The sequence below is a fragment of the Microbacterium sp. RU33B genome (assembly GCF_900155915.1).
Taxonomy (GTDB): domain Bacteria; phylum Actinomycetota; class Actinomycetes; order Actinomycetales; family Microbacteriaceae; genus Microbacterium.
The window spans coordinates 400,909-457,363 of record NZ_FTPO01000003.1 but is presented as its reverse complement, the minus strand read 5'-3'; the positions used below and the strand labels follow the sequence as shown (position 1 = coordinate 457,363).

Annotated in this window: 52 protein-coding genes (2 of these 52 running past the window's edge); 17 read left to right on the top strand and 35 right to left on the bottom strand. The window is 70.9% G+C overall.

What is annotated here, in order from left to right:
* Positions 1-134, bottom strand: the 5' end (the start) of a protein-coding gene (locus B0B14_RS15465; RefSeq protein WP_076683469.1) for an SAF domain-containing protein. It extends 496 nt beyond the left edge of the window; only the first 134 of its 630 coding nucleotides appear in the window; the start codon lies at positions 132-134; the stop codon falls past the left edge of the window.
* A gap of 99 nt (positions 135-233) precedes the next feature.
* Here B0B14_RS15465 and B0B14_RS15460 point away from each other — a divergent pair, with 99 nt between their 5' ends.
* Positions 234-515: a MerR family transcriptional regulator gene (locus B0B14_RS15460; protein ID WP_076683468.1), complete on the top strand. Its 282-nt coding sequence runs from the start codon at positions 234-236 to the stop codon at positions 513-515.
* A gap of 7 nt (positions 516-522) precedes the next feature.
* Here the strand turns inward: B0B14_RS15460 and B0B14_RS15455 are convergent, their stop codons facing one another.
* Positions 523-1,134: a hypothetical protein gene (locus tag B0B14_RS15455; protein ID WP_256714415.1), complete on the bottom strand. Its 612-nt coding sequence runs from the start codon at positions 1,132-1,134 to the stop codon at positions 523-525.
* 107 nt (positions 1,135-1,241) lie between these two features.
* Here B0B14_RS15455 and B0B14_RS15450 point away from each other — a divergent pair, with 107 nt between their 5' ends.
* Positions 1,242-1,679, top strand: coding sequence for an Rv3235 family protein (locus tag B0B14_RS15450; RefSeq protein WP_076683467.1), 438 nt, complete (start codon positions 1,242-1,244; stop codon positions 1,677-1,679).
* 96 nt (positions 1,680-1,775) lie between these two features.
* On the opposite strand, the gene B0B14_RS15445 is transcribed toward B0B14_RS15450, so the two are convergent.
* The 17 genes from B0B14_RS15445 to secA form a co-directional block, all read right to left on the bottom strand.
* Positions 1,776-3,002: a pyridoxal phosphate-dependent aminotransferase gene (locus tag B0B14_RS15445; protein WP_076683465.1), complete on the bottom strand. Its 1,227-nt coding sequence runs from the start codon at positions 3,000-3,002 to the stop codon at positions 1,776-1,778.
* A 61-nt stretch (positions 3,003-3,063) separates the two neighbouring features.
* The gene (locus tag B0B14_RS15440) at positions 3,064-3,633 is read right to left on the bottom strand and encodes a hypothetical protein (protein WP_076683463.1); all 570 of its coding nucleotides are present in this window, start codon (positions 3,631-3,633) and stop codon (positions 3,064-3,066) included.
* Positions 3,630-4,010 (bottom strand): hypothetical protein, encoded by a 381-nt coding sequence (locus tag B0B14_RS15435; protein ID WP_076683461.1) that lies wholly within the window; start codon positions 4,008-4,010, stop codon positions 3,630-3,632. The genes B0B14_RS15440 and B0B14_RS15435 overlap by 4 nt, the downstream gene beginning before the upstream one ends.
* Complete coding sequence (gene eccCa, locus B0B14_RS15430) at positions 4,000-7,956, bottom strand: type VII secretion protein EccCa (protein WP_076683458.1); 3,957 nt, start codon at positions 7,954-7,956, stop codon at positions 4,000-4,002. Before eccCa ends, B0B14_RS15435 begins: the two co-directional genes overlap by 11 nt.
* Positions 7,953-8,786, bottom strand: a complete 834-nt coding sequence (locus B0B14_RS15425; protein ID WP_076683456.1) for a P-loop NTPase family protein — start codon at positions 8,784-8,786, stop codon at positions 7,953-7,955. Before B0B14_RS15425 ends, eccCa begins: the two co-directional genes overlap by 4 nt.
* On the bottom strand, positions 8,783-10,099 hold the full coding sequence (locus tag B0B14_RS15420; RefSeq protein WP_076683454.1) for an EsaB/YukD family protein: 1,317 nt from the start codon (positions 10,097-10,099) through the stop codon (positions 8,783-8,785). The genes B0B14_RS15425 and B0B14_RS15420 overlap by 4 nt, the downstream gene beginning before the upstream one ends.
* Positions 10,096-10,377: a hypothetical protein gene (locus B0B14_RS15415; protein WP_076683452.1), complete on the bottom strand. Its 282-nt coding sequence runs from the start codon at positions 10,375-10,377 to the stop codon at positions 10,096-10,098. Before B0B14_RS15415 ends, B0B14_RS15420 begins: the two co-directional genes overlap by 4 nt.
* Positions 10,374-11,447, bottom strand: coding sequence for a DUF6177 family protein (locus tag B0B14_RS15410; RefSeq protein ID WP_076683450.1), 1,074 nt, complete (start codon positions 11,445-11,447; stop codon positions 10,374-10,376). The genes B0B14_RS15415 and B0B14_RS15410 overlap by 4 nt, the downstream gene beginning before the upstream one ends.
* Positions 11,444-12,352: an FHA domain-containing protein gene (locus B0B14_RS15405; RefSeq protein WP_179085348.1), complete on the bottom strand. Its 909-nt coding sequence runs from the start codon at positions 12,350-12,352 to the stop codon at positions 11,444-11,446. Before B0B14_RS15405 ends, B0B14_RS15410 begins: the two co-directional genes overlap by 4 nt.
* Before the next feature lie 8 nt (positions 12,353-12,360).
* The gene (locus B0B14_RS15400; protein ID WP_143733742.1) at positions 12,361-12,882 is read right to left on the bottom strand and encodes a DUF6301 family protein; all 522 of its coding nucleotides are present in this window, start codon (positions 12,880-12,882) and stop codon (positions 12,361-12,363) included.
* Positions 12,883-12,975: 93 nt separating this feature from the next.
* Positions 12,976-13,494, bottom strand: coding sequence for a DUF6301 family protein (locus tag B0B14_RS15395; protein WP_076683443.1), 519 nt, complete (start codon positions 13,492-13,494; stop codon positions 12,976-12,978).
* Between the two features lie 4 nt (positions 13,495-13,498).
* Complete coding sequence (locus B0B14_RS15390; RefSeq protein WP_076683441.1) at positions 13,499-15,637, bottom strand: hypothetical protein; 2,139 nt, start codon at positions 15,635-15,637, stop codon at positions 13,499-13,501.
* 13 nt (positions 15,638-15,650) lie between these two features.
* The gene (locus tag B0B14_RS15385; protein WP_076683439.1) at positions 15,651-15,995 is read right to left on the bottom strand and encodes a DUF6507 family protein; all 345 of its coding nucleotides are present in this window, start codon (positions 15,993-15,995) and stop codon (positions 15,651-15,653) included.
* A gap of 76 nt (positions 15,996-16,071) precedes the next feature.
* Positions 16,072-16,380 (bottom strand): pore-forming ESAT-6 family protein, encoded by a 309-nt coding sequence (locus B0B14_RS15380; RefSeq protein WP_076683437.1) that lies wholly within the window; start codon positions 16,378-16,380, stop codon positions 16,072-16,074.
* Between the two features lie 34 nt (positions 16,381-16,414).
* The gene (locus B0B14_RS15375; protein ID WP_076683435.1) at positions 16,415-16,753 is read right to left on the bottom strand and encodes a hypothetical protein; all 339 of its coding nucleotides are present in this window, start codon (positions 16,751-16,753) and stop codon (positions 16,415-16,417) included.
* Between the two features lie 165 nt (positions 16,754-16,918).
* Complete coding sequence (locus tag B0B14_RS15370; protein ID WP_076683433.1) at positions 16,919-17,530, bottom strand: hypothetical protein; 612 nt, start codon at positions 17,528-17,530, stop codon at positions 16,919-16,921.
* A 35-nt stretch (positions 17,531-17,565) separates the two neighbouring features.
* Positions 17,566-20,370: a preprotein translocase subunit SecA gene (gene secA / locus B0B14_RS15365; protein ID WP_076683431.1), complete on the bottom strand. Its 2,805-nt coding sequence runs from the start codon at positions 20,368-20,370 to the stop codon at positions 17,566-17,568.
* 234 nt (positions 20,371-20,604) lie between these two features.
* On the opposite strand from secA, the gene B0B14_RS15360 reads away from it, so the two are divergent.
* The 3 genes from B0B14_RS15360 to B0B14_RS15350 all read left to right on the top strand — a co-directional run bounded on the left by B0B14_RS15360 (position 20,605) and on the right by B0B14_RS15350 (position 24,500).
* A complete protein-coding gene (locus tag B0B14_RS15360) occupies positions 20,605-21,201 on the top strand; it encodes a PadR family transcriptional regulator (RefSeq protein WP_076683428.1) in 597 nt (198 codons plus the stop codon).
* A gap of 124 nt (positions 21,202-21,325) precedes the next feature.
* The gene (locus B0B14_RS15355; protein ID WP_076683680.1) at positions 21,326-23,068 is read left to right on the top strand and encodes a DEAD/DEAH box helicase; all 1,743 of its coding nucleotides are present in this window, start codon (positions 21,326-21,328) and stop codon (positions 23,066-23,068) included.
* Between the two features lie 76 nt (positions 23,069-23,144).
* Positions 23,145-24,500, top strand: coding sequence for a hypothetical protein (locus tag B0B14_RS15350; protein WP_076683426.1), 1,356 nt, complete (start codon positions 23,145-23,147; stop codon positions 24,498-24,500).
* A gap of 69 nt (positions 24,501-24,569) precedes the next feature.
* On the opposite strand, the gene hpf is transcribed toward B0B14_RS15350, so the two are convergent.
* The 5 genes from hpf to mtrA all read right to left on the bottom strand — a co-directional run bounded on the left by hpf (position 24,570) and on the right by mtrA (position 30,163).
* Positions 24,570-25,229: a ribosome hibernation-promoting factor, HPF/YfiA family gene (gene hpf / locus B0B14_RS15345; protein WP_076683424.1), complete on the bottom strand. Its 660-nt coding sequence runs from the start codon at positions 25,227-25,229 to the stop codon at positions 24,570-24,572.
* A 121-nt stretch (positions 25,230-25,350) separates the two neighbouring features.
* On the bottom strand, positions 25,351-26,010 hold the full coding sequence (locus tag B0B14_RS15340; RefSeq protein WP_076683678.1) for a ComF family protein: 660 nt from the start codon (positions 26,008-26,010) through the stop codon (positions 25,351-25,353).
* A 91-nt stretch (positions 26,011-26,101) separates the two neighbouring features.
* Complete coding sequence (locus B0B14_RS15335; RefSeq protein ID WP_076683422.1) at positions 26,102-27,784, bottom strand: LpqB family beta-propeller domain-containing protein; 1,683 nt, start codon at positions 27,782-27,784, stop codon at positions 26,102-26,104.
* The gene (gene mtrB / locus B0B14_RS15330) at positions 27,781-29,475 is read right to left on the bottom strand and encodes an MtrAB system histidine kinase MtrB (protein ID WP_076683420.1); all 1,695 of its coding nucleotides are present in this window, start codon (positions 29,473-29,475) and stop codon (positions 27,781-27,783) included. The genes B0B14_RS15335 and mtrB overlap by 4 nt, the downstream gene beginning before the upstream one ends.
* 7 nt (positions 29,476-29,482) lie before the next feature.
* On the bottom strand, positions 29,483-30,163 hold the full coding sequence (gene mtrA, locus B0B14_RS15325; RefSeq protein WP_076683418.1) for an MtrAB system response regulator MtrA: 681 nt from the start codon (positions 30,161-30,163) through the stop codon (positions 29,483-29,485).
* Between the two features lie 170 nt (positions 30,164-30,333).
* Here mtrA and B0B14_RS15320 point away from each other — a divergent pair, with 170 nt between their 5' ends.
* From B0B14_RS15320 to B0B14_RS15300, 5 genes are read left to right on the top strand one after another with little or no spacing between them, the layout of a single operon-like run.
* Positions 30,334-31,740: a DUF7847 domain-containing protein gene (locus tag B0B14_RS15320; RefSeq protein ID WP_076683415.1), complete on the top strand. Its 1,407-nt coding sequence runs from the start codon at positions 30,334-30,336 to the stop codon at positions 31,738-31,740.
* Positions 31,731-32,408: a DUF4129 domain-containing protein gene (locus B0B14_RS15315; RefSeq protein ID WP_083710651.1), complete on the top strand. Its 678-nt coding sequence runs from the start codon at positions 31,731-31,733 to the stop codon at positions 32,406-32,408. The genes B0B14_RS15320 and B0B14_RS15315 overlap by 10 nt, the downstream gene beginning before the upstream one ends.
* Positions 32,405-33,580 carry a DUF4350 domain-containing protein gene (locus tag B0B14_RS15310; RefSeq protein WP_076683413.1) on the top strand — a complete coding sequence of 392 codons (1,176 nt, stop codon included), beginning with the start codon at positions 32,405-32,407 and terminating at the stop codon, positions 33,578-33,580. The genes B0B14_RS15315 and B0B14_RS15310 overlap by 4 nt, the downstream gene beginning before the upstream one ends.
* A 49-nt stretch (positions 33,581-33,629) precedes the next feature.
* Positions 33,630-34,595 (top strand): AAA family ATPase, encoded by a 966-nt coding sequence (locus B0B14_RS15305; protein ID WP_076683411.1) that lies wholly within the window; start codon positions 33,630-33,632, stop codon positions 34,593-34,595.
* 40 nt (positions 34,596-34,635) lie between these two features.
* Positions 34,636-35,937 carry a DUF58 domain-containing protein gene (locus B0B14_RS15300; protein WP_076683409.1) on the top strand — a complete coding sequence of 434 codons (1,302 nt, stop codon included), beginning with the start codon at positions 34,636-34,638 and terminating at the stop codon, positions 35,935-35,937.
* An 81-nt stretch (positions 35,938-36,018) separates the two neighbouring features.
* On the opposite strand, the gene B0B14_RS15295 is transcribed toward B0B14_RS15300, so the two are convergent.
* Positions 36,019-36,663: an MIP/aquaporin family protein gene (locus B0B14_RS15295; protein ID WP_076683407.1), complete on the bottom strand. Its 645-nt coding sequence runs from the start codon at positions 36,661-36,663 to the stop codon at positions 36,019-36,021.
* Positions 36,664-36,786: 123 nt separating this feature from the next.
* Between B0B14_RS15295 and B0B14_RS15290 the strand changes: the two genes are divergently transcribed.
* Positions 36,787-37,548, top strand: a complete 762-nt coding sequence (locus B0B14_RS15290) for an aquaporin (RefSeq protein ID WP_076683405.1) — start codon at positions 36,787-36,789, stop codon at positions 37,546-37,548.
* Between the two features lie 4 nt (positions 37,549-37,552).
* On the opposite strand, the gene B0B14_RS15285 is transcribed toward B0B14_RS15290, so the two are convergent.
* A complete protein-coding gene (locus tag B0B14_RS15285; RefSeq protein WP_076683403.1) occupies positions 37,553-38,548 on the bottom strand; it encodes a stage II sporulation protein M in 996 nt (331 codons plus the stop codon).
* Positions 38,549-38,564: 16 nt separating this feature from the next.
* Here B0B14_RS15285 and B0B14_RS15280 point away from each other — a divergent pair, with 16 nt between their 5' ends.
* Positions 38,565-39,407 (top strand): RDD family protein, encoded by an 843-nt coding sequence (locus B0B14_RS15280; RefSeq protein WP_076683402.1) that lies wholly within the window; start codon positions 38,565-38,567, stop codon positions 39,405-39,407.
* A 9-nt stretch (positions 39,408-39,416) separates the two neighbouring features.
* On the opposite strand, the gene ahcY is transcribed toward B0B14_RS15280, so the two are convergent.
* Positions 39,417-40,889 carry an adenosylhomocysteinase gene (gene ahcY / locus B0B14_RS15275; RefSeq protein WP_076683400.1) on the bottom strand — a complete coding sequence of 491 codons (1,473 nt, stop codon included), beginning with the start codon at positions 40,887-40,889 and terminating at the stop codon, positions 39,417-39,419.
* Positions 40,890-40,929: 40 nt separating this feature from the next.
* The gene (locus B0B14_RS15270) at positions 40,930-41,136 is read right to left on the bottom strand and encodes a DUF3499 family protein (protein ID WP_076683674.1); all 207 of its coding nucleotides are present in this window, start codon (positions 41,134-41,136) and stop codon (positions 40,930-40,932) included.
* 224 nt (positions 41,137-41,360) lie between these two features.
* On the opposite strand from B0B14_RS15270, the gene B0B14_RS15265 reads away from it, so the two are divergent.
* A complete protein-coding gene (locus B0B14_RS15265) occupies positions 41,361-41,801 on the top strand; it encodes a metallopeptidase family protein (protein ID WP_076683398.1) in 441 nt (146 codons plus the stop codon).
* A gap of 7 nt (positions 41,802-41,808) precedes the next feature.
* Here B0B14_RS15265 and B0B14_RS15260 read toward each other — a convergent pair whose 3' ends face one another.
* The 4 genes from B0B14_RS15260 to manA all read right to left on the bottom strand — a co-directional run bounded on the left by B0B14_RS15260 (position 41,809) and on the right by manA (position 47,826).
* Positions 41,809-43,215, bottom strand: coding sequence for a DUF5719 family protein (locus B0B14_RS15260; protein ID WP_076683396.1), 1,407 nt, complete (start codon positions 43,213-43,215; stop codon positions 41,809-41,811).
* Entirely contained in the window at positions 43,212-46,067 is a 2,856-nt protein-coding gene (locus B0B14_RS15255; protein ID WP_076683394.1) for a glycosyltransferase, read from the bottom strand. The genes B0B14_RS15260 and B0B14_RS15255 overlap by 4 nt, the downstream gene beginning before the upstream one ends.
* An 81-nt stretch (positions 46,068-46,148) precedes the next feature.
* Complete coding sequence (locus tag B0B14_RS15250) at positions 46,149-46,469, bottom strand: WhiB family transcriptional regulator (protein ID WP_076683392.1); 321 nt, start codon at positions 46,467-46,469, stop codon at positions 46,149-46,151.
* Positions 46,470-46,671: 202 nt separating this feature from the next.
* On the bottom strand, positions 46,672-47,826 hold the full coding sequence (manA, locus tag B0B14_RS15245; RefSeq protein ID WP_076683389.1) for a mannose-6-phosphate isomerase, class I: 1,155 nt from the start codon (positions 47,824-47,826) through the stop codon (positions 46,672-46,674).
* A 42-nt stretch (positions 47,827-47,868) separates the two neighbouring features.
* On the opposite strand from manA, the gene B0B14_RS15240 reads away from it, so the two are divergent.
* From B0B14_RS15240 to B0B14_RS15225, 4 genes are all read left to right on the top strand, one after another.
* Complete coding sequence (locus tag B0B14_RS15240; RefSeq protein ID WP_076683387.1) at positions 47,869-49,287, top strand: O-antigen ligase family protein; 1,419 nt, start codon at positions 47,869-47,871, stop codon at positions 49,285-49,287.
* The gene (locus B0B14_RS15235) at positions 49,284-50,609 is read left to right on the top strand and encodes an O-antigen ligase family protein (RefSeq protein WP_076683385.1); all 1,326 of its coding nucleotides are present in this window, start codon (positions 49,284-49,286) and stop codon (positions 50,607-50,609) included. The genes B0B14_RS15240 and B0B14_RS15235 overlap by 4 nt, the downstream gene beginning before the upstream one ends.
* A 119-nt stretch (positions 50,610-50,728) precedes the next feature.
* Entirely contained in the window at positions 50,729-52,891 is a 2,163-nt protein-coding gene (locus B0B14_RS15230) for a fibronectin type III domain-containing protein (protein ID WP_076683383.1), read from the top strand.
* Positions 52,892-52,984: 93 nt separating this feature from the next.
* Positions 52,985-53,983 (top strand): glycosyltransferase, encoded by a 999-nt coding sequence (locus B0B14_RS15225; RefSeq protein ID WP_076683381.1) that lies wholly within the window; start codon positions 52,985-52,987, stop codon positions 53,981-53,983.
* A 15-nt stretch (positions 53,984-53,998) separates the two neighbouring features.
* Here B0B14_RS15225 and B0B14_RS15220 read toward each other — a convergent pair whose 3' ends face one another.
* The 3 genes in view from B0B14_RS15220 to B0B14_RS15210 are tightly spaced (at most 33 nt apart) and all read right to left on the bottom strand, a layout consistent with a single transcriptional unit that may run on beyond the window.
* Positions 53,999-54,745: an ABC transporter ATP-binding protein gene (locus tag B0B14_RS15220; RefSeq protein ID WP_076683378.1), complete on the bottom strand. Its 747-nt coding sequence runs from the start codon at positions 54,743-54,745 to the stop codon at positions 53,999-54,001.
* Positions 54,745-55,536, bottom strand: a complete 792-nt coding sequence (locus tag B0B14_RS15215) for an ABC transporter permease (protein WP_076683376.1) — start codon at positions 55,534-55,536, stop codon at positions 54,745-54,747. Before B0B14_RS15215 ends, B0B14_RS15220 begins: the two co-directional genes overlap by 1 nt.
* 33 nt (positions 55,537-55,569) lie before the next feature.
* A protein-coding gene (locus tag B0B14_RS15210) for a DUF6798 domain-containing protein (RefSeq protein ID WP_143733741.1) crosses the window boundary here: on the bottom strand, positions 55,570-56,455 show its 3' portion. Its footprint extends 872 nt past the window's final position; the window shows 886 of its 1,758 coding nt (coding positions 873-1,758); the start codon falls outside the window, past its right edge — the gene reads right to left on this strand; it ends in the stop codon at positions 55,570-55,572.

Sequence of the window (56,455 nt, the reverse complement as noted above, 5' to 3'; positions counted from 1 at the left end):
GCCGTGTGACGCGATGCGCTCACGACGAACCACACGCCCGCCACCGAGACGGCGATGAGGGCGATGCCGAGGAAGAACCTCGCATCGCCCCAGAAGGCGTGACGGCGGGCGCGGACGGCATCGGGAGCGTTCATGTCCCCATCGTGCGTCAGACCGCGCGACACGCCTCCGGATTATCCACAAGCCCCGCTCACCCCCTGCGCTCACCCCCTCGGGTCGCCATAATGGTGGATATGCCCGAGCCCCAGGTCTCCGCCGTGCGCCTGATCGCGCCCGCGGCGGTCGCGGAGGTGCTGGGCATCTCGATCGACGAGGTCGTCGATCTCGTCGAGCAGACTCAGCTGCGCGGAGTCCGTGTCGGGTCCCCCGCACGGCTGCGCATCGACGAGCAGAGCGTCGCCGACTATCTCGCGGCGCAGATCGAGGCCGAGCGCCGCATGGCGCTGTGGCGCGAGTCCAGCGAGGCGAGCTTCCCCGAGCTGTGGGGCACCGGGCCGGTCCGCCACGCCGACTGACCCCGCGTCAGAGCAGATCGACGCCCCCGTCGATGCGCACCCACGCGACGGCGGCGAAGGGGACGAGCCGGTGCCCGGTGACCTCCGACGTCCGGCGTGGAGAGCCGGGCTCGTGCAGGGCGATGTCGAGATGGTCGACGCCCGCACGATCGACGGTGCCGGTCAGCAGCCGGCCGTGGGCGAGCTGGATCGCGACCGCGGTGCGGCGGCGGACGAGGTCGCGCAGGAGGTAGCCGAAGGTCAGACGATCGGCCAGCGGCGAGCGCGCCGCGACCGGGGGCCGGGCACTGCGCAGGACGTCGGCGTGGGGCATCGCGATGCTCACGACGCCCGCCAGCGGGGCGACGATCGCCGCGGATCTCGCACCCTGCGGCGCGAGTGCGACCCAGTCGGCACCCACGCCGCTGACCTCCGCCGACACGACCGTGCCGTCGACGAACTCGATCGACACGGAGGTCGCCGCCAGCGCCTCCAGTCGCGCCCGCAGTCCCACCTTCGACAGCCGGAGCCGCTCGGCCTCGGTGTCGAGCGCAGCGCGTTCGGCCTCCCATTCGGAGGCGACCTGATCCTCCAGGTCCTCGAAGAAGCGATCCCAGCGCACCCCGCGAGAGTAGGCCACGATTACGAGTCGATCACGACTTATCCACAGGCGTCCGTCCGTTTTTGACCTGCGCCGTCGGTGTGTTCTACTTTCCGCAAGACATCCCCCTGTCGAGATAGGCACCCATGGCACCGTCGCCCGCGGCCACTGCCCGCGCATTCGCCCCCGCCGATGTGAGAGAGCTCTCCGAGTACTTCGCACCGCAGCGCACGTCCTCCGATGATCTTCCGAGCCCCGAGCCGTTCGTGGTGAACCTCACGCGCGGCGTGCTGGAGGTGTTCGCGGGTGTCCGCGACGTCGACCAGCTCGCGCGGTGGCTCACCGAGGACGCGTACCGCAAGCTCGTCACGCGAGCCAACCTCGCCACGCGCGCCCGCAGCGCCCGCGGCGTTCCCGCCACGCGGACGGTGCACCAGATCATGTCGGTGCACCAGTCCTCCCCCGCCGACGGCGTGGTCGAAGCCGTCGTGATCGTCCGCGGCCCAGCGCGCACTCGTGCGGTCGCGCTGAGGCTCGAGGGCATGGACCGGCGCTGGCGCGCCACCTCTCTCGCGCTGCTCTGAACCGGCAGCGCTCCGCGATCCCCGGGCAGGTCACAACGGCGTGGCCCGTCCGGGCTCCTCACTCCGTGTCGACGGATGCCGCGGCATCCGTCCCGGTCACTGCCGGTACGACGACAGGAAGTTGCCGAGCCGCTCGACGGCTTCGGCCAGGACGCGTGCCTCCGGCAGGGTGACGATGCGCAGGTGGTCGGGGGTGGGCCAGTTGAAGCCGGTCCCCGGCACCAGGAGGACCTTCTCGGCGAGCAGGAAGTCGAGGACGAGCTTCTGGTCGTCGTGGATCTCGTGCACGTCGGGGTCGAGACGCGGGAAGGCGTACAGCGCGCCCTGGGGGCGGTGGCACGAGACGCCGGGGATCTTCTCGAGACCCTCCCACGCCGTGTCGCGCTGCTCGTGCAGGCGACCGGACGGCCCGATCAGCGCGTCGATGGACTGCACACCCGACAGCGCGGCCTGCACGGCGTGCTGGGCGGGGACGTTGGGGCAGAGCCGCGTGGATGCCAGCAGCGTGATGCCCTCGAGGAATCCCTTCGCGTGGGACTTCGGACCGGTCACGACCATCCACCCCGACCGGTACCCCGCGACCCGGTAGGTCTTGGAGAGTCCGTTGAACGTCAAGCAGAGCAGGTCGGGCGCGAGGGAGGCGGTGGGGATGTGCTCCGCCCCGTCGAACAGGATGCGGTCGTAGATCTCGTCGGACAGCAGCAGCAGCGAGTGCTCGCGCGCGATCTCGACGAGGCCCTCGAGCGTCTCGCGGGTGTAGACGGCACCGGTCGGATTGTTCGGGTTGATGATGACGATCGCCTTGGTCTTGGGCGTCACCTTCGAGCGGATGTCGTCGAGATCGGGCTGCCAGCCGTTGTCGTTGTCGCAGACGTAGTGCACCGGCGTGCCTCCGCCGAGGCTCGTCATGGCCGTCCAGAGCGGGTAGTCCGGCGCAGGGATGAGCACTTCGTCGCCCTCGTCGAGGAGCGCCTGCATGACCATCGTGATGAGCTCGGACACGCCGTTGCCGAGGAAGACGTCGTCGGGCGTGAATCGCGGGAACGTCGGGTCCTGCTCGTAGCGGTAGACGACGGCCCGGCGGGCGGACGGGATGCCGCGGCTGTCGCTGTAGCCGTGCGCGTTCGGAATCGCCTCGATCATGTCGCGGACGATCTGGAACGGAGCCTCGAAGCCGAACGTGGCCGGGTTGCCCGTGTTGAGCTTGAGGATCGTGTGGCCCTCGGTCTCGAGCCGGTCGGCCTCGACGAGAGCCTGTCCGCGGATCTCGTAGAGGACGTTCTTCAGCTTGCTCGACTGATCGAGGGTGCGGCGGGGACTCATCGGCTCAGGATACCCGGGCGCGCAGCGGGCCGGTCGACCGTGGGTGGACCGCCGTCAGAGGTCAGCGCGGGATGCCCAGGAGTCCGAGGATCGCGCGCGCGGCCTCGATCGAGGCGGGCGCCAGCCTGTCGAGATCGACACGAGAGCCATCGGCCAGCGCCGGGTCGAAGGCGAGCGGCACGATACGGCGATCGACGAGTGCCGCCTGTCGTGCACGGACCCGGCCGCTTCGCTGCTCTGCGGGCGTGCGTGCGCAGACGACGAGGGCCGCGGCGGCGAGGCCTCGGGCATCCGCATCGACGAGGCGCGCACGGGCACGCTCGATCGAGCCCGTGGTGGCCGCGCACACGAGGATCGCGACGTCACCGGGGCGGAGGGTCTCATCGGCGCCGTGCGGACCGACATCCGCGATGACTCCGTCCTCCCCCGGCGCGAAGTCCAGCCGATCTCCAATCGGATCGTCTGCCCGGGAGAGCACCGCACGGGCCCGCCCCTCGGCGTCGGCGAGGAGCGTGGCCAGCAGCGCCGTGACGGTGCTCGCCCCCTCGCCGCCGCCGACGCCCGCCACGACCAGGCGGGACTCGATCTGGTCGCCGGAGCGGGCCGACGGCACATCTGTGATCGGCGTCACGCCAGCGACCCGTCTTCGAGCACGCAGACTCCGTCGCACCGCACGGCGAGCGCAGCCGCGACCCGCGCGCCGATCTCGGCCGACGCAGTGCTCCCGGCCGACGAGTCGTCGCGCGCCCACGCTTCGGTCCAGAACACCTCTCCCGGAAGCACGGCCGCGGCGGCCGGAGCGAGACGCTCGACTTCGTCGGGCACCGCGACGACCTGCGTGTACTCGACCGAGAGCACGACGCGATCGGCCACGTCGAGGACGAGGTCGAGGGCGCCGTCCCGGGCCCGAGCGATCTTCGCGTTCTCCACCCCGCAGATCGCCGCGGCTGCACGGAGGTCGTCGGTGTCGGGCATCCGGCGTGTGACCAGAACGAACTCACGAGGCATGGTCGCTCCTTGCGCCGTCGACAGGCTGCTCGTCGCGGGACGGGAAGTGCGCAAGGTGGACGACCGCAGGCGGACGCCCTCGCCGGACGATGCGCCCGCGCCCGGGGATCATCTGCTCCGCGTACACCCGCGGGAACACCTGTCCTTCCGACCGCTCACCCGACATCACGATTCCCGTGCCTCCCGTCTCGCGCAGCGATTGGAGGCCGAGATCGAACGATGCGCGCGTGGAACCGGCGACGGGCCTGGTCAGGAACACGTGCAGGCGCAGGTCGCGCGCCGACGGCAGGAAGGGGATCAGCGGGCCGAGCGGGTCGTCGCCGCCCGAGCCGAGGATGTGGTGATCGTCGACCAGCACCACGACCCGCGGACCCGGCTTCTGCGCCGCTTCGGCGGGATCGCTCCGCCGCTGCAGCTCCTGGGCGACCGACGCCGACAGCGCCATCGCCTGCCGGGCGTTCGCGGCGTGGCCGCCGAGGTACTCCTCGGGGACGACCGGTGCGACGTGGCCGCGCACGTCCATCACGGCGAAGACCACCTCGTCGGCGGTGTAGCGCTCGAGGAATCCCTCCGCGACCCCGCGGAGGAACGACGACTTGCCGCTGCCCGCATCGCCGAACACCAGCAGATGCTGCTCGAGGCGGGGGTCGAAGTACTCCCAGCCGAGGTCGTCCTGACGGACACCGATCGGCACACGGTCGGGCTCGTCCAGACCATCGGGGAGGTCCGCGGCATCGAGCACGTCGGGCAGGAGCCGGATCGGGGCAGCCGAGGGTCCCCTCCAGCTCTCGGCGAAGCGCTGCGCGAGCTCTTCGAGGGCCGGTCCGATCTCCTCGTCGTCCACCACGGTCTGTACAGGGAGCGCGACCTGACCGAACAGTCCGTCGTCCGTGACCGCGCGCCCGGGCCCCGCCTCCTTGAGCGTGTCTGCGATCTTGCGCCCGACCTGGGAGTCCATCGGATCGTTGAGGCGGAACTCGATGCGCTGTCCGATGTGCGACTGCTGGCGCATCGGAAGGTCGTTCCACCGATTCATGCCGAGGACGAGATGGATGCCGAAGGACCCGCCGCGCGCCAGGAGCTCCATCAGCCGCTCCTCGAACTCCTCGAACTCCCCGCGGAGCTGGGCGAAGCCGTCGACGAGGAGCACGACGTCGGGCGCGACGATCTCGGGCACCTCTCCCCGCGCGTGGCGCGCACGCAGCACCGGCAGCGAATCGATGCCGCGCTCTCGGAAGACCGTCTCGCGGGCGCGCACCATGGTGAGCAGCTCGTCGAGGAGTCGTCCGATCCGCTCGCGGTCGGAACGGGTCGCCACACCGCCGACGTGCGGGAAGGGCTCGACGCGGGCGAGGCCTCCACCGGAGAGGTCGAGACCGTAGATCGACACCTCGTCCGGCGTGTGAGTGAGCGCGAGGCTGAGCGCGAGGGTGCGCAGCACCGTGGAGCGTCCGGTCTGGGGTGCACCGAACACGGCGAGGTGGCCGCCGCCCTTGGTCAGGTCGAGCATCCACGCATCCTGGCGCTGGCGGCGCGGATCATCGAGCAGCCCGATCGGCACCATCAGCGCTCCAGGGCGCTGTGCACCCCGGACGCGCTCGAAGGCGAACTTCGTGGGCAGCGGCGCCAGCCACACGGGAGCGACGGGCTGGTCCGCGTCGCGCAGGATCTCGACGGCCGTGTCCATCAGGCTCCGCCCGACGTGTGCCGGGGTGGCGATGCGGGCCTCGGCCTCGTCGGTCGGGCTTCCGGCGGCATCCGCCTCGATCGTGTTGTAGACCGGCAGCGCGAGCGCCGTGGCACGCTCGTCGGGATCCGGCTCGGAGGGCTCGGGCAGCGGGGCCGAGACATACCCCGCCCGGAACCGGGTGTACTGCGTCGTGTCGACCTTGAGGAATCCGTAGCCGGGGATCGCGGGCAGGTGGTACGCGTCGTTGGTTTCGAGGATCACCTGGCTCTCGCTCTCGGAGAAGGTGCGCAGCCCGATCCGGTACGAGAGGTAGGTGTCGAGGCCGCGGAGCTTGCCCTGCTCGATGCGCTGGCTCGACAGGAGGAGGTGCACCCCGATCGAGCGGCCGATGCGGCCGATCGTCAGCAGAAGGTCCACGAAGTCGGGCTCAGCCGTGAGCAGTTCGCCGAACTCGTCGATGACGAGGAGGAGGTGCGGCATCGGCGGGAGCTCCGGATGCTGATCGCGCATCGCGCGGTACGCGCTGATCGACGCGATCGAGCCGGCATCGCGCAGCATCTCCTGCCGGCGTCGCACCTCGCCCGCGATGCTCGTCTGTGCGCGACGGGTGAGCTGGGCGTCATCGGCGAGGTTGTCCATGACGCCGGCGACGTGGGGAAGGGCGCTGAACGGCGCGAACGCGGCACCGCCCTTGTAGTCCACGAGAACCATCGCGATGTCGTCGGGCGGATGCGTCAGTGCGAGACCGAGCACAAGGGTGCGCAGCAGCTCCGACTTTCCCGAGCCCGTCGCACCGATCGCGATGCCGTGCGGGCCCATGCCGAGCTGGGCTGATTCCTTGAGGTCGAGCTCGACGGGCTCTCCGGCGTCGTCCACGCCGATCGGGACCCGGAGGAACTCCGCATCCGAGCGGCGACGCCGCCAGGCAGCCCGCAGGTCGTCGGGCGTGAGCGACGCGTAGCCGAGTGCCTCGAGCACCCCGACGGCATCGGCGGCATCGGCCTCTCGCGCGTCGGCGCGGCTGAGGCGGAGGGGCGCCAGAGCGCGGGCGAGCGCCGCCGTCTCGCCGAGCGTCGGTGTGTCGGGACGGATGCCGGTGGCGGGCTGCTCGACACGCACGTCGTCGACCACGACGGCCTCCGCTGTCGCGGTGATGCGGACCGACACCTCGGAAGGCTCCTTGAGCCGGTCATCCACCAGATGGATCATCGTGATGCCGAGTTCGCGCAGCGACGCCTCGCGCTCGGGTGACGGCGGGGCGTGGGCGGTGTCGGCACCGTGGTCGACGAAGACGACGAGCCTCGACATCCGCTCCGCCGCTCCCCGACGCCCCGTGCGCTTCTCGGCGGCGACGGCATCCGACCGTTCCTTCAGCCATGGTGCGAGCAGCGCCCACAGTCGCGGGATCGTCGGGGCGACCCGGCGCACCGCGACCGGACCGTCGTAGAGGTCGGAGTCCTGAACATGGCCCACGACGTCGAGCCCCGCCCAGTCGGCGCTCCGCTCCGGCGGGAACACGAGGGCGATCGCGACGTCATCGGGGGCATGGAAGGCGACGGTCTGCACGAACAGCGCCCGCGCGATCGCCAGCGTCTGGATGCGCGGCCCCACGATCGACACGTCGCCGACGCGATCCAGATCGAGCGTCACCGGCATCCCGTGCACCACCGAGTAGTGCCGCAGCAACTGGGCGAGCTCACCGCGCAGCAGTTCGTCGTGGGGTTCGACGGGGTTGGTGTCGACGGGGAGGGTGAGGGCGTGCCAGTCGACCGGTCCCCTGCCGACGCGCAGCCGCAGAAAATCCGCGTCGCGGCGGCGGCGCTCCCAGCGGCGGGCGGGATCGCGCACGATGTCGGCCAGCGCATCGGGCGCAGGTGACGCGAGCAGGGCGCACTCGCGCACCGCATCGCCCTGGCGGCGCAGTTCGCCGCGCTGATCTTCGAGGTATCCGAGGAAGTTCTCGCGCTGCACCCGACGGCGACGCGCAGCCTGACCGCGCTGACTCAGCGCCATGCCGAGGCCGCCGACGACCGCGACGACGAAGATGATCGCCGCGACCAGCACCATGACGGGATTGGTGCGCAGCACCGTGATCATCACGACCGACGACATCGCGCCGACGACGGGCAGCAGCATCTGCAGCGGAAAGCCCCGTGGATCATCGGGGGCGCGCGGCGGAGCGGCCACCTCGCTCGAGGTGGGCGCCTGCGGCGGATGCACGATGCGTGCCGGCCGGTGGACGATCCGCACGGTCATGCGCGTGCACCTGCGCCCTCGACGAGTTCGGCGGCGATGGCGAGCATCGCGCGGCGGGTGCGCCGCGACGGCGCGCTCCCGGAGGCGAGTGCCGCATCGAACGGCACACGCAGCACGCGCCCGTCGCTCTCACCGAGGCGGAGGCGGGTTGCGGCCGCCCCGCGCCGAGCGCGATCGACGAGCACCACCACGACGTCCGGTCGGTGGGACTCTCCCCGGATCGCCGCGACGAGCGAGGTCGCTCCGGCGAGTCCTGCGCGATCGGCGTCTGCGACGAGGCACACGGCGTGCGAAGCGCGGGCGATGTCGGCGATGTCGCGCAGGTCGCGGCGGCGTCCCCAATCGGTGAAGACGAGCGGGAAGAAGCGCCCGATGGAGGCCGTGGACGCCCGCCACTCCTCGACGGAGGCGGGCCAGGATGCCGACGCGGGATGGCCGAGGCCGAGGTAGCGCAGATGGTCTCGCGGCGGGAGCCCGTGCGAGGCCTCCGCGAGCGTCTGCGGGTCGGCGCGCACCGGATCCGGGAGTGTCAGGCGCTGGTCCGGCGCGAACCCGAGACCGGCGGCGAGGCCTTCTGCGGCACCGCAGGCGTCCACGGCGAGCACGGGAGTGCCGCGCCGCCGGGCCGCGACCGCGGCCGTGCCGGCGGCGATCGTGGACGTGCCCGTGCCTCCGGCCAAGGACAGCAGCGAGATGCGACGACTGGTCGCCATGGGTGTGCGGACGCGGCGATCGAGGTCCACCAGGACGCGCTGGCGTTCTGCCCACCCCCACGCGCCCGCGGCGACCGGCCGGTGCGCGGCGGCGGGCCGGCTCACGGGAAGGGTCATGGGAAGACCTGCAGCAGGTCGGGGTAGACGGCGAGCACGCCGAGGAGGAGCGGCGCCGTCGCGAGCACGGCGAAGAGCTCCAGCACATTGCCCCAGCGGCGCAGACGCACCCGCGCATGCGCGGTCGGACGGATGCCCGCCAGCGCGACCCCGGCCACACCGAGACCGATCAGCATCGCGATGCCCGCCCAGCCGGGAAGCAAGGGGGAGGCCGAGACGGCGATCAGCACGGCGACCGAGGCCGCCCAGAGCGGGGCCACGTGGACCGTCAGCGGGAACTGCCGCGTACGCAGCGAGAGCACGAGTCCCATCGCGATCGCGAGGAGAAGGGCGTACAGCTCTCCCGACAGCGCGAGCAGGCAGGCCGCCGCGCCGACCGTCAGCGCGAGGGGTGCGCTCAGCCAGGCGAGGCTCGCGTAGGCGTCCTCCAGCGATGTCGCGACGGCAGGCCGCGATGGAAGCTCGCCGGCGATCGCGGCGTCGTCGAGTGTCGACAGGCCCGACGTGGCGAGGGCGATCGAGGGGAGGATGCCGATGACCACGAGCGCCGCGAGCCCCACGAGTCCTGCCGACGCGGTCGGCGAGAGCACGGTGTACGAGAGGGCGAGCCAGGTGCCGGCCCCGCCGACGCCGGCGAGCGCGCCCCAGGCGGGCGCGGTCCGGCGACGCGCGATGCCGAAGCCCACGCCCAGCGCTGCAGACACGAGCACGACGGCGAGGAGGGCGCTGCGCAGCAACCCCGTCGCCCCGGGTTCGAGGGGGACGGCCTGCGCGAGCGGGAGCGACAGTCCGAGCGCCACGGCCGTGGCCCACGTGTTCGTCCAGGGACGCCGCAGCCGACCGCCGAGGACGGCGACGACGAGCGCCGCGATCCACGTGCCTCCGAGGACGGCGACGGCGCTCGAATCGTCGAGTCCCCGGCTCGCGACGTACCCGAGCAGCACAGCGGCGACACCGACCGCGAGCGCACCGACGACGTATCGCGCCGTCTCACCCCACCGATCGCCGCGACCCACGAGGGCTTCGGCGACGACCTCGGTGACATCGGCGACCTCCGGCGGGGGTGGGGCCTCCTCCTCGTGGACGATGCGCAGCACATCTCCGTCGACCACCGCGAGCTCCCCCGGGGTCGCCGCGAGCTCCACCTGCTCGCCCGTGCGGCGGACGAGTCTCACGGGCGCTCCGGTGAAGTGCGACGCCTCCCCCAGCAGATCGAGGAGATCGGGCAGGAGCGCAGCGAACGTCTCATCGTCGGGCACGACGACATCCGCTCGACGCGAAGCTCCGACCACGGTGAGTCGCGTGAACGTCATATCCAGTCCTCCCCCGGACGCGGCGGCGCCTCCCACACGACGGCGGCGCGATCCTGCTCCTGCCTCTCGCGTTCCTGCTGCGCCACGACGCTGCCGATGAAGGACACGGCGACGCACACGGCGCACACCACCGCGGCCACGACGATGCTGCCGATGAAGCGCTGGATGTTCGTGCCCACCGATCGTCGGGCGGCGACCGGCCCGAACACGAGCGCCGCCGAGAGCCGCTCGCGATGGACGCGCACGGCCTCGAGCAGCAGAGCATCCCGATCGATCATCGCGTCGCACCTCCGAAGAGCAGCCCGGACAGCACGGGTGAGGCGGCGGTCAGCCGCTCGGGACCGAGGTCGTCGGCGAGGGAGCGGAGGTGCGCCCACGCCGTGACGGGATCGCGGTCGGTCAGGTCGATGAGCAGGGACGGGATGCGGCGCGTGCCGAGCAGGATCCCGGCGTGCCGGGCCGCGAGTGCGTTCACGTCGACGTCGAGAGCCCGCACGCCCGGGGCGCCGATCAGGAGTGCGAGAGGCCACCCCGGCCGTGGCATCCGCGGTGCGCGGAAGAGGTCGGCGCGGCCGGGATCGGCGAAGGCCGATGCGAAGAGGGGGATGCCGGGCGCAAGCGCCGCCAGGGCACCGGCCACGGCCGACACGCGGGGCGGGAGGTCGGGATCGGCCTCATCGCCGAGCGCGACGACCAGCTCGCTCAGCTCCTCGATGCCGTGGCGGGTACGGTGCACCGCGATCGACCCGTGCATCTCGTGCGCGGCGCGGGGACCTGCCACGAGGTAGCGGGTCGGCTGGCCGGCCTCGCGCGCATGAGTGGTCAGCGCACCACGATTCCACGGTGATCCGGACGGCTCGTGCGGTCCCCAGCCGACCGGCAGGACACCGGCGGTCGCCTCGGCGAGGGTTTCGATGTCGCCGCCGAGGATCGTCTCGAGCGCGTTGCGGTGTCGGCGCGCGGCGGAGAATCGCACGCGGAACGCCTGCGCTGCGGGGTCCGGCTCGAGGAACGACGGATGCAGGTCTTCCGGACCGAGTGCGGGGCGGCGGTCCGCCGCCTCCGGGATGCGCAGTCTTCGCCCGGTGAGTCCGTCCCACGCCGTATCGCCCTCGGCGACGCCCCATGCCCCGCCGGACTCCTGCAGCACCCGCACGAGGCTGTCGCTCAGCACGGCGTCGGACGATGTCACGAGCACGGGCCTGCGCCCGCGGCGCTGGGCCGCCACGAAGAAATCGGACCTTCCGGCACCGAGGGCGACCCGGGCAGCGGAGGAACGCGTGATCACCACACCTGTCGCCGTGGCATCGAGGAGCGGATGCGGGTACGTCGGCTTCGCAGCGCTCATGCGGCCGCGCTCCCCTCGCGTGCGTCGACGCGGAGGACGAGGCCGGCCAGCAGCAGGTGCGCGCCGGGAGTCACCTCGACGTGCTCGCCGGGGCGCAGATCGACGGTGCGATCGCCTTCGACCAGCTGCGTGCCGTTGGTCGATCCGAGGTCCTGCGCGAAGACACGGCCGTCGATACGATCCACGCGCACGTGGGACTTCGAGATCGAGCGCGACATGTCGGGCAGCGACACGACGACGGTGTCGCCGCCGACCGGTGGGGGGTTGCGTCCGAGCACGACGCTGCGCACGAGCGGCATCCGGATCCGTCCGTCGAAGACGAGGGTGAGGGCGGGCGCATGGATGTCGCGCGCCACGATGCCGGGCATGCGCGGAGGCAGCGTCGCGATGCCACGGGTCGCGAGTGCGAGCGGATCGGAGTCGCCGCGCACGACGACGGTGGTCGATCCGAACAAGCGGCCGAGTGGTCCCTGGGGCGCATCGGGCGCCGGGATGCCGCGGGCGTTGCGGGAGAAGGGATGCCCCAGCCCACGCCACGACAGCGCTGTTCCGTCGTCCGCTCGGACGGTGCGGGTGGAGGTGAGCAGTCCGCCGAGCGCGCGTCCGGACCGCAGCCACCCCACGAGTTCGACCGCACCCGCGACCCCTCCGGCCAGGAGGCCGAAGAGCAGGGCCGCCGGCACCCCGAGGCTGAGCGTCGCGGCGAGCATCCCCGCGGCCACCACGAGAGGCGCAGCGAGCGAGATCGCACAGGACAGCGCGCGCCGCACGGGGGATGCGGGGGCGGCGCCGCCCGCGAGGGGTCCGACCAGCACCGGGTCGAGCACGGCACCGGCGATCGCACCGTCGCACGCCGGGCAGCGCGCCGCACCGATGACGAGGGTCTCACCGCATCGGGCGCACACCGCCGTCATCATGGGATGTCCGCCAAGGGACCGCGGTCGCCCGGGATACCGCGCGCCTCCTCGAAGCGCTCGACGTCGGCGAATTCCTCGTGGATGACGATCAGGAGTACCTCCCGCTTCACACGGGCAACCGCCAGTCGGCCTCCGCTGGCGAGATCCCAAGACGTCTTCGGGAAGGTGCCGCGGTGCACTCGAGAAGGCTCGCCGAGGATTCCCTCCACGACGGATCGCGTGTCCGAGTAGGCGAGGGCAAGGGATCTCCGATCCCCTTCATCGGCTTCGTCGGTTCGTGAGGACACCGCGACGGATATCTCCGAGATCATGCCGCGGAGCAAGGCGATGGTGGCCAATGACCGACCGAAAGAGAAGGACGCGATGCAGTCCACGCCCTTCTCGCGATCGGATCGCAAGGTCCACCCGAGGGACTCAGCGACCGGATAGATCTCCGCCTTCGGGGCAGGCCATGTGAGGGCAGAAAAGATGTCGACGATCGTCCGCACCTCATCGATCGTGGCCTGGTCGACGGTCATCGAGTCCACCTGGCGACAACGTCCGCCGTGCCGAGGTCTCCCCGACCGCGTGCGCACACCAGTACCGGGGCGACCATCACTCAGGGTCGACCATCAGTCTTCCGAGCCGGGATACTCGTCCTCAGACACCCCACGTCGCTCTTCCGCGCGCTCCACAGCCGCGTAGCGCTCTTGAATGACGATGATCGCCACGACGAACCCGAGATGCGCGACGGCCAGGCGGCCTCCGTTGGACAGGTCCCAGCTCGTCTTGGGACTCGAGCCGCGACGCGTGCGGGCGGGATCGGCCAAGATGCCGGTGAGAATCGAGCGAACGTCATCGTAGGCGAGGTCGAGCTCGGCCACCTGCGCCGGATCGTCCTCGTCGATGCGCGAGGAAACGTGGATCGTGGCCTGAGCGAGGTGGTCGTCATCGAGCAGGATGCTCGCCGGCGTGCGACCGAACGACAGAGCGGTCGCGTACTCCAGACCACTCTCGAGTTCGAGCCGCAACGTCCACCCGAGACGCTCCCCGATGGCGACGGCGTCGGATTTCGGTGCCGGCCAGGACAGGGCAGCGAAGGCATCGACGATCGCACGCATTTCGTCGATCGTCGCGTAGCTCACGGTCATGCGATCAGCCTATCCCGGTGAGTTCAGGCAGGCTGAGTCGCAGGACGGCGGGATCGAGCACCAGGTTCTCGATCTTGACGCTCGTCCCGGTCTTGGCGGTGACGAGCAGATACCGCAGCTCGATGGAGCCGTCCATCAGCCCCCGCACGACGTCAGGATTCTGGGCGAGGTATGACTGGAGCTGCGGATCGATCCGGAAGATCTCGTTGAAGTAGGCAGTCGATCCTTGGAGGGCCTGCACGCCGTGGACATTGCGGCCGTTCCCGAGGGTCGAGGATCCTCCCTTCGCCTCGGCCACGATGAGCGTGTCACCCGAGCGGGTGAGCCCGACCTGGTCGAACTGACCGGAAGGAGCGCCCCGCCCGTCGACGACGACATCCGCGTCCAGGGAGTGGATGACGTCCTGCGCTGCGACGTCGCCCAAATGCTCGGACGCATCCACCTGCGCGGTGAGCGTGACGCGATCCTCCCACGCCGTGCGCTGCAGCACGTTGAGCGCCTCGATCCGCTCGGCGAGCTGATCGGGCGTCAAGTCGAAGTCGCTCGTGACGTCGGCCCTGAGCCGGGCGATCGTCTTGTCGATGGAGCCGACGTTGAGATCGCTCGGCGCGACCCGGATTCCCAGCTCGTCGAGGCGTGCGACGGCATCGGCTCGGGCATCCCGCGCCGACTGACGGTCCTGCACGGCGGTCTGATGCTCGGCCGCGGCATCACGGAACTCGTCGGACGAGACGAGATCCACATCGCTGGCAGGAGTCCGGGTCGGAGAGTTCGGGTCGATGGGCGACGCAGGATCGCCGCTGCCGTCAGTGTCGGCCGAGTCGTTGGAGCCGTCAGAGCCGTCATGCGGCGTGTTCACGCCGTCGTCCGGCGTGTTCACGCCGTCCGGCGAGCCGTCCGCGCCACCTTCCGGGCGATCCGCAGCGTCGGGGCGATCCGCACCCTCGGGCACGTTCGCACCCTCGGGACGGTCCACGAGATCCGGTCGGTCCGCTCCGTCGGAGTCAGGCAGGTCCGGTCGGTCGCCGGGGAAGTCCAGGTCGAGGTCGAGGTCCCCCAGATCCACATCGATGTCGACGTCGAGGTCGATCCGGGGGATGTCGAAGTCGACCGCGTCGATGTCGACATCCACGTCGACGTCGACGTGTCCGCGTCGACCGAGCTTGGTGATCTTGGAGATGATGCCCGCACCCGCGATGAACGACGTGCCGACGTTGAGGACGACATCCGTCGCCGCGCCCTGCGGGTTCTCCCCCCACCGGTCGTAGGCGATGAAGTCCTTGACGGCGCTGAGCCAGCTGTCGCCCATGACGCCCCAGTCGCCCCACTCGCCCGTCTCGGGGTTGCGGGAGACGAGCGTGGCCATCCCGGCCCACGTCTCCTGGAAGTTGTCCATCGTCCACGAGAAGTCGCCGTCTTCATCCCAGCGCATGCCGACGAGTCCCACGAGGTCCTTGCCGGCGTTGACGATCCAGCTTCCGGCGGCCTCGGCGCAGTTCTCGTCGTCGGGCGACGCCGTGCCCCACGGGGTCTCCGTCTCGTGCGGGATCGTGTCGACCCCGTACTGTCCTTCTTCGTAGCTGCCGCCGCCGGCCGTCAGCGGAACGAGGCAGTTGAGCGCCCGGATGGCGTTCGCGCACGTGCGCTCCGCCTCGTGCATGCGCTCGACCGCGTCGTTCAGGCCCTTCATGATGCGTTCGTTCTCGCTGTTGAGCGAACTGTCGTCCCACCAGTCCTGCGCGCCGTAGGAGCGGGGAACGCGGCCGTGACTGACGGTCTGGGTCGGTTCGAAGGCGTTGACGTTGGCCTTGTGAGTGATGAGATCCGCTTTGAGCGTCGTCATCGACGCCTTGATATCGTCGGCGGTCTCCTTGAACGTCCGCAGGCTGCGGGCGACCGATGCCGTGCGCTCGCCGACGCTCGTCGACATCGTGCCGACGGGGGTCATGAGGCCGAGCAACTGGGCGTCGCCCGGGCCCTTGTACGCCTCGGTGATGGGCGTCCACGCGGCCGCGGCCTGTGTGCCGTTGTCGCTGATGGTCGTGCCGAGGCTCTCGATGGCGGCAGCGGCCGCCTCGATGGCCTCCGTGTTCATGTTGTTCAGCGGGTGAGCGCTGATGTCGGGGACCGAGGGATTCGTCATGCGGTCAGGCCTCTCACGCGCTCTCGAAGTACGCGAAGTCTCCGGACGCGGCGGCGTTGACGGCCTGCGTCTGGATCGTCTGCAGCATCTCGTCGCTCGCGGTCGCGTAGCTGTTGCCGACGGTCGTCACCCCCACCAGACACGCGGTGATCCTGTTGCCGATGCTCTGGATGGTCGGCGACTCGAGTTCGAGGAACTCGGCGACCGCCGTGGCGACCGCGGGCGCGGGTGCCGCGCCCAACGCGCCGACGTCGGTGTTGAGCGCGTCGACGTCGATGCCGTCCGAGAGCTCGGTGGCCTCTGTCTTGACCGCGGTCAGGATGGTCTTGACCGCGTCGAACTGGATGTCGAACCCCATGCCGTCCCCCTTTCTCAGCGCGAAGGTCGGGCCGCAGCCTCACCGCACGCGGTGGGCCGTGACCCTCGTCGTCTGTCTACGCGATCGCGTCGACGGCCGCCTTCGCCTTGGAGAGAGCCGACTGCGCCGTAGCGTCGTTGTCGGTCATCGCCTGCTTGAGCGCCTGCACGATGCTCTTCGTGTTCTCGGAGATCGTGGTCCAGCGCTGCTCCTTCGCGAGGTAGGTCGCGTCGGCGCCGTCGATGATGGCGTCGGCCATGGCGGTCTTCACCTGCTTGTCGCGCTCGGCGATGAGCTGCTCGAGGCGAGTGGCCACGGCGATGAAGTTGGTCTGCGCGGACTGCGAGTCGTTGATGTCGAATGCGACGCGGTCTGACTGAGGCATGTTCTCGTTCCTTCGGGTCTCGTGGACGACGGGTTCAGACGGCGCGACCGGAGAAGCCGGTGTAATCCTGGCTGCCGTCGATGGTGCGGGTGGCGTCGGCCTGCTCCTGCACGCCCTGCTGCACCGAGGTGTCCATGCCGACCGACCCCTGCAGGATCGCTCCGAGCGCACGGTTGATCTCGCTGGCGAGTCCGCGGGCGTTCGCCTGGAAGAGATCGAAGACCGCGCGCGCCGGGCCCTGGAAGGACTTCTCGACGGGCTCGGACGCCTGGGCCAGCTGCATGATGAGCGCGCCGAGGTTGTCGGTCTGCACCGAGGTCTGCTTGTTGAGAACGCTCAGCGTGTCGGCGCCCATGTCGAACTTCGTTGCCATGATTCCCCCTCATCGGCGGCAGAGGCCCCGATGGACCCCTGCGGATCGGCGACGCGGATGTCGTGCGGCGCGTCGATCCGTGTCGAGCGTAGGCAACGGTCGCGATGAGCGCCAAGTCGGTGAGGGAATACTAATTTTATCCCCGGTCGCGCGGCAGGATCGATCTCACAGGACGATGAGCAGGAGCGCCGCGCTGATGCTGAGCACGACCATCGTGCCGACGATGATCTCCCGGTTGACGCGCGGCGGCGGAACCGAGCGCGGACCGGCGGCACGCGGGCCCAGCTGGTCGATGCGGCGCGAGATCGTGTCGGCGATGACGGTCGCGGGCGTGCGCTCGCGGAACGCGTCGAGTCGCAGGGCATCCACCCCCTTGATCGGCACGATGGAATCGCCGTACGCGTCCTTCGCCCGCTGCGCCCTCCAGAAGAAGCTGACTCCGCTCCCCGGAGCTGCCACGGGGATGTAGGTGCGGTGATCGGCCGTGCGGATCGTGAGCTTGGAGCCGGCGGTGATCTCGACGACCGCGGTGAGCGGGATCTCGACCGTGGAGAAGCTGTTGCGCACCGTGATCCCCCGCTCGTCGAGCCGGAGGAACGGGTACCCCCACATCACCCAGGCGATCCAGGCTCCCGCCGCCACGAGAGGGAGGAAGGATGCCGCGTCCCGCGACGGGACGAACAGGGCCGCCAGGAGCGCGACCGCCGTGGCCGACACGCCGACGATCGTCGTCGCACGCGCCGTCGGATATCGGTAGACGAGAGGACCGCCGGCCATGCCTCAGAGTAACCGAGGCACAGCCGGCGTACGGCTCACTTCTTCTTCTCGCCCGCCCGACGCTGAGCGCGGTTCTGCGGTGCGGCGGCGGGGGCCGCCGCGGCATCCGTGCGCTGTCCGAAGGCGCCGCGCGGCGCCTCCTGCGGCTCGGCGGGAGCAGCGGATGCCGCGGTCGCGGCCTGGCGGAGCTTGTCTGTCGCCGCCCGCTGCACCTGGCCGCGGTCGTTGCGCACCTCGACCTCGCCGGCGTCGTTCGCGGCGGAGTACTGCAGACGCTGCGCTTCGACAGCGGGCGCGGCGAGACCCTTGGCCTCGACCTCTGCGGCTTCTCCGTCGGCGCGGCGCACCTCGACCTCGAGGTTGTACAGGTAGCCGACCGACTCCTCCTTGATCTGCCCCATCATCGACTGGAACATCTGGTACCCCTCGCGCTGGTACTCGATGAGCGGGTCGCGCTGGGCCATCGCGCGCAGGCCGATGCCGTCCTTGAGGTAGTCCATCTCGTAGAGGTGGTCGCGCCACCGGCGGTCGAGCACCTGCAGCACGACGCGACGCTCGAGCTCGCGCGTGGCGGCCTCGCCGAGCGTCTGCTCGCGCTTCTGGTAGGCGATCTTGGCGTCCGAGAGGATCTCGCGCTTGAGGCCCTCGGGCGTGATGCGGCCCTTCGTGCCGGCCTCCGCGACGACCTCGTCGATGGTCACGCTGACCGGGTACATGGTCTTCAGCTCGGTCCACAGCGCATCGAAGTCCCAGCTCTCGGTGTGGCCCGAGCCGGTGTGGTCGTCGATGACGGCGTTGACGGCATCCTCGATGAAGTGCTGGACGCGATCGGCGATGTCATCGCCCTGGAGCATGTGACGACGGTCGGAGTAGATCGCCTCGCGCTGGCGGTTGAGCACGTCGTCGTACTTGAGGACGTTCTTGCGGATCTCGGCGTTGCGTCCTTCGACCTGCGACTGGGCGCTCTTGATGGCCCGCGACACCATGGTCGACTCGATGGCGACGTCGTCGGGGAAGTTCGTGCGCGCCAGGATCGCCTCGGCGGCGCCGGACTGGAACAGTCGCATGAGGTCGTCGGTGAGCGACAGGTAGAACCGGCTCTCACCGGGGTCGCCCTGACGACCGGAACGACCGCGGAGCTGGTTGTCGATGCGACGCGACTCGTGCCGCTCCGTGCCCAGCACGTACAGTCCGCCGGCGGCCACGACCTGGGCGGCCTCCTCGGCGACGACGTCGCGGGTGGCCTGGTATACGGCATCCCACTCGGCCTCGTACTCCTCCGGCGTCTCGACGGGATCGAGGCCCTTGGCCTTCATCTCCTGCACGGCGAGGAACTCGGAGTTGCCGCCGAGCATGACGTCGGTGCCTCGACCGGCCATGTTCGTGGCGACGGTGACGGCGCCGAGGCGGCCGGCGCGGGCGACGATCTCGGCCTCGCGCGCGTGGTTCTTCGCGTTGAGGACCTCGTGCTTGATGCCCTTCTTCGCCAGCAGGCGCGAGAGGTACTCGCTCTTCTCGACGCTGACCGTGCCCACGAGCACCGGCTGACCGGACTTGTGGCGCTCGACGATGTCTTCGACGACCTGCGCGAACTTGGCCTGCTCGTTCTTGTACACGAGGTCGGCCTGGTCCTTGCGGATCATGGGCTTGTTGGTGGGGATCGGGACCACGCCGAGCTTGTAGGTCGACATGAACTCGGCCGCCTCGGTCTCGGCGGTACCGGTCATGCCCGAGAGCTTGTCGTAGAGGCGGAAGTAGTTCTGCAGCGTGACGGTGGCGAGGGTCTGGTTCTCGGCCTTGACCGGCACCGCCTCCTTGGCCTCGATGGCCTGGTGGATGCCCTCGTTGTAGCGGCGTCCGACGAGGATGCGGCCGGTGTGCTCGTCGACGATCATGACCTCGTCGTTCATCACGACGTAGTCGGTGTCGCGCTTGAACAGGGCCAGCGCCTTGATCGAGTTGTTGAGGAACGAGATGAGAGGAGTGTTGGCCGACTCGTAGAGGTTGTCGATGCCGAGGTAGTCCTCGACCTTCTCGATGCCGGGTTCGAGCACGCCGATCGTGCGCTTCTTCTCGTCGACCTCGTAGTCGACGCCGGGCTCGAGGGTCTTCGCGATCTTCGCGAACTCGACGAACCAGCGGTTGGCCTCGCCCGACGACGGTCCCGAGATGATCAGCGGCGTGCGGGCCTCGTCGATGAGGATCGAGTCGACCTCGTCGACGATGGCGAAGAAGTGCTCGCGCTGCACGAGGTCCTCCTTGCGCCACGCCATGTTGTCGCGGAGGTAGTCGAAGCCGAACTCGTTGTTCGTGCCGTAGGTGATGTCGGCGTTGTACTGCTCGCGACGCACCTCGGGGGTCTGCCCGGCCACGATGGTGCCGGTCGACATCCCGAGCGCCCGGTACACGCGGCCCATGAGATCGGCCTGATAGCTCGCGAGGAAGTCGTTGACCGTGATGACGTGGACGCCCTTGCCGGCGATCGCGTTGAGGTAGACGGCGAAGGTCGCTGTCAGGGTCTTGCCCTCACCGGTCTTCATCTCGGCGATGTTCCCGAGGTGCAGGGCCGCTCCGCCCATGACCTGCACGTCGTACGGGCGCTGTCCGATCGTGCGCTTGGCCGCCTCGCGGACGGCGGCGAACGCCTCGGGCATCAGCTGGTCGAGCGTCGCACCGGCCTCGTGGCGGGCGCGCAGCTCGACGGTCTCGTTGCGCAGCTCGTCGTCGGTGAGCTGGGCGTAGTCCTCTTCGAGGGCGTTGACAGCCTTCACGACCTGCTGCAGACGCCGGAGGATGCGACCCTCGCCGGCGCGGAGCAGTTTCTCGAGAGGATTGGCCACGGAGTGTCTCCATCTGTCAGGGGCGGCGCTGCGAGCGCCGTGCCGTCCGCGCGCGCAGAAGCGCACCGGCTACGGGCATACCTCACACATGTTATCCGCCCGTGACCTTGGAACGCGCTGTGTCCGCTGGAGGAGGAAGCCCGCCTCCCCTGCGGGGCCCCGCGCGGCGACGAGAAGACATACCGGGTATGCATATACTCGGTAATCACTTATCCGGATCTCGTCAGGAGTCCCATGTCGGTACGGCAGAGTCTGCTCGCGATCCTCGACCAGGGCGCGTGCTACGGCTACCAGCTGCGGGCGGAGTTCGACCGCAGGACCGGATCGACCTGGCCGCTGAACGTCGGGCAGATCTACAACACGCTCGACAGGCTCGAACGCGACGGACTGGTCGCGAAGGGCGATGTCGACGAGCAGGGCCACGTCTACTGGCGGATCACGGATGCCGGACGCGCCGACGTCGCCGCGTGGCTCGCCGCCCCCGTCCGACGAGGCCCGGGCACACGGGACGAGCTCGCGATCAAGCTCGCCGTCGCGGCGACGCTCCCCGGCGTCGACGTGGCGGAGGTCATCGGCACGCAGCGTGCGACGTCGGTCGCGACGCTCGAACGACTCCGCCGCGCACGCGGCGATGACGACGCGGACGCCGCCGACCTGGCCCGCTCGCTGGTCGCGGATTCGATGATCTTCGCGGCAGAGGCCGAGGTGCGGTGGCTCGACCACACCGCGCACCGGCTCTCGCAGCATCCGCTGCAGGAGCGGAGCCTTCCGCTGTCGACGGACCGCCCCCGGCGCGGGCGGCCGGCCGCGGCATCCGTCGCCTCCGCGTGACACCGGAGCCTCTCGCGGCGGGCGGAGAGGCATCCTGTCGCCTCCCAGGCGGTACGCACTAACCTGAAGCGTGACTTCCCACGATGCCCCCGTCGATGTCGAGGCTCCCGTCGAGCCCGCCGCGATGACGTTCGCCGACCTCGGACTGGGCGAACACGTCCTCAAGGCCCTGCGCGACGTCGGATACGAGACGCCGTCCGCGATCCAGGCGGCGACCATCCCGACCCTCCTCGCGGGGCGGGACGTCGTGGGTCTCGCACAGACCGGAACCGGCAAGACCGCCGCGTTCGCACTGCCGATCCTCGACCGGCTCGACGTGACGCAGAAGACCCCGCAGGCCCTGGTGCTCGCACCCACGCGCGAGCTCGCACTGCAGGTCTGCGAGGCGTTCGAGAAGTACGCGTCCCACGTGAAGGGGGTCCACGTGCTCCCCGTCTACGGCGGTCAGGGATACGGCGTGCAGCTGTCCGCCCTCCGCCGCGGCGTGCACGTGATCGTCGGCACGCCCGGTCGCATCATGGACCACCTCGACAAGGGCACGCTCGACCTGTCCGAGCTGAAGTACCTCGTGCTCGACGAGGCCGACGAGATGCTCAAGATGGGCTTCGCCGAGGATGTCGAGACGATCCTCGCCGACACCCCCGCCACCAAGCAGGTGGCCCTCTTCTCCGCGACGATGCCGGCCGCGATCCGTCGCATGTCGAAGCAGTACCTCCACGACCCCGAGGAGATCACGGTCAAGGCCAAGACCACGACCTCGGCGACGATCTCCCAGCGCTACCTGATCGTGCAGTGGCAGCAGAAGATCGATGCGCTGACCCGCATCCTCGAAGTCGAGAACTTCGAAGGCATGATCGTCTTCGCGCGCACCAAGAGCGCCACCGAGGAGGTCGCCGAGAAGCTCCGTGCGCGCGGGTACTCCGCCGCCGCCATCAACGGCGACATCGCCCAGGTGCAGCGGGAGCGCACCGTCAACCAGCTGAAGTCGGGCAAGCTCGACATCCTGGTGGCGACGGATGTCGCGGCCCGCGGCCTCGACGTCGAGCGCATCTCGCACGTCGTCAACTTCGACATCCCCACCGACCCGGAGTCGTACGTGCACCGCATCGGCCGCACCGGCCGCGCCGGACGCTCGGGCGACGCGATCAGCTTCGTCACTCCGCGCGAGCGGGGACTCATCACCTCGATCGAGCGCGCCACGCGCCAGCCGCTGACGCAGATGCAGCTTCCGAGCGTCGACGAGGTCAACGTCACGCGACTCGCCCGCTTCGACGACCGCATCACCGAGGCGCTCGGCGACACGGCACGGATCGAGCGGTTCCGCGACATCATCGCGCACTACGTCGAGCACAACGACGTTCCCGAGGTCGATGTCGCCGCCGCCCTCGCCGTCGTGGCCCAGGGCGAGTCGCCGCTGCTGCTCGAGCCGGATGCCGAGCCGGAGCGCCGCCCGCACGAGGAGCGCGGTCCGCGATCCTCCACGTCCGATCGCGGTGCCCGCGGCGACGGCGACCGCGGCGAGCGCCGCCCGCGGTCGGGCAACGGCCGGTTCGCGACCTACCGCATCGCCGTCGGCAAGCGCCACCGTGTCGAGCCCCGCCAGATCGTCGGCGCCCTGGCCAACGAGGGCGGCTTCAGCCGCGGCGACTTCGGATCGATCCAGATCCGCCCCGACTTCTCGCTCGTCGAACTGCCGGCGAACCTCCCGCAGGAATCGCTCGACCGCCTCGCCGACACGCGGATCTCGGGGCGCCTGATCGAGATCCGACCCGACACCGGCGCTCCCCAGCGCCGGTCGTTCGACGACCGGCCGCCGCAGGGCGACCGCGCGTCCCGCAAGCCCCGCCACGGCACCTCCCGGGACTGAGACCCTGGCGGGCGTGATCGCTCACGGCGCACTCCGCGCACAGCGCCCTCCGAGCAGCAGTCCATAGGATCGATGCATGGCTGGCTTTTGGGGCAATCGCAAGAAGGAGCGCGAGGATCTCGCGGTCCAGGACGCCGATCTCGCTCGACGCGCGCAGAAGGCGCTCGTCGCGGCGGATGAGCGCATCCGCGTGACGACGGACGAACTCGCCTTCGCCGACGCGGAACTGGGTCCCGGCCCCACGAAGGATCTGCGCGACGCCCTCGCGGCCGTCAAGGAGCACATGGGCGAGGCGTTCCACCTCCACCAGCTCAACCACGACGAGATCCCCGACACCGACGAGGAGCTGCGCACCCGCAACGCCCGCATCGTGCAGCTGTGCGAGTGGGCCGAGCAGCTGCTCGACGATCGCACCGAGGCCCTCGCCGAGCCGATCGCCCGGGCGCGCCGCGCTCCCGAGATCCTCGAAGCGGTGCGACGGGATGCCGCGCGCTGGCGCGAGCGCATCCCCACCGCCCGTGACACCCTCACGCGCCTGGCCGCCCGCTATTCACCCGAAGCGCTCACGCAGGTTTCGTCGAACCCGGCCGAGGCCGAGCAGCTCCTCGGCTTCGCCGAGCACAGCGCAGGCGTGTCGGAGCGGCGGCGCGACGCCGGACAGCGCGACCAGGCCAACCTCGCGCTCGAGGCTGCGACGGAGTCCGTGCGCCGGGCCGAAGCGCTCCTCGACGCCGTCGAGAACTACGAGATCGAGGCGCTCAAGGCGGAGTCCACGCTCGCCGCGATCATCGTCGACTCCCGCAACGACCTCGTCGAGGCCAAGGACGTGCCCCAGACTCCGGCCGTCGTCGAGGCCGCGACGGCCCTGCGCGCCGCTCTCGCCGCGCTGCCGGCGGGCGGAGTCAACACCGACCCGTTCACACATCTCACCCGGCTGCGCGAAGCGAACACCGCCCTCGACACGGCGCGCGAGCACGCCTCCCGCCCCGTCATCCCCGTCGAGCACGTGCGCCACGCGATCGACGACGCCGACCAGCAGCTCGCGATCGCCCGCGACGTGCTCGCCGGGCACCGGGGCTGGATCGGCGCCGACGCGCGCACCCGCCTCGCCGAGGCGGAGCGCGTCCGCTCCGACCTCGATGCCTTCCTCGGCCAGCGCGCCTCGATGGGCGGATCGACGGTTCCGGAGGAGAAGCGCGAGGAGGCGATCACACGGGCACGGCGGGTGGCGTTCCTCGCGAACGAGTGCCTGCAGCTCGCGCAGCGCGACATCGACGCGTCCCGCCCGCAGCAGGGCGGCGGAGACTGGGGCGGCGGTCAGGGCTGGGGCGGTCGCGGCGGGCGCGGCAACGACGGCGGTGGCAACGGCCTCATGGGAGGCATCCTCGGCGGCCTCGTGATCGGCTCGCTCCTGGACGGCATGTTCGACTGACATCGCGCTCCCTTTGGCAGAACGACGGATGCCCCGACCCACGCGGGTCGGGGCATCCGGAGTCTGCGATCAGGACGCGAGTTCGGCGGGGTTCGCCTGGGTCGTGAGGGAGATCACGCCGTAGTCCCAGCCCTTGCGGCGGTACACGACGCTCGGGTGGTCGCTGCGGACGTCGATGAACAGGAAGAAGTCGTGTCCGACCAGTTCCATGCGGTCGACGGCTTCTTCGACCGTCATCCACTCCGGCCCGAACTCCTTCGTGCGGATGACGACGGGCGTGTAGTCCGCTTCGTCTTCGTTGCCCGTGATGATCGGGACCTCGCCGGTCGCGACGGCGCGCAGCACCTCGACGGATGCCGGTGTCACGTCGATTCCCGAGAGCGAACCGCTCTCCTTGTCGAGGCGGGCACCCCGGGGGTGGTTGCGCGCGTCGATGCGCTTGTCCTTCGCGCGACGCACCTGCTCCGCGAGCTTGTCGACGGCCAGATCGAGGGCCGTGAACTTGTCGCCGTCGGTCGCCTCGGCGCGGATGATCGGACCCTTGCCGGTGAGCGTGAGCTCGACCGTATCGTCCTCTATCCGCCCGTTGTGATAGGCCCGGTGCGTCACTTTCACGTCGAGGCCCTGCGCACGCGGCGCGAGAGTCGCGATCCGAGTGGACTTCTCGTCAACCACCGAACGGAAGCGATCCGTGATGCCCACTCCCACGCCGACGATGTTGGTATCCATCCCTGACCTCCTTGTTCCGGTCCGCCCGGTCAAGGGCGGACCATCAGTCGCCTTGTGCTCTCCACGCTAGTGGTCGCACGCCCCAGATACACCTGGCAGTTTCACATGTGTCACCGATACGTCACCCGGGTGCGCTACCGCCTCGGCGCGACGGCGTCGCCGCGACGACCGCGGCGCCCACGACGACCGCTCCGGCTTCCCGCAGGGCGCGTGCGGCCTCCGCGAGCGTCGCGCCCGTGGTCACGACGTCGTCGACCAGCAGGACGCGGCGTCCGGTCGCGTCGCGGGCGCGCAGCGACGCCGCGACATTGCGTCTGCGGGCGTCGCGCGCCAGTCCGCGCTGGTCGGCCGTGGCGCGCACGATGCGCAGGAACGGTGCGGGGCGCAGCCCTGCACGACGCGCGAGGAGGTCGGCGACGCGGTAGCCGCGTCGTCGGAACGCCGCGCGCGCGGTCGGGACGACGACCACCGTGTCGACGTCGCCGACGGCGGCCGCCGCCGCGCGCAGCGCCGGGGCGAGGGCGCGGGCGAGTCCGGTGCGGCCGTCGCCCTTCAACGCCCGGACGACGCGGGCGCACACCCCGTCGAACGACAGACCCGCGTACACGGCGAGTCCGTCCACGTCGCGGCGGACGACGGTCGGCCCGAGAGCGGACATGCACGCGTCGCAGAGAGCAGCGTCCGGGAGGCCGCACCCGGCGCAGTCGACGGGGAGGAGCAGCGCGAGGGCGTCGGCGCACGCCCGCGCGACGAGTGACATGACGGAGTGCTCGGCGGCCATGCCGACGAGCATGCCGCCGAGGCGCGCCGAACCGAGGCATCCGTCACGATCTGCGCGAGGACGGTCCCGGAGGACCCTCTGGGGAGGAGCGCTACTGCGGGAGGCCCTGCTGCGTCGCCAGCACGCGGATGTCGGAGGCGGTGCGCTGCCAGTTGGCCCCACGCTTGATCAGCAGGCCGCCGTCGCTCGTGCGCAGCCGCACCGGCGACGTCGTGTTGCCTCCGGCGATCGAGGTCGCGTTGGATTCGCCGGTCGTGGAGATCGCCGGGCCTCCCACCGTCTGCTCGAGCACCCGCGACTCCTCGCCGGTGACCGCGAGCACGCCCAGCGTCACGTCGTCGATCCACGCGATGCCCTGCCCGACGCCCGGCGCCCAGCCGACGAGGAGCGCGACGTCGCTCAGGCTCTGCGGCACGCCGTCGGCGTCGCGCACGATGCCGGCGATCCAGGCCGACGTGCGCCCGCCGCTCGTGACGAGCGCGGCGATGCGGGCGCCGTCGTGCGACACCGACATCGCGGTGAGCTGGGTGGCGGTGGGGAAGGCGTTGAGGATGTCGACGCGCGTGCCGTCCGGCCCGAAGGCGGACAGATCGGATGGGGCGGTGTGCGGCGCACTCCACACGAAGCCGAACGGGTCGATCGAAGGGTCCACGAGGCCCGTGCGCACATCGAGCGCGACGAAGCCCTCCTCCGCGGTGACGCGTCCCACCTCACCGCCGGCGAGACGCACAGCGGCGGCGTCGCGCTCAGGCGAGGTCTGGATGGCGACCGCCGCGAGGGAGACCATGGTCTCCGACAGGCCCTCCACGGGGGTGAGCTCCTCCCCTGCGAGGAATCCGAATCCGGTATCCGTGAGCACGAGCGGCAGCGCGGCGACCCGTGTCGAGCGGGTCTCGACCTCCTGCGCCTCGACGAGGGTCCGGTCGACCGACATCTGCACGCCGCCGACGCCGGCGGAGGCGAGGCTCGCGACGAGCTGGGTCTGCATGCGGTCGCGCGTGACGGAGTCGGCCTCGAGCGCGAGCGGGGTGAGCTCGACCTGCGCCACGCCGTCGAGGAGCGGGACCGATCGCTGAGCGAGCGCGGCCCCTTCGGGGAACGCCGACGTCACCGACTGCGCGAGCCACGGGCTGGGTTCGCCCTCGACCAGCGCTTCGGCGATCTGCGCCCGCACGTTCGACCTCGTGAACCACCGCACATCCGGCACGAGGTACGTCCAGGTGGGATCGAAGTACTGCAGCGAGTACGGGCGGAACACCGTGGGGAACTGGTTGCTGTCGAGCACGATGCCGTCGGGGGCCTGCGTGATGCGCCACTCGCCCTCGACCTGCTCGAGCTCGAACGTGAGTCGGCTCGTCCCGGCATCCGACGGACCGTAGGCGCCCGCGGCGTCGACGACCGCGACGGGAGCGATCGTCAGCTCGACATGGCCGCCGTCGTCCATGACGATCGGCGCTGAGCGCTCCCCCGGGGCGTCGATCGTGACGCTCACCTGAGGGTCCCACTCGGTGCCCGGGGCGAGGAACTCGCGTGCGACGCTCCAGGTCTGGAGCGTCCCGGGGCCCGAGCCGGCACGGAGGAAGCCGTTGACGATCTGCTCGGGGGTCGCTCCGGGCTGCGGGCTGTCGGGGCGGACGGCGAAGTCCGGGCCGCCCGCGCTGTCACCGGGCTCGAGGCCGTTCTGGACCTGGCCGGTCACGGGGAATCCCGCGCAGCCGGTGAGCGCGAGCACGCCTGCCACGATCACGACCAGGACTCCGCGCATGCGCTTCATGAGCGGGCCCCCCTCTTCGAGATCGTACGCGGGAGCTCGATGGGCTGGGTGAGGTCTAGCGCGCCGACGCCGGAGACGTCATCCTGACCCGGGTCGACCGGGATCGGCGACGGCGCCGTCAGCACGCCACCGTGGCGGGGCAGCGTCAGCACGAAATGCGATCCGCGGCCCACCTCCGACCACACCGCCAGCTCGCCGCCGTGGAGACGCGCGTCGCCGAGCGCGATCGAGAGGCCCAGACCCGTGCCGCCGAGGGTGCGCTTGCGCGACGGATCGGCGCGCCAGAAGCGGTCGAACACGCGCTCGGCGTCTCCCGGCCGCATCCCGAGGCCGAAGTCGCGGACGCCGATCGCCACGGCCTGCTGGTCGCTGTCGACGGTCACGACGATGGGACGGCCCTCGCCGTGCTCGATCGCGTTGCCGAGCAGATTGCGCACGATGCGCCGTACGCGCCGGGGGTCCATGTCGACGGGGGAATATCCCCCGGGAGCGACGACCCGCACGTCGGTGCCGTGCTGCTCCGCGACCTGCTGCATCGAGGCCACGACGTCTTCGGCGAGGTGCGCGAGACTCGTCGGCTCGAGCTCGAGCTGCACCGAACCCGCGTCGTAGCGGCTGATCTCGAGCAGGTCGGTGAGCAGGGTCTCGAACCGCTGCACCTGGGCTTGGAGGAGCTCTGCGGCCCGCGCCGTCGCGGGGTCGAAGTCGTCACGCTGGTCGTTGATCATGTCGGAGGCGAGACGGATCGTCGTCAGCGGCGTGCGGAGTTCGTGCGAGACATCCGACACGAACCGCTGCTGCACGAGCGACAGCTCGGCGAGCTCCTTGATCTGCGACTCGATGCTGCCGGCCATCGCGTTGAACGAGCGACCCAGGGTGGCGAGCTCATCCTCGCCCCGCACGGGAAGGCGCACGCCGAGCTGGCCGGCCGCCAGGCGCGCGCTGGTGTCGGCCGCCTCGCCGATCGGTCGCGTGACGGAGCGGAGCACGAACCACGCGATCCCGCCGATGAGCAGCACCAGACCGATCCCCACCACCCACAGAGTGCCCTGCACGAACGCGAGCGTCTGCGAGGACGCGTCGAGGTCGTAGGCGATGTAGAGCGCGTACGCGCCGACATCCGGCACGTCGAGCTGCTGGCCGACCAGGATGCCGGGGCGCTCCCCCGTCGCCCCGGCGAGATCGACGGACTGCCAGTACTGCTTCGTCGCGCCCTGCTCGCTCTCCACCGCGTCGCGCAGCCCGTCGGAGATGAGCGACTCGTCGAGGGAGTAGACATCCTGCGGGGCGATCTGCGACGGCGACCGGTCGATGCGGAACGCGGCGATCAGGTCGCTCTCGGACTGCTGCCCGATGATCTGCTGCACGCCGCTCCACAGGATCTGCAGCTGCACGGCGTCACCCTCGACGGCGGCCGCGTCGAGCGTGGCCTGGGCGGCCTGCGTCGCCTGCTGCGCGTCGCGCTCGACCTGGCTCAGGCGCGACTCGAACAGGTCGTTGTGGATCGCGAGGGCCATCCACGCGCAGGCCACCATGATCGCGAACGCCGAGAGGGTGACGGTCACCACGATCGTCCGGAAGCGCAGTGAGCGCCGCCACAGCGCCGCGACGTTCCCCGGCCAGGTGCGCCAGTCGCGCCATCCGGTCAGAGGGGTGCGGACGGCGCCGGTCGCGGTGCGCGCGTCGGCCACGGCATCCTCAGACGACGGCGCCGGCGCGGTAGCCGACGCCGCGCACCGTCGTCACGATCTTGGGGTTGTCGGGGTCGAGCTCGACCTTGGCCCGGAGCCGCTGCACGTGCACGTTGACCAGGCGCGTGTCGGCCTTGTAGTGGTAGCCCCACACCTGCTCGAGCAGCATCTCGCGGGAGAACACCTGCTGCGGCTTGGAGGCGAGCGCGACGAGCAGTTCGAACTCGAGCGGCGTCAAGGCGATGACGGCGTCGGCGCGGCGGACTTCGTGAGCTGCCACGTCGACCGTGAGGTCGCCGATGCGGAGGACGTCGTTCGCCGTCTGCGTGGCGGGTCGCATGCGCGTGCGGATGCGGGCGACGAGCTCCTTCGGATTGAAGGGCTTGACGATGTAGTCGTCTGCTCCGGATTCGAGTCCCTTGACGACGTCGGCCGTGTCGGTGCGCGCGGTCAGCATGATGATCGGGACCCCCGACTCCGTGCGGATGCGGGTGCAGATCTCGATGCCGTCCATCCCCGGGAGCATGAGGTCGAGCAGCACGAGATCGGGGCGCTCCGTGCGCCAGACGTCGACGGCCTGCGCGCCGTCGGCGCAGAAGACGGTGTCGAATCCCTCCGTACGGAGCACGATGCCGATCATCTCGGCGAGCGCGGTGTCATCGTCGACCACCAGGATGCGTGAAGTCATGGGCAGCGGGTTCGTCCTTCTTGCTCCGGCCACAGGCGAGGCGTGCGCGTGCGCATCGCCCCCAGTGGCGCTCACCACACAGTAGTCGACGTGGCTGAGGACGAGCCGAACCGCGCGGGAGGCGTGTGACACGATAGGAGGACGGCACCGCTCGACGTGACGGAGGACCAGTGACGTATCCGGCCTGGACGCCGGCATCCCGACCAGGGATCATCCCGCTCCACCCGCTCACCTTCGGCACGATCCTGGGCCGCTCGTTCGCGGCGCTGCGTCAGAACCCCCGGGTCCTCCTCGGATTCGCTATGGGCGTTCAGGTGATCGCCTACACCGCCCTGTTCGTCGTGGTCGGGCTCGTGGCGTGGTCGACCTTCTCCCGCCTCGACACGCTGCGCGAAGGCACCGACGAGTTCGACGCGGTCCTGACCGGCTCGATCGTCCTGACGGCGGGCGCCGCCTTCGTGCTCTCCCTCGCCCTCGGCGCCCTCAGCGCGATCGTGCAGGGCATCGTGGTGCGGGACGTCTCGCACGCGGCCCTCGCCGAGAAGCTGCCGCTGCGCGAGCTGTGGCGGCGGTTCCGTCCCGTCGCCTGGCGGCTCATCGGCTACTCGTTCCTGCTGGTGCTCGTCGTGCTGCTGATCGTCGCCGCCGTCGCGGCGGGGGTCTTCGCGATCGGCACCGCCGCTCTCCCGATCGCGATCGGGATGACGGTGTTCCTCGTGCTCGGATCCTTCCCTCTGTACTTCTGGCTGTCGACGAAGCTGCTCCTCGTCCCCTCCGCGATCGTGCTGGAGGGCGCCACCATCCGTCAGGCGATCGCCCGGTCGTGGCGCCTGACCCGCGGACGATTCTGGGCCGCGCTCGGGGTCATCGTCATCATCTCCGTCGTCTTCAGCGCGCTCGGCCAGGTCGTGAACCTGCCGTTCTCGTTCCTCACCTCCGGGCTGACGACGATCATCACGCCCACGGGTGATCCCGACGCCCAGGCCTGGATCGCCATCATCATCGCCGGAGTGGCCGCTCAGGCCCTGCTCCTGGTGGTGCAGAGCGTCGCGCTCGTCGTGCAGAGCACGGCGGCCGCCCTGGTCTACATCGACTGCCGGATGCGCCACGAAGGCCTCGACCTCGATCTGCTGCAGTACGTGGAGCGACGGGATGCCGGGGCCCCCGATCTCGCCGATCCGTACACCGTCGGCATCGGCCGCGTGCTCGCTCCGCGACCGCCGATGCCCGTGGGCTATCCGATGGCCGGAGCGGCCTCCGCGGCGCAGGGCTACCCGCCGCCCTCCCCGGGGTATGCGATGCCCGGACCGGGGTATCCGATGCCCGGACCGGGGTATCCGCAGGGCGCCCCGTACCCGCAGCCCACGGCCGCCGGGCCGGTGCCCGGATACGCGCCGACGGCCCCTCCGCCGGCGTCGCCCGCGAGCTACCCGCCTCCGACCGGGCCCGCATACGCGCCGGCCGAGGCATCCGTCTCTCCGGCGCCTCCCGCGCCCGCGCCCCAGCCGGCGGCGCCCACCTCCTGGACCGCGCCCGGCGCGCCGGACAGCGGCGACCCGGAGTCGCCGTGGCGTTGACCCGCCTGTTCGGCGCGCGCCTCGCCGACGCGGGACCCCCGCTGACGCCGGACGGCGACGACGCACGCCGCTGGGCCGAGGAGGAGCTCGCCAAGAGCGCCTACGACATCGCGGAGCCCTCGCCGTTCGACATCGCCGCGCGGGCCGTGCGCGACTTCATCGTCTCGCTGTTCACCGGCGACGTCCCGGAGGGCCTCGGCCGCACGATGGTCATCATCGCCGCGATCGTCGTGGCCGTGCTCATCGTCGTGGCGATCCTGGTCTGGGGGCTGCCGCGCCGGTCGGTCCGCTCCCGAGGCGTCGTCGGCGAGCTGTTCGGCGACGTCGAGGACCGGTCCGCGGCGCAGCTGCGTACAGACGCCGCATCTAAGGCCGCGGCCGGGGACTGGGATGCCGCGATCGTGCTCCGCTTCCGCGCCCTCGCCCGCGGCGTCGCCGAGCGCGGCATCGTCGACACGCCCCCCGGGGCGACCGTCCATGCGTTCGCGCGCGCCGCCGGCCGGCCGTTCCCCGCATCGGCGGAGGAGCTCGAGTCCGCCGCTGCGGCGTTCGACGACGTGCGCTACCTGCGGCGGCCCGGCACGGCCGACCTCTATGCGCGCGTCGCGGCCGTCGACGACGCCCTCGCCGCGGCGCGCCCCGTGCAGCGACAGGCGGTGGCGGCGTGAGCGCCGTCGCCGAAGTCCGCACGACCCGCGGCCGACGTGTCGGGGCCTGGGTCTGCATCGGCGCGGTCGTGCTGATCGTCGCCGTCCTGGGCACCCTCCTCGCCGGCGGCACGTGGGCGCAGCGCGATGCGCTCGACCCCGACTCGTACGGGCCGACGGGGGCGCGCGGCGTCGTCGAGCTGCTGCGCGGCCAGGGGGTCGAGGTGGTGGTGGCGAAGGATCGGATGTCTGCTGCATCCGCCCTCGCCTCGGCGGACGCGACGCTGGCGCTGCCCGACGCACCCGCCCTCTCGGACGACGCGATCTCCGAGCTGGCGGAAGGCGCGGCCGATGTCGTGCTGCTCGACCCGCGCAGCCGCACCCTGCGACTCCTGCTCCCCGGCTCCGTGCTCGCGGGATCCGGCACGGACGACCCGGTCGATCCTGCGTGCGACCTGGCCGAAGCCGAGAGGTCGGGCGCGATCGCGCCCGGCGCCCTGTTCGAGCCGAGCGGCGCCGACGGGATCACGGCCTGCTACGACGGCGGCGACGGGTGGGGGCTGCTCGTCCGGAGCGAGGGCGAGATGCGCCGCACGGCCGTCGACGGCTTCACGCTGTTCACCAACGAGTCCCTCGCAGAGAACGGCAACGCGGCGCTCGCGCTCAACCTGCTCGGGCGTCACGCGACGGTCGTCTGGTACGTCCCGAGTGTCGCCGACTCGGACCTGACGGGCGCACCGACCCTCGGCGAGCTGACTCCGCCGTGGGTCAGTCCCGTCATCGTCCTGCTCCTCGCGACCGCGGTCGCCGCCGGCATCTGGCGCGGGCGGCGCTTCGGCCCCCTCGTCGCCGAGCGTCTTCCCGTCACCGTGCGGGCGTCGGAGACGACCGAGGGCCGAGCCCGCCTCTACGCGCGGTCGCAGGATGCACTGCACGCGGCCGATCAGCTGCGCATCGGCGCACTCGGCCGCATCGCGCGCCGCCTCGCGCTCGGCCCCGCCGCGTCGGCCACCGAGATCGCGGATGCCGCGGCGGCCCGCACCGGCTGGGACCGGGCGCGCGTGCACGACATCCTGCTCGACGACCTTCCGGCCACCGCCGCGCAGCTCGTCGCGCTCCACGAGGCCCTTCGCACCCTGGAGGCGGCCGTGCACCAGGCGACCCGCCCCTCCCCCGAGGCCGACCGCGCATGACACCGCGGCCTCATCCCCGACCCACGCCCTGACGAACGAGGAGCACCCCATGACCCATCCGGACGACGCCGCTCTGCGCGAGGCGATGAATCGCGTCCGCCTCGAGGTCGGCAAGGCCGTCGTCGGCCAGGACGGCACCGTCACCGGGCTCCTGATCGCACTGCTCGCACGCGGCCATGTGCTGCTGGAGGGAGTCCCCGGCGTCGCGAAGACCCTTCTCGTGCGCTCGTTCTCGACGGCGCTCGGCCTCGACACGAAGCGCGTGCAGTTCACACCCGACCTCATGCCCGGCGACGTCTCGGGCTCGCTCGTCTACGACGCGAAGAACGGGGAGTTCGAATTCCGGGAAGGACCGATCTTCACGAACATCGTGCTCGCCGACGAGATCAACCGCACGCCGCCGAAGACGCAGGCGGCGCTCCTGGAGGCGATGGAGGAGCGTCAGGTCTCGACCGACGGCGTGACCCGCCCGCTTCCCGATCCGTTCCTCGTGGCGGCGACGCAGAACCCCATCGAGCACGAGGGCACCTACACACTGCCCGAAGCGCAGCTCGACCGGTTCCTGCTGAAGCTCGTCGTGGATCTGCCTCCGCGCGACGCCGAGCTCGCGGTGCTCCGCCGGCATGCGCAGGGCTTCGATCCCCGCGACCTGGCCGGTGCGGGCCTGGCGCGCGTCGTGACGGCGGAGGAGATCCGCGAGGCCCAGCGGGCCGCGGCATCCGTCTCCGTCGCCGACGACGTGCTCGGCTATGTCGTCGACCTCGCCCAGGCCACGCGGCGGAGCCCGTCGGTCGAACTGGGCGTGTCGCCGCGCGCGACGACCGCGCTGCTCGCCGCCGCCAAGGCCTGGGCGTGGCTGGGGGGATCGCCGGCGATCACGCCCGACCACGTCCAGACGATGGTCGTGCCCACGTGGCGGCACCGCCTGCGGCTGCGGACGGATGCCGAGCTCGAGGGCGTGTCGGTGGATGCCGTGCTCGGCGCGGTGCTGCAGCAGACCCGCGTCCCCATCTGATCCATCCCGCGCACGACATCCGCATCGAGAGGAGCAGGGCATGTACATCACCGGTCGACTCCCGGTGCTCGTGGTGCTCGGCAGCATCCCGGTCGTGCTCCTCTCCCTCGGCGGAGTCGACCCCTGGGTGAGCGCGGTCGGGTGGATCGTGCTGTGCACGGTCCTGGCGCTGGTCGATGCGTGGGCGGCGCCGGATCCGCGCGTGCTCGCGATCGAGCGCACCGTCCCCGCGCGCGCTCTGCTGGGCGAGCACGTCCTGACGACGCTGCGACTGCGCAACACCGGTGCGCGGCGACTGCGCGGACGGGTGCGGGATGCGTGGCAGCCGACGGCCGGAGCGCCCGCCGACCGGCTCGCGATCGACATCCCCGCGGCGGAGGGCCGGGAGCTGCGGATCCCGCTCCTCCCCCGCCGCCGCGGAGAGCTCGCGAGCGCATTCGTGGTCGTGCGCTCGGACGGTCCGGCGCGGCTCGCCGGACGGCAGTCCCGCATCGACGCGCGCGGCGCCGTTCGGGTCCTCCCGCCCTTCACGTCGCGCAAGCACCTCCCGTCCCGTCTCGCCCGGCTCCGCGAACTCGACGGCAACACGAGCGTGCAGGTGCGCGGGCAGGGCACGGAGTTCGACTCCCTCCGCGAGTACGTGCGCGGCGACGACGTGCGCTCGATCGACTGGCGCGCGACGGCGCGCTCCTCGACCACGATGCTGCGCACGTGGCGTCCGGAGCGCGATCGGCACGTCGTCATCGTGATCGACACCGGACGCACGGCGGCGGCACGCGTCGGCGACGGAGTGCGACTGGATGCCGCGATCGAGGCCGCCCTCCTCCTCGCCGCACTCGCGACCCGCGCCGGCGACCACACGCACCTCGTGATGTTCGACCGGGTGGTGCGGGCGCGGGTGACCCGCGTCGACGGACCGTCGCTCCTTCCGGCCCTCGTCGACGCGATGGCTCCCGTCGAGCCTCAGCTCATCGACACCGACTGGGACGCCGCGTTCGCCCAGATCCGCACGCTCACTTCGCGCCCCTCGCTCGTCGTGGTGCTGACCGCGCAGGACGCGCCGGAGGCCGCACGCGGCTTCCTCGGCTCGCTGGCCCGGGTCGCCCGCGGCGCGCACCTGCTCGTCGGGACCGTGACGGATGCCGCGCCCCCCGCCGTCCTGCACCCCGACGCCGACGAGGTCTACCGCGAGGCCGCCGCCGAGCGGGCCGCGCGCGACGCGGCGACGGTCGCAGCCGCGATCGGGCGGGCGGGCGGCGAGGCCATCGCGGATACGCCCGAAGACCTCCCGCCGCGCATCGCCGACCGCTATCTCGCGCTCAAGGCCGCGGGGCGGCTCTGAGCGGGCGCGACAGCGCCCCGGGAACGAGAAACGGCGCCGACACGAGCGGGGGTCCGCCAGGTCGACGCCGTCTCGACGGGATCAGGACTTCGCGGGCAGCTTGTCGTGCGCGTTGAGCACCCGGAAGACGACGGCGGCGACCGCGCCGCCGACGATCGGGGCCAGGAAGTACAGCCAGTAGGAGCCCCACGCGAACTGACCCGTGATGGCGAGCCCGAGCGCGACGGCGGGGTTGAAGCCGCCACCGGAGACGCTGCCGAATCCGACGGCGCCGACGAACACCGTCGAGCCGATGGCCAGGCCGTAGAACGAGTTGTTGGGGTGGTCCTTCGAGGTCGCGACGTTGAGCACGACGTAGACGAGCACGAACGTCCAGAGGGCCTCGACGAGGAACGCCGGTCCGACGTCGACCTGCATCGCGTCGGTCGCCGCGGGGAAGAGCGCGAAGCTCACGAGGGCCGCGAGCGACGCGCCGACGAGCTGAGCGATGATGTAGGTGAGAAGTCCCGTGAGGTCGATGGCGCCGCGGAGCCAGACTCCGACGGAGACGGCCGGGTTCAGGTGCGCGCCCGAGATGTGGCCGGTCGCGAAGACCATGACCATGAGCGCGAAGCCGATCGCCAGCGGTGTCAGATCGCTTCCGCTGTTGACGGCACTGATGATCGCGAAGACGAAGACGAATGTGCCGATCAGCTCGGCGAGTGCACTGCGCAGCGTGCCCGACATGAGGTTTCCTCCTGTAAGAAAGAGACGCGGAGCGGTTCGCGTCGTCATCGAGACCGTAGCGCACCCCCCAGGTGATTCACAGGAACGCACGCCGACCCGGCGAGAACTCGGAGCAACACGGACATGAACGATGCGAAGGCGACGATCGTGCGACCGAGTACGGCGCTCGTGGCGGAGGCGCTCGGAACGTTCCTCCTCGTGCTCGCCGTCATCTCGACGGCGCTCTTCGCCGCAGGCTTCGGGGAGGGCACCGAGTCGGCCAATAAGGGGGTCGGCTTCATCGGCGTCTCCTTCGCAGTCGGACTCGCCCTTGCGGCCGGTGTCTACACGTTCGGCCCGATCTCCGGCGGGCACTTCAACCCGGCGGTCACGGTCGGTCTCGCCGCCGCCGGGCGCTTCCCGTGGAAGGGCGTGGCGGCCTACGTCATCGCCCAGATCATCGGCGCGGCGGTGGCCACGACCCTCATCGTCCTGATCGGCCTCTCGGGCCCTGCCGGCTGGCTGGCCGGCGTGCAGGACAACGGGTTCGCCTCCAACGGATTCGGCGCCCAGTCTCCCAGCGGCTTCGGCATCGGGGCCGCGATCATCGTCGAAGCCCTCTTCACCGCCGTCTTCGTGACGGTGATCCTCGGGGTGACGCACCCGACCCGCGGCAACCGCGCGGCATCCGGGCTCGTGATCGGGCTGACGCTCACCGTCATCCACCTCGCGACGATCCCGATCGACAACACGTCCGTGAATCCGGCGCGATCGATCGCCACCGCCCTCTACGGCGGACCCGACGCCCTCGTGCAGCTGTGGGTGTTCCTGGTGTTCCCCGTCGTCGGCGCACTGATCGCCGGCTTCGCCTACCGCGCGCTCTTCGAGAACGCGAAGACGGCCTGATCCGTCACCCCGAGACGAGGGTGGGCGTCCCGGCTTCGAACTCGGTCAGGTCGCCGGTCTCCCCGTCGCGATGCGCGCGGCGGCCGATGACCAGCATGTAGACGAGGAAGACGCCGAGCGCGAGCGCGCCGAGCACGAGCTTGACGGCCGGATGCCACGGCTGCGGTGTCACGAATCCCTCGACGAGCCCCGCGAGCGCGAGGGCGAACACGAGCCCGACCGCGACGGTTCCGAGCGACCGCCCGGCTGCCGCGAGCGACTCGAGCCGCGACCGCGGACCGGGCGCGACCCACGCCCAGAAGATGTGGAGCCCCGCGGCGCCGGCGACGAAGATGCACGTGAGCTCCAGCATCCCGTGCGGAAGGATCCAGACCAGGAACACGTCGCCGCGCTCGAAGGCCAGCATCACGGCGGCCGCCGTGCCCACGCCGACGGCGTTCTGCACGAGGACCATCACGGGCCAGAACCCGGTGATGCCGAACAGCACGCACTGCGCGGCGATCCAGGCGTTGTTGGTCCAGACGGTGCCCGCGAACACCGCCGCGGGATTCTCGGTGTAGTACTCGGTGAAGCTGTTCTCGGCGTACTGCTCGAGCTCGGCGCGAGGGCCGAGCGAAGCGACCAGGGCCGCGTCGCCCGAGACCCAGAAGGCGACGAGCGCCACCACCCCGACGAATCCGAGGCCGATCGCGAGCGTGGTCCAGCGGAGGCGGTACAGCGCCGCCGGAAGCTGGCGCAGGAAGAACCGCGGAAGCTGCTTCACGACGTTGTCGGGGCCGCTCGTGAGGCGCAGCCTCGCCCGTGCCAGCATCGTCGAGACGTAGTCGCCCTGCACCGTGCTGCCGGCGGATGTCTTGATGTCGGCGAGGTCGGCGGATGCCGAGCGGTAGCGCGTGACGAGCTCGTCGACCTCGCCGCCGGTCAGCCGTCGCGCGGCGCTCAGGGCGTCCAGCCGAGCCCACTCCTCCCGGCGAGCGGCCGTGAGGGCGTCGAGGTCCATGTGATTCACTTTACGCATGGCCGCCGTCGCATCCGTCGTGGAGATCCGCCAGGACGAGGTGCTGACAGGCGAGGCGGTGGCGCTCGACGTCCAGCCGGTCGGCTTCTTCCTGCGCGGGGTCGGCGCGCTGATCGACTTCGTCATCGGCGTCGTGCTGTTCGTCCTCCTCGCCCTGCTCTCGAACTGGCTCGTCGCGAACGGCGTCATCGATGCGGGCTTCCAGCGGGCCCTCGTCATCGTCGTGCTGGTGGTCGTCATGGTCGTGATCCCGACCGTCGTGGAGACCGTGTCGCGGGGGCGGAGCCTCGGCAAGCTCGCCGTCGGCGGCCGCATCGTGCGCGCCGACGGCGGGGCATCCGGATTCCGTCAGGCTCTCCTGCGGGCTCTCGCGGGCATCCTGGAGATCTGGCTCACCCTCGGGGCGGTCGCCGCCCTCGTGGGCGCCTTCACGCCGCGTTCGCAGCGGCTCGGCGACCTTCTCGCCGGCACGTATTCGGAGCGCACGCGCACCCCCCGCCTTCCCGATCCGGCTCCGGGCGTGCCCGAGATCCTGGTCGGCTGGGCGGAGATCGCGGATGTCGGCCGGCTGCCCGATCGCCTGGCCCGGCGCACGGCGCAGTTCGCCCAGAATGCCGGACGCATGGCACCGCCGGCGCGCGCCCGCATCGCGGCGTCGCTCGCCGCCGAGGTCGCCCCGCACGTCTCGCCCCTGCCGCAGGTCGAGCCCGAAGTGCTGCTGCGCGCGGTCGTGGCCGTGCGCCGCGACCGGGAGCTGCGCGCGATCGTGCTCGAGACGGAGCGCGTGGCGGCGCTCACCGCAGGCGAGGCCGCCGGCCCCCGGGGCTTCCCCGCGCGCTGACCGCCGCCGTCAGTACCGGTAGTGGTCGAGCTTGTACGGCCCCTCCACCGGCACGCCGATGTAGGCGGCCTGCTCGGGGCTGAGCGTGGTGAGCTCCACCCCCAGGGCGGCGAGGTGGAGCCGCGCGACCTTCTCGTCGAGCGCCTTCGGCAGCACGTAGACCTCGGTCGGGTACGCCTCGATGTTCGTGAAGAGCTCGAGCTGCGCGAGAACCTGGTTCGTGAACGACGCGCTCATGACGAAGGACGGATGCCCCGTGGCGTTGCCGAGATTCATGAGCCGGCCCTCGGAGAGGACGAGGATGCTGCGTCCGGTCGGCAGGCGCCATTCGTGCACCTGCGGCTTGATCTCGACCTTCGACGCTCCGGGGAGCGCCTCCAGGCTCGCCATGTCGATCTCGTTGTCGAAGTGGCCGACGTTGCCGACGATCGCGAGGTGCTTGAGGGCCAGCAGGTGGTCGACGGTCACGACGTCCTTGTTGCCCGTGCCGGTGATGACGATGTCGACCTGCTCGGCGACGTCGCTCAGACGCGCCACCTGGTAGCCGTCCATCGCGGCCTGGAGCGCGCAGATCGGGTCGATCTCGCCCACGATGACGCGGGCGCCCTGGCCGCGGAGCGCCTCCGCGGCGCCCTTGCCGACATCGCCGTAGCCGACGACGAACGCGACCTTGCCGCCCATCAGGACGTCGGTCGCGCGGTTGAGCCCATCGGGCAGGGAGTGGCGGATGCCGTACTTGTTGTCGAACTTCGACTTGGTGACCGAGTCGTTGACGTTGATCGCCGGGAACAGCAGGTCTCCCGCTGCCGCGAGCTCGTACAGGCGGTGCACGCCTGTCGTGGTCTCCTCGGTGACGCCGATGACGTCCTTCGCCATGCGGGTGAAGCGCTGCGGATCGCGGGCGAGGCTCGCCCGCAGCGTGTCGAGCACGATGCGGTATTCCTCGTTGTCGCCGGCCGCGGCGTCGGGAACGGCACCGGATGCCTCGAACTCGACGCCCTTGTGCAGGAGCATCGTCGCGTCGCCGCCGTCGTCGAGGATCAGATTGGGCCCGTCGAAGCCCTCCGCCGACCAGTCGAAGATCCGGTCGGCCAGACGCCAGTACTCGGCGAGTGTCTCGCCCTTCCAGGCGAAGACGGGCGAGCCCTGCGGGGCATCCACGCTGCCGTGCGCGCCGACCACGATCGCCGCGGCGGCCTCGTCCTGCGTGGAGAAGATGTTGCAGCTCGCCCAGCGCACCTGAGCGCCCAGCGCCGTGAGCGTCTCGATGAGGACGGCGGTCTGCACCGTCATGTGCAGCGATCCGGCGATGCGCGCACCCTTCAGCGGCTGCGTGGGACCGAACTCCTCGCGCAGGGCCATGAGCCCGGGCATCTCGTTCTCGGCGAGGCGGATCTGGTGGCGGCCCGCCTCGGCGAGGGCGAGGTCGGCGACCTCGAACTCGAGGACACGGGTGTCGGCGACGGGCGTCTGGGTGAGCATCCGCCCATTCTCCCACGGAGCGGGAGGACCGGTCCTCCGCTCAGATGCGGAGCGTCTCGTGCCGCACGACGACCCACCCCTGGGGAACCGACAGACGGTCGGTGTGGATCGCGCAGAGGTCGTGGGCGTGCGGATCGGGCGCCAAGCCGAGGGGGCCGACGGCCGCCATCTGGTCGCCGTAATCGTAGGTGAGGGTCGTGACGGCCTCGCGGGCGCAGCCCACCTTCGAACAGAGTCTGTCGCGCATCTGCCTCACGCTAGTCGCGGTCGGCGACACCCTCCGGATGCCGCGCCGCACCCCGCCCGCTCCGGCATCCGGCCCGATTCGCCGTCACGGACTTCGCCGTCAAGGATGTAGGAGACACGCCGCACGACGCGGTTCCAACCGGACCCCGCGCGGCGGGTCACCTACATCTCCGACGTGAGATTGTGCACGGTGCCGCGCGCACCGCGCTCGCCTAGGATCGGAGCATGGCGTGGCGGAAGGCGAAGGCGACGGCGCAGCCCCTGCGTCGGCCCTCCCGGCACGGGCGCCACGGGCGCGAGAACCGCAGTCCGGTCGTGCGTCCGCCCCTCCCCCCGCTCGACACGCGCGTCGACCGGTTCGATCTCGCGGTCGGCACGGCGGCGGAGTTCCTGCGCTCCGCGTGGGAGGAGCTCCGGGACGTCAGCTTCGAGATCGGCGACATGCCCCCCGCGACGGATGCCGAGGGCATCCCCCGCTGGCAGGTGCTGGCAGACCAGAAGCGCATCATCCTCTGGCGCATCCCGATCGAGCGGCTCAGCCACCTGCACCGCAACGACGATCTGCACCACAGGATGATGGTCGAGAGCTGCGTCTTCCGCGCTGCGGCGGAGTACCTCGACCGCGACCCCTGGGACCTCGGTCCGGAGCGCTTCCGGTACTTCTGACCTCACCCTAGGGGTAGACCGTGATCGCCTGCGCCGCGGCATCCGCCGGCCAGACCGGGAAGCCGGCGAGGGCACCGGCGGACGCGAACGACACCGCGGCGCGCACCGTCGTCGCTCCGGGGTCGAGCAGATACACGCCGCGGGACGGCAGCGGCACGTCGACGGAGGATCCGGCGGCCACCGCCACCTCGGTCGAGAAGGATCCGTCGGTCGTGGCGATCCGCACCGCGGCGTCGACGTCCGCCGTGTTGGCGAGGGTCACGCGCGGCGGAGCGCCTGCGGGCGTCGCGAAGAGCGTCGGAACGGCGATCTCGTCCGACGGCGTGTACCACGCGAAGTCGTCGCCCTCGCCGAGCCCCGTCGCCTGCCAGGCCGCGGCCACGACCGGCTGGTCGGCCGCGACGACCACGGTGTAGCGACCGGCGTCGCGCAGGCCCAGGTCGACCTCGACCGGACTCCCCGCGGTGAGGGGGATCGTGGAGGGCTCGCCGATCGGGGTCGTACTGCCGACGGGGATGACGGTCACCGACGCGGTGGTGTCGGCCGACGGCGAGAGGAGCCGCAGGAGCGAGGTGGCATCGTCGGTCTCGGCCCGGGCAGCGGCATCGATCCCGGTGATCACGACGGTGCGCGTCGGGGCGGCGAGGGCTCCCGACTGATCCACTCCGCCGGGCACCAGGGTGCGGGTGATGCTCGTCTGCAGAGAGGCCTGCACCGGCCCGCCCGTGGCGGTGACGCGGATCACGGGGCTGTCCTCGCCGAACGCGATTCCGGCCAGCGGGAGCACGCGCTGTGTGCGCGGGGCGATCACGATCGAGCCACCGGCCGGGGTCGACTCGCCCTGCGCGCCGAAGAGCGTCAGCTGCACGGCCGCGGGCACGTCGCCCGGGTTCGAGAGCACGACGAGATCCGCCGCCCCCGTCGTGCCGGCCCCGCCGACGAGCCAGGACTCCAGCAGGGGCGGACGGCACGCGGATGCCGCGAAGCCGGCGAGGTCGTCCGAGCGCACCGACGCGGACGAGGAGGCCGCCACGTCGGAGCGGACGCCGTCTTCGGGCGCCGCGGTGAAGACGGGGACGGGATCGGCGTTCGTGACGTTCGGCGACTCGAGCCGCGACTCCGTGGCGGCGGACGCGCCTTCCGCGACTCCTGCCGTCACAGTCGCGGAGGCCGCGAGCGACAGCTCCGCGGCCGCCTGGGACTGTCGGCCGAGCGCCAGCAGCGGGCCGTCGCAGACCGCGATCGTGTCACCGGGCTCGGGAGTCGCCTGGATCGACAGCGGCGCGCGCTCGACCACCGGCCAGGGCAGCGAGACGGCCGTCACGACGGCCACCACGGCGGCGACCGACACGACGGTGCCGATCAGGAGCCGGGCGCTCGTGGATGCCAGGCGGAGGAATCTGCGATCGCTCATCGGCCCTCCTGCCAGTGCGGGCCGACCACCCGGGGGGTGCGGCGTGCGGCGCGGCGCGACGCAGACGTGGGGATCGCGAGCAGCAAGGCGATCGCGACGACGCCGAACTGCATCGCGGCGATCCATCCCGCGGTGCGGTCGACGGATGCGGGCGGGGTGAAGCGCGTCTCTTCTCCGCCCTCGACGCGCCAGAGCGTGCCCTTGGACGTCTCTCCGACGGAATCGAGACCGTCGCGCTGGTCGAGCGAGGTCTGCGCCTGCAGGCGGAACGAGCGCGCCGCATCCGATTCGGGTGACGGAGACGGGGAGAGCAGCACGAAGCGCACGCCGTGGCCGCGCAGTGCGTCGACGACGTCGGCGGCCGAAGAGGTGACGAGGTCGGCGGTGAGGTCGGCGAGCTCCTGGTCGGATGCCGTCGCGACGGTGCGCGTCGACAAGAGCGTCGCCTGACTGCCGATGGTCTCGCTGCCGCCCCAGACGACGGAGGAGGCGACGCCTCCGGAGCTCTGCGGCGTGAGGACGACCGTGCCGACATCCGGGTCGTCACGCCCGGCGGCCGCCACGTACGCCGGCAGCGTGCTCGCCGGCCCGTTCTGGAGCTGCGCCGTTCCGCGGGCGACCGATGTCACGCCGGGGAAGGCCAGGACGGCGATCGCCGTCATCGCGACGACCGCCCCGAGGGTTCGAACCGAGCCCCATCGCGGCGCGATGCCGGCATCCAGGGTCACGAGGGCGCCGGCGGTGACGCCGAGCCACGCGAGGCTGAGCGCGGAGCCCGGCCACAGGGCCACCGAAGCGGACTGGACGAACGTCACCGAGATGCCGACGGCGGCGAACGCCGTGGCCAGGCCGAGCGCCGTCACGCCGAGCAGCGCTCCACCCACCGCCCAGCGCTGGGTGAGCGGCGCGACGAGGGCCAGAAGGGCGAGAGGGGCGACGAGCAGGGGGACCCACCACGTGGCGCCGCCGGCGAGGAACTCCGTCCATCCGCCGGGGTCGGTCGTGGGGAAGCCCGCGGCGAGGAGCGAACGCCCCACGCCGTCGGCCGCCGCTTCGGGTCCCACCCAGGGCACGCCGGGATCGGCGAGAAGCGCGAGCGGGAGCCCGGCGCGCACCTGGTGCCACACGAGCGGCAGCGACAGCACGAGCGAAGGCACGGCCAGCCACGCGATGCGGGCGGCTCCGCGTCCGGCGCGGAGGGCGAACGTGAGGATCAGCGCGACCGCCCACAGCACCGCCAGGGCGGGCGCGAGAGACGGCGCGCCGGCCACGACGGCGGCGAGGACGAGGGATGCGGCGCCCGCCGGCACCCAGGAGCGGTGGGCGACGGAGCCGGCGAAGAACAGCCAGGGCAGCAGGAGGTGCACGAGGACGGCGGCGGGGCGTCCCTGCGACAGCGCGGCGAGGAAGGTCGGGGCGAGCGCCCACACGACGCCGCCGGCGAAGCGCAGCGTGGCGCGGTCGGTCACCCGTGTGGCGGCGAACCAGCCGCCCAGGGCGGCCAGCGGAAGGGCCAGCACCCAGATCACGACCAGAACGCGCGAGGGGTCGGCGGGCCAGAGGCTCCCCACCACCGCGAGCACCGCGGCGAACGGATCGGCAGGTCCCACGGTCTCGAGCCCGAGGCCGCGCGAGCCGAAGGCGGCGTCGGCCCACAGCTGAGCGAACGTCGTCCGCAGCGGCTGCAGGGCTCCGCCGCCGAGCACGGGCCACGCCAGCAGCATCGGGAAGGCGACGAGGGATGTCGCGAGCGCCCCCAGCACGAGCCAGGCGCCACCGCCGGCGAAGAACCGCAGCTCTCCGCGCTGCGGAGCGGCGTCGGCGTTGGCGACATCCGGGTCGTCGTCGAAGCGCTGGCGCAGGGCGGACTGCGAGATCCTCAGGGGCGCGATCTGGGCCCACGACGCTGTGCGATGACGCGCGATGCGGCGCCGCGAGCGCACGACGGCGCCCACACGGAAGAAGGCCACGAAGGTCGCGGCCCACTCCGGACCGACGAGGGACGGCTGCTTGCGCACGAGGTGCACGCCCGTGCGCCAGACGACGAGCGGCAGCAGCGTGAGCCACACCAGCGGCAGCGCCGCAGGCCGCGCATACGCGAGACGACGGTGCAGCTGCGCCGTCCGCGCGGCGAACGCGCGGCGTCGACGGGCCCGGCCCGTCAGCGGAGCCGGTGCGCCGGCGACCCCGTCGCCGGCGACGGCGACGACGGCGGTGGGCGCGAGCGCCACGCGAGCGCCGGCGAGACGCGCACGCACCGCGAGGTCGAGTCCCTCATCGGCGCCCAGGAGCGCGCGGTCGAGGCCGTCGAGCTGCGCCCAGGCGTCGGCGCGCACGAGGAGTCCGCGCACGTCGGCTCCGAGGACGTCGTCGTCGGCGTCGTGCTGGCCCTGGTCGAGCTCGCCGTCGGAGATCCCGACCGTGCGGCCGAGTCCCGTCATCGTCACGCCGAGCGACACGATCTCGGTGGCGTCGTCCCAGCGCACGAGCTTGGGAGCCACGAGGGCGACCGACGGCGCGAGCTCGAGCGCACCGGTCAGCCGCTGCAGGGCTTCGGGCTGCGGTGCGGTGTCCTGCGCCAGAAGCCACACGGCATCCGCGTTCACCCTGCGCGTGGCCAGACTCAATGCCTCCGCGTAGCCGGTGCCCGCCGGGGCGGTGATGACGGATTCGGCGCCCGACGATGCGGCGGCTTCGGCCACGCCCGGGTCCGTGCCGCACACGACGATCGTGAGGGCGTCGACGGGGCGCCGCTGCTCGGAGAGCGCCCTCAGCGTCCGCCGCAGATGGTGCGCGGCGGGAGTGCGCCCGTCGGGGCGCACGAAGAGGAGAGCGTGGACTCGAGCGGGCATGACGTCGTCAGCCTAGGCGGACCGCACGGCCTCCCCCGGAGGCGCGCGCCACTCCGACAAGATCGGAGCGGTCGGGCGGATTCAGCCGGCGCGGCGCTTCAGCTTGCGACGCTCGCGTTCGCTGAGGCCGCCCCAGATGCCGAAGCGCTCGTCGTTCTGGAGGGCGTACTCGAGGCAGCGGTCGCGGACGTCGCAGGTCGTGCAGACGCGCTTCGCGTCGCGCGTGGAGCCGCCCTTCTCCGGGAAGAACGCCTCCGGATCGGTCTGCGCGCACAGCGCGTCGGACTGCCATCCGAGCGGATTCTCGTCATCGGTCTCGGCTGGACGCCGCACCCCGGGAACCCCGAGGTTGACCGGATCGACGAACCAATTGTCGGGAACGCCTGAACGGTAGCCCGTCATCTCGTTCTCCCCCCGGTGTTTCCCCCCACGCTGGTCAGCGCGTACGCATAATTACACCCGTGTAGTTCCTCAGGGTCAAGTCGCGAACCATAAAGCCTCAAGGGTTCATTGAAGCTTCACGACGCGCCGTCGGCGTGTCGCGCACGGGTAACGATGAGAGAACGCCCGGCAGGCACACGGTTCGACCGCACGGGAGGCGCGGTCAGCGGCCGGGTCCGGCGAGGAACAGCTCGCCGGTTCCGGATGCCTCAAGCGTCCCTTCGTCCGCGGTGACGAACACCGCCTGGCCGGGTCGCAGGAGCCTCTCCTCGCCCGTCGCCGCACCGCGCAGCCGGAGCTCGCCCTCGGTCACGACGGCGATGGATGCTCCCCCCACCGGGACTGCGGCCGTGCCGCCGATCCGCGCGTGCAGCAGCGCGAAATCGGGGACTCCCGCGTCGAACCGCTCCAGTCCGTCGCCGAGCGGGACGGGATGCAGACGCGGCTCGAGGCCGGGACGGGGGTCGAGCACGCGGACGAGCTCGTCGACGTCGATGTGCTTGGGGGTGAGCCCACCTCGCATGACGTTGTCGCTCGCCGACATGAGCTCCACCCCGAGCCCTTCGAGGTAGGCGTGGAGCACGCCGGCCGGCAGGAACAGCGCCTCCCCGCGGCGCAGAGTGACGACGTTCATGAGCAGCGCCACGACGACGCCGGGATCGCCCGGGGCCGACTGCGCGATGCGGGCGACCGTCGCGATCTCCGCGTCGAACTCGGGGACATCGGCATCCGCGAGCGCCGCGATGACGTCGTCGACCTCGGCGGCGGCGCTGCCGGAGAGGAGCCAGGCCACCGTGTCGATCAGGGCCGCCGAGGCATCCGGACCCTCCAGCCGCGCCGCCAGCGGTGCGGCGGGCGCGCCGAGCGCTGCGACGAGTCGCCTGGTCGCGTCGATGTCGCGGAGACCGGCGAGCGCGGTGAAGGTGTCGCTGAGTGCGACGAGCACCTCGGGCTTGTGGTTGTCGTCGCGGTACAGGCGCTCACCGGCATCGCGGGGGATCCCCGCCGCCTCCTCGCGCGCGAAGCCCGCTTCGGCCTGCGACTTCGAGGGGTGCACCTGGATCGACAGCGGGGATGCCGCGGCCAGCAGCTTCAGCAGGTACGGCAGCCGGGCAGGCGCTCCGGCATCCGATCCCTCCTCGGAGAGCCACTCTCCGAGCGTGCGTCCGTCGGGAACCCGGGCGGGCGAACCGGGATGATCGCCGAACCACACCTCGGCTTCGCGCGCCCCCGTCGGGGTGCGACCTTCGAGTTCGGCGAGCAGGGTCGTTGACCCCCACGGATAGTCGCGCGGGGCATTGGCGAGGGGTACCAGCACATCCCCAGCCTAGACAGGCTGCTCCGGTAGCCTGATATCACGATGGCGGTCCACACGAAGCACCCGGTCGCGGCGCCCCCGGCAGCCCCGGTCCGCGAGAAGACAGGGCACCTGCTGCTACGCGCGTGGTGCATCTTCGTGCTGTTCACCGCGCTGTCCGGAACCGCCTGGGTCCACGCGTTCGGCGAGGTCGTGGCCGGCGCCGTCGTCATCGGCGGCGCTCTCCTGTCGATCGGGCTGTGGCTCGCCGTGCGGCCGTCGGTGCACTGGCAGCGACTCCCCTGGTTCGTCGTGGGCTACGTCGTGTGGGCGATCCTCTCCCTGATCTGGTCGGCGTGGCCCGCCGTCTCGGCCTGGACTCTCCTTCTCCTGGTGATCACGACGGTGCAGGCGCTGTTCGTGGGCTCGCTCCTGACCTGGCGCGAGCTCGTGCGGGCCGTCTCCTCCGCGCTGAAGTGGGTCATCGGCCTGTCGCTCGTGTTCGAACTGTGGGTGTCGATCTTCGTGCGCGTGCCGCTCCTGCCGGGCTTCGTCCCGCGCACCGAGAAGCTCGACCCGATCGAGTACTGGTCGCGCAACAACCTCTTCGGCGGCGGCCGCATCCAGGGCATCATGGGCAATGCGAACCTGCTCGGACCCGTGGCGCTCATGGCGATCATCGTCTTCGGTCTGCTCTACGCCGGCCGGGCGACCAGACGCGTCACCCTGCTCCTGTGGATCGCCGTATCGGCCTACCTGTTCTACCGGGCCTCGTCGGCGACGGCGTACCTCGCGGCGGCGGCCGTGGTGGTCGTGCTGGCGACGATCCTGCTCATGCGTCGCGCGGATCGACCCGGCGCGCGCACCAAGTACTACCTGGCGTACGCCGCCATCGGCGTCGTCTCGGCGCTGGTCCTGGTCTTCTTCCGCGAGCAGATCTTCGGAGCACTCGGGCGCGAGTCGAACCTCACGGGGCGGGAGGACATCTGGGCCGCGGTCCTCGAGAGAGCGACGCAGAGACCCGTGATCGGCTGGGGCTTCGCCACGCCGTGGGTGACCGCCGACCCGGCGTTCGGCGGGTGGATCATCGACCACGGCGTATCGGTGCAGCAGGCCCACAACATGTGGATCGACGTCTTCTTCCAGCTCGGCGCCGTGGGAGTGGTCCTGATGGCGCTCACGTACCTCGCGTTCGTCTGGCGCGCATGGTTCTTCGCTGTCGACCGCCCGCGCTGGGACCTGCGCGCCGACCGGCCGTACTCCTCGCTGTCGCTCCTCCCCTCGCTCCTGGCCACGGTCCTGCTGGTGCAGGGCATCGCGGAGTCCGGGCCGCTGCTGCTGTGGGGTTGGATGTTCGTCGTGATGTTCGCGTTCAAGATCAAGCAGTCGCCGCACATCGGCGTCGGCCCCGCCGAGCAGAGCTTCGCGATCGAGCAGGATCTCACGGCCGTCGCCGCGCCCCGCCGCAGGCCGAGGGCATGAGCGCGGCCGCCGCGGCCCCCGCGCAGGGGCGGTGGCTCCGGGACCTGCTCGTCTCGGCATCCCTCGCCCGTGCGTTCACGCTCGCGGTGCTCGCCGCCGTCTTCTCGTCGTTCGCGATCGAGCGGGTCGCGGGCCGCGTCACGTACGCCACCATCATCGCGGCCCTCTGCCTCCTCGCGATCGCGATCCTCGTCGCGCGGCGCGACGAAGTGTCGTTCGTGCGACTCGTGCCCACCACCCTGGTGGCGTTCGTGGGATGGGCGGTCGTCAGCGTGTTCTGGAGCACGGATCCCGCCTCCACGTTCTGGAGCGGACTCTCCACGGCGGCCCTCGCCGTGCTCGCCGTGACGATCGGGCAGGTCCGCGACACGCTCCAGACGGCGCGCGCCCTGGGCGACGTGATGCGCTGGCTGCTGTCGATCTCGCTCGGGCTCGAGATCCTGGCGGGCATCCTCCTCGACATGCCGTTCCGCTTCCTCGGCATCCAGGGCAGGATCGCCGAGTTCGGTCCCGTCCAGGGGATCTTCGGGACGCGCAATCTGCTGGGCTTCGTCGCCGTCATCGCACTCGTGACGTTCCTGGTGGAATATCGCACGCAATCGGTCCGTCCCGGACTCTCCGTGTTCTCCGTCGCGCTCGCCGGCCTCCTCGCCGCGCTCTCTGATTCGCCGACGGTCGCCGTTCTCGCCGTCGCGGTCGGTGCGGCGGCGGGCGCGCTGTGGATCGTGCGCCACACGCCGGCCGAGCGGCGGACATCGGTGCAGTGGACGTTCGCCGGCATCGTCGTGGTCGGCATAGGAGTCGCGTACGTGCTGCGGCATACGATCATCGCCTGGCTGGGCGCTGGATCGGACTTCTCCACCCGCGCCGAACTGTGGGCGACGATCCTCGCGTACGTGCGGCGCGACCCGATCGTCGGGTTCGGGTGGTTCGGCCCGTGGCCGCCGCTGGAGTTCCCGTTCATCGCGATCAACTTCACGCTCGACCAGAGCCACGCGACCGCGCTCAACGCGTACTTCGACGTCCTGCTGCAGCTCGGCTGGGTCGGGCTCATCCTGTTCCTCGGCTTCGTCGGGATCGCCCTCGTGCGCTCGTGGCTCGTCGCCGGCGAGCGCCGCTCGGTCGTCTACGCGTGGACGCCGCTCATCCTGACCACGATCCTCGTCGACTCGATGTTCGAGAGCTTCGCCCTCGCCGGCTCCGGGTGGGTCCTGCTGGTCATCTGCGCCGTGCGCGCCGGACATTCGCGATCGTGGCGCGAGCGCGTCGACGCGCTCGGGAGCCGCGTAGCGGACGACCTTCCACACGACCGCATCCCCTGACGGATGCCCCGTCACGCCGCGTGTCGGAGGTAAGACTTTTCCCTTCAGAGGGGTGCCCTCCGCCCGTAGACTCCCGACGCCGGGCGACCCCAGAGCCCGGCGGAATCAGGATGTGCCACGTGTCGAACACGATCTCCCCACCCTCTCTGCGAACGTTGCTGCGCGGTGCCGCGGCCGCCCTCGCGGTCGCGTCGCTCTTCGTCTTCGGTGCGGTCGTTCCCGCGCAGGCGGCGACGCCGCCGGCTGCACCGTTCACCCTCACCGGCCGCATCGTCGACTCCGCAGGCGACGGCGTCCCGGGTGCCGTCGTCAGCACGCCGAACTCGTGCCGGTGCGGTGACAGCGCAGACATCCCGCCCGCGACCGCCACCACCGCTGCCGACGGAACGTTCTCCGTGACGGTGCGCTACTCCTCCTCCGTGAGCGTGCAGGTCTCCGGCCCGGAGCCCTTCGTGCGGGCAGGACTCGCCGCCGACGGGACGCTGAGGGCCGGGGGCGCGGACGACGAGCGCGCCTTCACGGCGTCGGCCGCGCTGGGCACCCTCACCCTCACGGAGGGCGTGGTCGTGACGGGGACCGTGGCCGTCACGGGCTTCCCGGTCGCCGCCGACGGATGGATCAGCCTCTCCAGCCCGACTCTGGGGTACTACTCCGCGCCGTACTCCGCCGTCGACGGGGCGCAGTCCTGGTCGGTCGCCGTACCGGCCGGCAGCTACACCGTCACCGCCTACGCGCCCGGCGAAGAGGTCGCGTACAACGGCAGCGCGCCTGTCACGATCGGCGCCGCCGGAGCCGCACTCGGCACCGCGGCAGTCGCCGGCAGCGGCTTCGTCGTACGCGGCACGACCGTCGATCCCGACGGACGACCTGCGGCAGGCGTCTACGTCAACCTCAACCACACCGATGAGAACGGGTACACCACCGGCTATACCGGCGTCCTGACCGCCGCCGATGGAACGTACACGCTGGTGAACGTCGACCCGAAGGCGTACACCGTCTACGCGTCCGCGTCCTACAGCGATGCCCTCGGCGACTACCAGGCGGGGTTCTGGCCCGGGCTCGTGCCCTCGGACGCGCAGGCGGAGCTCCTCACGGTCTCCGGCACTCCGCGCATCATCTCGGTGCCCTCCCCCGATCTCGTCATCCGCCGAGCCTCCCCGAGCGAGCCGCGTTCGGTGACGGCCGCCGCCGGCGACGCCCAGGCCACCGTCTCGTGGCAGGCGCCGGCGAATCCGGGCGTCGCGAACGCGCCCACCTACCTGTACACCGTGACGGCATCGCCCGGAGGCGCGACCGTGACCACGGACGGCGCGAACAGATCGGTCGTCGTGCCCGGTCTCGCCAACGGAACGGCGTACACCTTCACCGTCACCGCGACCAGCGGATTCGGGACGTCGCCGGTTTCGACGGCATCCAACACCGTCACGCCGGGCGCCGCGCCCGCCGCGAAGGCGCCCAGCGCGCCGCTGGACGTGCGCGCACTCGGCGGAGACCGCACGGCCACGGTCACCTGGAAGACGCCGACCTCGGACGGAGGGTCCCCGATCACCGCCTACACCGCGACGGCGAAATTCGGGAGCATCGTCTACGGGACGGCGACGGTCGACGGCTCGGCCCGCCAGGCGATCATCACGGATCTGCCCTACGGCGGCCTGCTCACCGTCACGGTGACGGCGCGCAACGCCGTCGGCTCGTCGACAGCCGCCGTCGCGCCGAAACCCGTGACACCTGCCGCACCCCCGACCGCGCCGACGGGCGTGAAGGCCACGGCGGGCAACACCCAGGCCACGGTCTCGTGGACCGGGTCGGCCAGCAACGGATCCAGCATCACCGGGTACACCGTGACGGCGAGCCCGGGCGGCAAGACGACCACCGTCGCCGCCACCGCCCGCACGGCGACAGTGACCGGACTCACCAACGGCACGGCCTACACCTTCACGGTGACGGCCAAGAACGCCAAGGGCTCGACCGCGTCCGTCGCGTCCGCAGCCGTGACTCCGCGCACGGTGCCGACGGCGCCCGGCAACGTGCGTGCCCGCCTCGCCGCCGCCCTCGTGGTCGTGGCGTGGGAGGCTCCGGCATCGACCGGCGGCTCGGCGATCACGGGATACACCGTGACGGCCAGTCCCGGCGGTCAGACGATCACGACCGCGGCATCCGGTCGCAGCGCGACCTTCCGAGGCCTCGCCAAAGGAACGGCGTACACGTTCACCGTCAAGGCCGACAACGCGGCAGGCTCGTCTGCGGCGTCCGCGAAGTCGAACACGGTGACGCCGAAGTAGGAGTGCAGGATCCGCGCCGGCCTGCCGTCCGCAGGCCGGCGCGGATCGCGCGTCCAGGAACGGCCCGACCGGGCAGGGTAGGATTCACGGGCCATGACCCTGACCTCCGAGAGCGCCGTGACGTCGACCAATCAGCCCTTCGATCCCGCGTCGGCCACGATCGCCGTCGTCACGTTCAACCGCTCCGGACTGCTCACGCGGCTGCTCGACAGCATGGTCGTCATGGATCCCAAGCCCGGCCACATCGTCGTCGTCGACAACGCGTCCACGGATGACACCACCGAGGTCGTCGAGTCCTACCGCGAACGCCTGGGCACCGAGCTCGTCTATCGCCGCCTCGACACCAACACGGGCGGTTCCGGCGGGTTCAGCGAGGGCATGCGCGTCGCCTACGACCTCGGATCCGAGTGGATCTGGCTCATGGACGACGACGTCGAGGTCATCCCCGACGGCCTCGCGAAGATGGGCAAGTGGGCTCCGCGGTTCAAGAGCATCCAGGGCCGCCGCTACGACTACGACGGCAGCGCCTTCTACTGGCAGTACCGCATCGCAGAGCCGCTCGGCATCCCCATCCCCTTCGCCCCGTCGGGCTTCGACGAATCGGGCTACAAGGAGATGAACTCCGGATGCTTCGAGGGCATGTTCATCCATCGCGACATCGTGCAGCAGATCGGCCTGCCCGACCCGCGCTTCTTCATCTACTGGGATGACCAGATGTACGGCTGGCTCGCCTCCCGCAAGACCACGTCGGTCATCGTCGACGAGTTCGTGCTGCGGCGCACCCGCGAGATCAAGCAGTGGGACATGGGCATCCGCCACATGAACGCGTCCAGCGACGCCTATCGGTACTACATCATGCGCAACCGCGGCCACATGAAGCAGTACTACCGCTCGCTCGGTGTGCACAACCCCGTGCTGTTCGGCCTCGGCACCGCCATGACATTCGGCAAGGAGCTCATCCGCCTCGTCGCGGTCGAGCGCAAGGTCCGCGGCACGTCGAATCTGTTCCGCGGCCTGAAGGACGGCCGAGAGATCGCTCGGGATGCCTCGTGGCGGCCGATGGCGCCGCTCGCGGCCGCCGACGCTCGCTGACCGACGCCTGAGCCCTCAGCCCGCGTTGTAGTCGGCGTTGTACCGGTCGAGCACCTCGGCGAGCGGAGCGTCGAGCGCGAGGCGGCCCTTGTCGAGGTAGAGACCACGGGTGCAGAAGCGCCGCAGGTCCTTCTCGTTGTGCGAGACGAAGAACAGCGTGCGGCCTTCGGTGAGGAGCTCGTCGATCCGCTTGTAGCACTTCTCCCTGAAGGCCTTGTCTCCGACAGCGAGCACTTCGTCCACCAGGAGGACCGGTTCGTCGAGCTGCGACACGACGGAGAACGCCAGACGAACCTTCATGCCGTTCGAGAGGTGCTTGTACGGCATGTCGACGAAGTTCTCGATCTCGGCGAATTCGATGATGCCGTCGAACCGCCGCGCGACCTCGGCGCGCGACATCCCGTGCAGCCCCGCCGTGAGTCGTACGTTCTCGCGCACCGTCAGGTCGCCGACGAAGCCGCCCGTGATCTCGATCAGAGGGGCGACGCCACCATGCACCGTGACACGGCCCTCATCGGGCAGCAGCACCCCGGCGACGAGTTTGAGCAGCGTCGACTTCCCCTGGCCGTTGCGCCCGACGACGCCGATGGACTCCCCCGGCTTCACAGCGAACGACACCTCGCGCAGCGCCCAGAACTCGTTCGGGGCACTGCGTCGTGTCGAGTCGGAGAACAGGTCCTTGATGCTGCGGCGGCCGCGGCGGTTGCGGCGGAACCGTACGCCGAGGTCGCGCACCTCGATCGCGAGAGCGGGATCCGTCATCACAGCTCCTTCAGCACAGGGCGCTCGAGGCGGCGAAAGACCTGGATCCCGATCAGCAGGACGAGGATGCTCACCACAGCCCCGACCACGACGCTCAGCGTGTCCCATTGGTCGGGGAAGAACCCGACCCGGTAGAGCGTGAAGATCCCTGCCAGCGGATTGAAGGCCATGATCTCCGGGAAGATGCCGGGGAGATCCTTCACGCTGTAGATGATCGGCGTGGCGTAGAAGAGTGCCCGGAGCATGAGCCGGGTCGTGCGCTCGAGGTCACCCCACAGCATGCACAGCGGAGCGACGATGAGTCCGAGGCCGACGAGCAGCATCGTCTGCAGGAGGACCGCCACGGGGAACCACAAGAGGCCCCAGTTCACCGTCGCTCCGGCGAAGACGGCGAAGAGCACGAGGACGGGAAGCGAGCAGAGGAACTCGATCCCCTTGCTGAGAACGATCCGGTTGACCCAGATCGAGCGAGGGATCGCCGTCGATCGCACCAGGCGCGCGTCTTTGTTGAAGGCCCGTGTGAAGTCGGCGACGGCCGCGTTGAACCAGACCCACGGCAGCAGAGCGGTGATGAGGAAGACGATGTAGGGGTCCTCACCGACGCCCTTGTTGAAGATCTGCGTGAAGACGAACCAGTAGATCAGGCTCATCACGAGCGGATCGAGCACCGACCAGAGGTACCCGAGCGCGCTGGTGGCGTAGCGTACGCGCAGATCTCGCGCGGAGAGAAGCCACAGCGAGTGGAGGTAGCGGCGGGGGGATCCCGGGGCGCCGACGGCGGCTGTGGTCACGGGTTCGAGTCTATTCAGTAGCCGTCGAGTCACTCATCTGGGCGGCCGCTGGAGGAGCTCGGCGCCGGCAGATGCCACCGGCGTCACCGCACGGGTCCAGCCACGATCCTCGAGAGCGAAGACAGTCTCGGGACTTCCGGGGTTCACCACGATGAAGTCGCTTCTGAATTCATCCGCGACTTCGATCAAGCGGTCGGCGGACAATTTGTCATACAGGAGCGGGCCAGGAGCAACACATTGCTTGTAACCTCCGAGTACATCCAGGCGTCGCTGCCACTCCTCCCACGCCTCCCCACCGTAGGGAACATCCTTGCAATCCGCGATCACGGCGCGTTGGGTGATCAGCTTCACCCACTCGAAGCGAGGCGGGGCCACTAGGACCGCGCCCTCCGGCACAACCTCGCGGACCTCTTCGCCCCAGGTGCGGAGGTTGGGGTCACCGATGAATGTGAAGGATGGCTCACGCAACGTCAGACCGCCGCTGACGGCTGTGACGATGAGCACCACGAGGCCCGCGACGAGCGAGGCTGACGCTGATCGTCGGGCAATGTCCGCTGACCTCAGTGTCGAGAGGGTGAACCACACGACTGGTCCGAGAAGTGCCAGGCCCATCAGCACAAGGCGAGGCCCGAGATCCGTGGGGAACCCCGGCGCTGTAAGATAAGCGATCCATCCCACGCCCCAGGCAACCAGGAAGACCGGAACCTTCCACCCGCGCAGCCGGACAAGAAGCGGAGCGAACAGACCCCATACGGCGAACGGAACGAGAACAGCTCCGAGCCGGTAAACGTTGACGCCCTGCGCAATCGTCCCGAGGAAAGGGATACGAAGCGCATCGCTGGCAAATCCGAGCGTGTAGCCGAGGGTCGCTAGTCCCACAGTCGCGTACCAAATCCACCGATGAGACCGCGGAAGGACC

What these genes read in the sequence shown, in the direction of transcription:
- B0B14_RS15260 (WP_076683396.1), bottom strand. Translation starts at nt 43,215, where the DNA reads ATGAGCGATCGCAGATTCCTCCGCCTGGCATCCACGAGCGCCCGGCTC.
- mtrA (WP_076683418.1), bottom strand. Translation starts at nt 30,163, where the DNA reads ATGACTTCACGCATCCTGGTGGTCGACGATGACACCGCGCTCGCCGAG.
- B0B14_RS15335 (WP_076683422.1), bottom strand. Translation starts at nt 27,784, where the DNA reads ATGAAGCGCATGCGCGGAGTCCTGGTCGTGATCGTGGCAGGCGTGCTC.
- B0B14_RS15425 (WP_076683456.1), bottom strand. Translation starts at nt 8,786, where the DNA reads ATGACCCTTCCCGTGAGCCGGCCCGCCGCCGCGCACCGGCCGGTCGCC.
- B0B14_RS15305 (WP_076683411.1), top strand. Translation starts at nt 33,630, where the DNA reads ATGACCCATCCGGACGACGCCGCTCTGCGCGAGGCGATGAATCGCGTC.
- B0B14_RS15450 (WP_076683467.1), top strand. Translation starts at nt 1,242, where the DNA reads ATGGCACCGTCGCCCGCGGCCACTGCCCGCGCATTCGCCCCCGCCGAT.
- B0B14_RS15350 (WP_076683426.1), top strand. Translation starts at nt 23,145, where the DNA reads ATGGCTGGCTTTTGGGGCAATCGCAAGAAGGAGCGCGAGGATCTCGCG.
- B0B14_RS15220 (WP_076683378.1), bottom strand. Translation starts at nt 54,745, where the DNA reads ATGACGGATCCCGCTCTCGCGATCGAGGTGCGCGACCTCGGCGTACGG.
- B0B14_RS15290 (WP_076683405.1), top strand. Translation starts at nt 36,787, where the DNA reads ATGAACGATGCGAAGGCGACGATCGTGCGACCGAGTACGGCGCTCGTG.
- B0B14_RS15360 (WP_076683428.1), top strand. Translation starts at nt 20,605, where the DNA reads ATGTCGGTACGGCAGAGTCTGCTCGCGATCCTCGACCAGGGCGCGTGC.
- B0B14_RS15255 (WP_076683394.1), bottom strand. Translation starts at nt 46,067, where the DNA reads ATGCCCGCTCGAGTCCACGCTCTCCTCTTCGTGCGCCCCGACGGGCGC.
- B0B14_RS15370 (WP_076683433.1), bottom strand. Translation starts at nt 17,530, where the DNA reads ATGGCCGGCGGTCCTCTCGTCTACCGATATCCGACGGCGCGTGCGACG.
- B0B14_RS15250 (WP_076683392.1), bottom strand. Translation starts at nt 46,469, where the DNA reads ATGACGGGCTACCGTTCAGGCGTTCCCGACAATTGGTTCGTCGATCCG.
- B0B14_RS15380 (WP_076683437.1), bottom strand. Translation starts at nt 16,380, where the DNA reads ATGCCTCAGTCAGACCGCGTCGCATTCGACATCAACGACTCGCAGTCC.
- B0B14_RS15285 (WP_076683403.1), bottom strand. Translation starts at nt 38,548, where the DNA reads ATGGACCTCGACGCCCTCACGGCCGCTCGCCGGGAGGAGTGGGCTCGG.
- B0B14_RS15265 (WP_076683398.1), top strand. Translation starts at nt 41,361, where the DNA reads ATGGCGTGGCGGAAGGCGAAGGCGACGGCGCAGCCCCTGCGTCGGCCC.
- B0B14_RS15240 (WP_076683387.1), top strand. Translation starts at nt 47,869, where the DNA reads ATGGCGGTCCACACGAAGCACCCGGTCGCGGCGCCCCCGGCAGCCCCG.
- B0B14_RS15415 (WP_076683452.1), bottom strand. Translation starts at nt 10,377, where the DNA reads ATGATCGATCGGGATGCTCTGCTGCTCGAGGCCGTGCGCGTCCATCGC.
- hpf (WP_076683424.1), bottom strand. Translation starts at nt 25,229, where the DNA reads ATGGATACCAACATCGTCGGCGTGGGAGTGGGCATCACGGATCGCTTC.
- B0B14_RS15225 (WP_076683381.1), top strand. Translation starts at nt 52,985, where the DNA reads ATGACCCTGACCTCCGAGAGCGCCGTGACGTCGACCAATCAGCCCTTC.
- B0B14_RS15400 (WP_143733742.1), bottom strand. Translation starts at nt 12,882, where the DNA reads ATGACCGTCGACCAGGCCACGATCGATGAGGTGCGGACGATCGTCGAC.
- B0B14_RS15445 (WP_076683465.1), bottom strand. Translation starts at nt 3,002, where the DNA reads ATGAGTCCCCGCCGCACCCTCGATCAGTCGAGCAAGCTGAAGAACGTC.
- B0B14_RS15280 (WP_076683402.1), top strand. Translation starts at nt 38,565, where the DNA reads ATGGCCGCCGTCGCATCCGTCGTGGAGATCCGCCAGGACGAGGTGCTG.
- B0B14_RS15395 (WP_076683443.1), bottom strand. Translation starts at nt 13,494, where the DNA reads ATGACCGTGAGCTACGCGACGATCGACGAAATGCGTGCGATCGTCGAT.
- B0B14_RS15355 (WP_076683680.1), top strand. Translation starts at nt 21,326, where the DNA reads ATGACGTTCGCCGACCTCGGACTGGGCGAACACGTCCTCAAGGCCCTG.
- B0B14_RS15410 (WP_076683450.1), bottom strand. Translation starts at nt 11,447, where the DNA reads ATGAGCGCTGCGAAGCCGACGTACCCGCATCCGCTCCTCGATGCCACG.
- B0B14_RS15295 (WP_076683407.1), bottom strand. Translation starts at nt 36,663, where the DNA reads ATGTCGGGCACGCTGCGCAGTGCACTCGCCGAGCTGATCGGCACATTC.
- B0B14_RS15270 (WP_076683674.1), bottom strand. Translation starts at nt 41,136, where the DNA reads ATGCGCGACAGACTCTGTTCGAAGGTGGGCTGCGCCCGCGAGGCCGTC.
- ahcY (WP_076683400.1), bottom strand. Translation starts at nt 40,889, where the DNA reads ATGCTCACCCAGACGCCCGTCGCCGACACCCGTGTCCTCGAGTTCGAG.
- B0B14_RS15435 (WP_076683461.1), bottom strand. Translation starts at nt 4,010, where the DNA reads ATGCCTCGTGAGTTCGTTCTGGTCACACGCCGGATGCCCGACACCGAC.
- B0B14_RS15300 (WP_076683409.1), top strand. Translation starts at nt 34,636, where the DNA reads ATGTACATCACCGGTCGACTCCCGGTGCTCGTGGTGCTCGGCAGCATC.
- eccCa (WP_076683458.1), bottom strand. Translation starts at nt 7,956, where the DNA reads ATGACCGTGCGGATCGTCCACCGGCCGGCACGCATCGTGCATCCGCCG.
- B0B14_RS15385 (WP_076683439.1), bottom strand. Translation starts at nt 15,995, where the DNA reads ATGGGGTTCGACATCCAGTTCGACGCGGTCAAGACCATCCTGACCGCG.
- B0B14_RS15235 (WP_076683385.1), top strand. Translation starts at nt 49,284, where the DNA reads ATGAGCGCGGCCGCCGCGGCCCCCGCGCAGGGGCGGTGGCTCCGGGAC.
- B0B14_RS15375 (WP_076683435.1), bottom strand. Translation starts at nt 16,753, where the DNA reads ATGGCAACGAAGTTCGACATGGGCGCCGACACGCTGAGCGTTCTCAAC.
- B0B14_RS15340 (WP_076683678.1), bottom strand. Translation starts at nt 26,010, where the DNA reads ATGGCCGCCGAGCACTCCGTCATGTCACTCGTCGCGCGGGCGTGCGCC.
- B0B14_RS15460 (WP_076683468.1), top strand. Translation starts at nt 234, where the DNA reads ATGCCCGAGCCCCAGGTCTCCGCCGTGCGCCTGATCGCGCCCGCGGCG.
- B0B14_RS15420 (WP_076683454.1), bottom strand. Translation starts at nt 10,099, where the DNA reads ATGACGTTCACGCGACTCACCGTGGTCGGAGCTTCGCGTCGAGCGGAT.
- B0B14_RS15390 (WP_076683441.1), bottom strand. Translation starts at nt 15,637, where the DNA reads ATGACGAATCCCTCGGTCCCCGACATCAGCGCTCACCCGCTGAACAAC.